Raw genomic sequence first — 57586 nt, forward strand, 5'->3', positions numbered from 1 at the left:
CCCCCACACCCGCCCACCGACCGCCACCGTGACGTGATCAAGAGGGTTGCGTCATCCGAAGCCGTTCCGGTGACGCAAACCTCTTGATCAACAGGGTGGGCGGCGGGCAGGGCGGGGACGCGGGGCAGGGGCGGGCAGGGGGTGGTTGGGCCGGCAGCCGGCCTGTGATGTCGTCAACGATTCAGCTCCAAAGGCGCCGGAACGCACCCTCACCCACTGGCGCCGGTTGATCGGGCCACTGCCCGCGCGGGCCGGGGGCAGCCGGCGGACACCGTCGGGCCACAGGCCGCCACCCTCCGTCGCCGTCAGTCGCCGGCCGCCGCCGTCAGTCGCCGGCCGCCGCCGTCAGTCGCGGTCGGTCGGCGGCGGGCGGCGGCGGGCGCCGTCAGTCGGCGGCGGGCGGCGGCACCAGGGCTTGCACCTCGGCGTACGACGGCAGGCCCGACGAGGTGGTGGGCCTGCCGAGGCGGACGGCGTCGGCGGCGTCGAGCGCGGCGCCCAGTGCTGCCCGGAACAGCAGCGAGCCGGTGCTGACCCGGGCCACCCCGGCCCTGCCCAGCTCGGTCAGCCCCGGGCCGCCGGGCTGGTACAGCGCGTTCACGGGAGCGTCGACCCGCTCGGTGAGGACCCGCAGCGTCGCGTCGTCGACGGTGCCCGGCACGAAGATCCCGTTCGCGCCGGCCGCCCGGTAGGCGCGGGCTCGGGCGAGGGCCTGCGGCAGCGGGTCGGCCACCGCAAGCCACCACGTGTCGGTGCGGGCGTTGACGAACAGGTCCGGCACCGCCGCCTTCACCGCCGCGATTTTGTCGGCGACGCACTCGGGGTCGGCAAGCGTGCCGTCCGGGCGGCCGTCCTCCAGGTTGATCCCGACCACGCCGAGCCCGGCCAGGTCCGCCACGTACGCGGCGACCTCCGCCGGGTCGTCACTGAACCCGCCCTCCACGTCCACGCTGAGCAGCACCGGCAACCCGGCCAGGCGGCGGGCCAGGGCGAGGGTCTCTCCAGCGGTGGCCGCCGCGCCGTCGGGACGGCCGGTGGTCGCGGCGACCCCGAGGCTGGTGGTGCCGATGGCCGGGTGGCCTCGCGCGGCGAGCGCCGCCGCCGAGGCGTGGTCCCACGCGTTGGGCAGCAGCAGTGGGCGGCCGGCGCGGTGCAGGGCGTGGAACGCGGCACGACTGTCGATCATCGGACGCTCACCTCCAGATCTGTCGGCACCCGCACTGTCGAGTGCGGCTCGTGACGCACCGGGGTCGGACTACGCCGGCAGCGTTCCCGCAGCACGTCGATCACCCCGCTGGCCAGCGCCAGGGCGTGCCGGTCGCCGGGGCAACCCCGCTCCCCCGTCCCGAACGTCAACAGTCCGGCACCGGACCGACCGGGCTGGAACCTCGCGGGGTCGGTGAACGCCCGCGGGTCGCGGTTGGCCGCGTCGAAACGCAGCAGCACCGGAGTGCCCGCCGGCAGATCCTGCCCGCCCAGCCGTACCGCGTCGACGGTGACCCGTCGGGTGGCGCGCACCGGCGGGTCGAGGCGCAGCACCTCGGCCAGCAGGTCGGCGGTCAGTGCTGTGGCGGGCGTTTCCGGGGCGGCCGGGGGCAACAGGTGATGGGCGGCGGCGCCGATCAGGCCGGCGGTCGCGTCGCACGCCTGGACCAGCAGGCCGATCAGGTTCGCCCGTACCACCGGGGGTCCCGCTGGCGCGAGCGCCAGCAGCGCCGCCACCGCCCGGTCGGCCCGCGCGGTCGACGCCGGGTCCACCCCCGGGTGGTACGCGGCCGCGACGACCGCGACCGCCGTCCCGGCGGCTGCCGGATCCGCGAAACCGAGCCGAGCGGCCAACGCCCGCAACGGCACCGGCCGGGCCAGTTCCCGGATCACGTCGACCCGGTCGCCGGCCCGGTCGAGAACGGCCACGGTCAGCCGGACCGCATCGTGTCGCAGCTCGTCCGGGTCCAGCGGGGCCAGCGCCGCCACCGCGACGGCCCGACGGTCGACGTGCTGTCGCGGCGCGCTGAACCGGCTGACCGTGGCGCGCAGCCAGGCGAGGGTGCCGAACGGACCAGTGTCGACGGGCGGCACCCGCAACGCCGGGTCGGTGAGTGCGGCCCGCACGTCGGCGTGCCGGGTCACCCACCAGCCGCGCTCCGGTGCGAACGAGGGTGGCCCACACGCCGGGGTTCCCGGGGCGGGCGCGATGACGGGCCAGGTGTCTGTCACCGCCCGACCGTAGGGCGCGAACCTTTCGCCCCGCACCGAACGATCCCGCCCCCGTCAGGCGCGCACAATCGTCAGGCGCGGCCGCTCCTGGGCGGCGGGGCTACCGGCGGGTCGAGGGTGTGGTCGGGGACCGCCAGAGCCGCGGCCAGGCCAGGGCGGCCGGTGGGCGTGAGGCGGACGGCGCGGCCTGCGCCCCGGCTGATCCAACCCAGGTCGGTGAAGCGGCGGCAGAGCGCCGCGCCGAGCGCGCCGGCCAGGTGCGGGCGGCGTTCGGTCCAGTCCAGGCAGTCGCGGACCACCGGGCGGCGGGCGGCGCGCAGCACGTCCACGGGTACGCCCAACCCGCTCACCCAGGCCCAGCCGTCGGGCGTCAGCGCCAGCCCGCTGGACCGGTCGAGCCGGCCCGCGCTGAGCAGCGCGTCGTACATCAACACGCCCAGCCGCCCGGCGAGGTGGTCGTAACAGGTCCGGGCGTACGCCAGGGAGGCGCTGGCGGTCGCCGCGCGCAGCGACCCGGTCGGTGTGGGGGTGGCCGGGGCGTGGCCGGCCAGGTCCTCGATCAGCTGGGCCACCGCCGGCCCGGCCAGTCGCAGGTAGCGGTGCCGACCCTGTCGTTCCTCGACGAGCAGCCCACCGCGGACCAGTCGGGTGAGGTGGTCGCTGGCCGTCGACGGGGCGACGCCGGCGCGCCGGGCCAACTCACCGGCGGTCCACGCCCGCCCGTCGAGCAGGGCCAGGCACATCCCGGCGCGGGTGCCGTCGGCCAGCAGGGCGGCCAGTTCGGCCATCCCCCGGCCGTCGGTGCCAACGCTCATCGCCTCAGTCTAGAAAGGCAGCCGACGCACCGGTGACCAGCGACCCGGGGCCTCCGTCAGGTTGACGGAGGCCCCCGGTCCTCGTGATGCCGAGGATCAGTCCTTCGGCGTCGGGATGAGGTGCGCGCCGAAGCTGACCTGCGACGGGCTCACCTTCGCTGCCGCCATCCCACCGGGGGCGGCGAACCGCCGGTCCAGCGCGATGGTGGTGTTGTTCCGGTTGCGGTACACCACCACGAATCCGGTTCCGCCGGAGTTCTGGATCGGCGCGATGCTGGGATCGGTGGCGGCGGTGGCGGCGGTCGGGTCGCTCGGGTTCTCGTACAGGCGCAGCCACTCACCCCAGGTGCCGGAGCCCTGCTCGGTCTCGTACACCCGGTACATCTCGTTGTCGGGCCCGCGGGCGACAACAGCGATCCGGCCCAAGGCCGGGTCGAGGATCGCGGCCGGGGACCCGGCCGCGGTGAACGTGCCCACCGTCTGCCAGGTGCTCGGCCAGGCGCCGCCCAGTTCCTGCTTCTTCGTGATCAGCGAACCGTCGGCCGCACGGGCCACCACGCCGGTGCGGTAGCCCTGGTTGAGGAAGGCGGCCGGCACCCCGGTCACGTTCCCGCCCAGGTCCACCCAAGCGCTGAGGGTGCCGTCGGTGGAGTAGACAGCGGTCTTGATGGTGCCGGTCATGGTGGTGGAGACCAGCCGGACACCGGTGTCGACATTCACCACTGTCACGCCGCCGGTGAGGTCGACGTCGCCGAGGCTCTTCCACGACGCACCCGTCCCGCTCTGGCGGTAGTGCCACAGGCGACCGTCGACGTCCACCGCGAAGATCACGCTGGTGCCGTCGGCGAGGGTGACAGTGGCGGGCCGGCCGACCATGGTGCCGCCGAGGTTCCCGGTCGTCGCCCAGGTCGCCGCGTTCGCCGCCGTCTGGGCACCGGTCCACACGGTGCCGGTGGTGTGCAGGGCGCTGATCTGCACCTGCTTGTTGCCACTCTGCACGTTCAACGCAGGCTGCCCGGTGAACGCCTCCGCACCGAACTGGGGGATGTGCTGCACGCTGGTGAAGTCGTCCGGGTTCTGCTGGTGCACGACCCGCACCTGACCGGTGTTGTCGGTGTGCGCGTAGACGATGACCCCGAGCGCGCTGCCATCGCTCGGCTGCCCCTGCAAAGCCGTCGAGCGGGAGAAGGACTCGGTGGGCAGGAACGGAAGCGGGTCGGCGAACCAGCCCTGCAGGTCGACCACGAGGTGCACGGTCCCACTGCTGGCGTTCTTGATCCGTACCTTCCCCTCGGTGCCCAGTTTGGTCACCACGATGCTGGACCGGGCGACGTGCGCGGCGGGGAAATTCGTCGTCGAGACGGTGTTCGCGGTGCTGCCCAGCGGCGTGACGGTGAAGAACCCGTCGACAGTCGGGGCGACCGCATGGACATTGAGGACGGCGGCGGCGATGCCACGGGTCGGCAGGCCGTTGGTGCCGGCGACCGCGACATCGACGGTGCCGTTGGCGGGCACCGGCTGGGCGCCGCTGGGGAAACGGCTGTCGTACAGGGTGACCGCCGGAACCGTGCGCAGGCCGGCGCCGGTGGTGGAGCTGCCGGTCCAGTAGCCCTGGACGGTGATGGCAACATGCACGGCCGAACCGCGGTTCTCCAGCGTCACGGAGCCGGCACCGGGGTTCAGTTTGACGACCATCCCCATCGAGGTGGCGCCCTTGGCGTAGTCGATGCCGGTCTCCGCGGCCGTGCTCGACCCGACGGTCATCCAGCCGTTGCCGGTCGCACCGATCACCACGACGTCCAGCATGACCGCCGTAGCGGAACTGGGCACCAGCCCACCGCCGTAGATGTTGGCGGTACGCGTCCCACGGGTGGGCATCGTGCCGGCGGTGATCCCCTGCCCGGTTCGGGTGTCGACCACCCGGGTGTGGTCCACCGGCACGAAGCCGGATCCGACGCTGCCGGTGGCGGTCGTGAAGTAACCCACCACATCCACTCTGATGTGGACGTTGCCGCCCGCGTTGCGCACCGCGAGCTTGCCGTTCGTACCAGGCTTGACCACCGCCGAGTTGGTCATGACCTCGCCGATCGAGGCGTTCATGGCCGACGCCTTCGGTTCCGTCAGGTCCGGGTAGATGGTCAGGAACGTGTTGGCGGTCGGGTAGATCGCCGTCACGTCGACCATCAACGCGCCGACCCCGCTGGTCGGGATACCGGCGATGCCGACGGCGTTGAACGTGGTGACCGACTTGGCGCCCCGCACACCGGTCGTGCCGCCGGTGCCGTCCCGGGTGTCCAGAAGGGGCACGCTGTCGATCGGTACGAAGTCACCACCCCTACCGGCGGCGTCGGCGCTGACGCCCGTTGGCGCACCAGCGATCAGTCCGACGAACAATGTCGCACTCAGTAACGCCGCAACTATCTTCTTGGGAAGCAGCCATACTCGGATTTGCTGGACCAAAACTCTCATCCCCACCCATACTCTAATCCCAGATCGCAATTCGGCCGGTGTTCGACTACGCCTTCAACCGTGATCAGCGGCAACGGATCTAAAGAAGTCACGTTTACCTAAACAGAATTGGTCTCGGCTCCAACAAGAAATCGGGTCCGTCGATAATAGCATTCAGTCAACGCCTTCGAACGCCAGAAACAAGCTGTTACGAATCACCGCCTCTCGAATGCACAATATTCGACAGTTTTCCCATCAGGGAGCCTAATCTCTCCGCCATATCAGCTGGCATTGTCTCGAACTTCGCACCAGCAGCGACGTGTTCACCGAGCGCATAAAGTGCGTCCCAAAGCCACTCGGCCGTCTCTAGATCAAGTCGAACGACCACGACCCCGTCGTCCAATTCGACAGATGTACCGAACCGATCTTCTTCCATCACTTATCCTTGGGTGTTTCGTGTGACGATAATCTTTATCTTCGCATAAACATCTTCGTGCCTCACGCCCGGCAGCCCGACGGGCCACCGAGCCTCACCGGGGGGTGAGTTACGCGGAGACAGTGGCTGGACCGGCGTGTAGAACTCGACCCCCCGCTTACCGTCCGGCAAGGCCCCCCGATAAGCCTGAACCATCGGCCGATCCTGGAACGAAATTCGCGCGACCCTGCCCCAAAGTTCACCACTATCCACCATCTGAGCAGCCACCTCGTCCCCCTGCGTAGGAGACCACAGTCGATGGAATGGCCCATAGAGACGATCACCCGCTGCGCTCTCAATGAAGTCTTCGCCGCAGTTGTGAACAAGGATTGAAGCATCCGCAGCTACCACATAGTACGTGTGGATGACATCGACCGTGAGGTTGTATACCTGACGCTGGTCGGTCCACTTGCGAGTGGCAACCACAGACGCTGGCCGGTGGTCAGCTGTCTCGAAGACATAACCGCTCGCAAGGTCCTTCGCCTCGACCCATCGGTTCTGAACAGCGACCCAGAACGGGTGGCTGGCCGTGGCGGTTAGCTTCTCCGTCCGGTCACCCTTCTTGCCGTCTGTGTCGACAGTGACCTCGACGAGGTCCTTGGTACCCGCTCCGAGAATGAGTGCCGTAACCGCGCGCTCCTCGGTACGTCCGGTCGTGGGATCGGTGGCGAGCACCTTCTCGCCGACCCGCACCTGGTCGATGCGCTTGGAGTTGCCGTCCGCCATCAGCACCCGCGTTTCGCCGGTGAAGCTGTTGCTGGCGCACTTACCGAGCAGACCTCGACCAATGCTGCGGGCCTCGCCCACGCCCGCGTTGAGCGCCTTGCTGCCGGCCGACCGGAGCCCACCGCTCAGCCCACGGATACCCGCGCCCAGCGCCTGGCCACCGATGGAGCCGAGCGCACCACCGAGAGCGCCGGTGAGACCGCCCATGGCGGTGGCGCCGGCAAGATCTGACCCGCGCTTACCGTCCATGTAGCCGGTGACCGCCGAGCCGACCGCCCCGGCGAGTGCCCCGCAGGCCACCGCCCCGACACCGGTCCAGCCGATCGCCGCGCCGCAGCCCAGACCGACGACGGCACCGACGGCGAAGCCGGCGATCTCGGCGGCGTGCTCGTCGACGAACTGGGTCGCCTTGTCCCAGATCTTCTCGGCGCCCTCGACGAGCGGCGTCAACCTCTGTGCGGCTTCCAGCCAGAGGTTCTGGCTGTATTTTTGCGGGTCCTTGATGGCCATTGTGGTGACCGCGACGACGCTCGCCGCCACCTTGAAACCGGTGGACACCACCTTGCCGAGCGCGATGATGGGCTTTGTCAGGGCCTGGATCACCGGCAACTTGGTGAACTTGACCGCGTTCTTGATGGCCGACTTCGCGGCGGCTGTCACCGCGACCTTGGCTTGGTAGATGCGTTGCGCAACGAGTTGCTTCTGCTGTTTTGCCCAGTCGGCAGCGCGGGCGAGCTGCTTGGCTCCAGACTGGATCTGCTTGCCGACGTAGCGGACGGCGTTCATCGTCTTTTCGCCGAGCCACTTCGCGGTGCTGGAGATGACCCGGCCGACTGCCTTGAGGCCGGACACGGCCAGGTTGACGGTGTAAGAGACGAGGCTCCTGGCGCCGTTGTAGATGGAGGCGCCGACGTTGTACGCCGTCTTGACCACATTGGAGGTGACGTTCGCTACCGCGCTCGCGGCACGCTTCACCCAGCGCGGCCAGTGCCCGTCCGGGTCGTCGAAGTCCAGCGGGGCGCCAGCCCCGTAGGTGTAGCGGTTGGCCAGGATCGAGTCGCCGGTGGTGTAGTTGACGCTGTCCCGCGAGGTGAACGTTCCGGTGCCGGGCTGGTACCAGCGGGCGCCCATGTCGACCTGCCCGGTGTCGGGGTCGGTCCAGTCCCCCTGGAAGCCCAACCGGCCGGTGCTGCCGACACTGGTCACCTTCTTGCCGAACGGGTCGTACGCGGTGGAGTCGTTCAGCGTTGACAGTTGGGTGTCGGCCGGGTTGATCGCCGCCACCACGTCACCGTGGGCGTCGGTCAGCGACAGGCGCTTGTCGGCGCCCTGGGCGGTGGCGAGCAGCTCGTCGTTCGGCCCGCGACCGTAGTACTCGACGCCGTCGTGAACCACCTCGTCGCCCAGGCCGGCGTAGATGAAGGAGTTGCCGGTACGGGACGTCAGCCGGTCCAGCCCGTCGTAGCTGTAGGTCTGGCCCTGCGCCGCGGTGAGGCGGTCGAAGGCGTCGAACGAGTACTGCTCGGCCAGACCGGAACTGGTCCGGGTCCGCAGGGTGCCCCTCGGGGTGTACGCGTAGGTGTAGTCGCCGTCGGAGAGCAGCCGGTTGCGTTCGTCGAAGGTGGCGGTCTTGGACCCGGCCCGAATCCGGTTGCCGCTGGCGTCCCAGGCGTACGTGACGGTCCCGGCCGGACTGGTCCAGGAGATCAGCCGGCCGGCCTTGTCGTAGTCGTAGGTGTTGTTGCCGGCGCCGGCGGTGCCGGTGGTGTTCTTGCTGGTGAGGTGGCCGTTCAGGTCGAAACCGTAGGTGACCGAGGCCACCGTCTGACCACCCCCGTTGCGCAGCACGTCGCTTTCGATCCGGCCGTAGTCGTCGTACCCGAAGGTGCGGACGCGGCCGGCGCCGTAGTCGACGGTCTTGACGTCACCGGCGGCGTCGTAGTCCAGCTTCTGCTGCTGGCCGGTGATCCCGTCGGTGAGGGTGTCGAGGCGACCCTTGAGGTAGCCGAAGGTGGCGGTGCCGGTCAGATCGGTGCGGGTGGTCAGCTGGCCGTCGTCGTTGTAGTCGAAGCTCGCCGTGCCGGACGTGCCGGCGGTGGACAGCAGCCCACCCCTGTCGTTCCAGTCGTACGTGTTGCTGCCACCGGGGGCGTTGACGCTGGTCAACCGGCCGCCCTGGTCGTAGTCCAGGGTCCGGGTCGCGGTCGGGGTGTCACCCCCGGAACCGGTCTCCACTGTCAGTCGACCGGACGCGTCGTAGGTCCGCGTGCGGCTCACCCCACCCGGGGCGCTGAGCCGCACGGCGTTGCCGTCGGCGTCGTACGCGACGGTCCAGGTCCGGTCCGCGGCGTTCGGGTGACTCGCCGTGGACGGCTCGATCGCCGACTCCGGCAGGCCCAACGTGTTGTAGGTGTAGATGGTGGAGTTGTTGCGGCCGTCGGTGTAGCGGGTCCGGTTGCCGGCGGCGTCGTACCCGAAGGTGGTGGTGATCGGGTCCGCGTCGGTCGGCTCGACCTGCGTGACGAGCTGGTCCGCGGCGTCGTACTCGTAGGTGGTGACGGTGTTGTAGGGGTCCTTCGACGAGGTCATGTTTCCGGCCTCGTCGTAGCCGTAGCTCTGGGTGCGCAGGACCGTGCCGTCGGCCTTGAGGTTCATGGTGCTGGTCTGGTTGCCGAACTGGTCGTACCCGGTCCGGGTGGTGCGACCGAGGCCGTCGGAGACGCGGACCTGGCGGCCGGCGAAGTCGTACCCGAAGATCGTGGCCTCGCCGGTCGGGGCGGTGCTGCGGGTGATCTCACCGGCTGCGTTGAAGGTGTTGACAGTGGTCGCCCCGGTCGGGGACGACGACGAGGTCAGGTTGCCCGCGTCGTCGTAGGCGAGCTTGCTGACCAGGTTGCGGGTGGTCGGCCGCCGCTCCACGACGGTCTGGGTCACCTGCCGGTCGAGATCGTCGTAGGTCGACTCGACCCGCGCGCCGGTCGGGCCGGTGACCGAGAGGACCTCACCGGTGCGGGTGTAGGTGTAACGGGTGAGCGCCCGGTCGTCGTTGGTCTTCGCCGGCTCGTCCCGGACGGTCAGCCGGTTGAGCTGGTCGTAGGTGTAGCTGGTGGTGCCTGCCGGGTCGGTCTCCTCCAGCACGTTGCCCACGGCGTCGTAGCGGCGCTTGTGTTCCGGGGTGACCGTCTGGGAGACCCCGGGAGCCTGGTACGTCGGGGCGAGGCTGCGCACCACCCGGCCGAGCTTGTCGTACTCGGAGGTGGAGACCCGTCCCAGCGGGTCCTTGACCGCGACCTGCTCGCCGAAGGTGTTGTAGCCGACCGAGCTGGTCGGGCTGGTGGGGACGGCCGGGTTCCCGTCGCTCTCGGCCAGGACGGTCGGGCCGCTCTGCCCGATCGGGCGGCCGAGTTCGTCGTAGCGGAAGGTGCTGGTGAACTTTGCCTTGTCGGCGCCGGAGACGTTGCCGCGCGGGTCGGTCACCGAAATGCGCAGACCACGCTTGTCGTACGTGTAGCTGGTCACCCGGGTCTCGCTGCCGGCGGTGACCTTCTCGGTGAGCACGTTGCCGGAGTCGTCGTAGGTGTAGTCGACGACCTCGGAGGTGGCCGGCACCAACCAGCTCAGGTTCGACGGGTTACCGGTGCGGACGACCTGCTTGACGTTGCCGTTGAAGTCGTAGGTGAAGGATTCGGTGCGGCGCAGCCCGCTGGGGTCCTGGACGGTCTTCGCCACCTTGCCGGCCCTGTCCGGCGTGTGGTCGGTGATCTGGGTGCCGTTGGCGCCGACCTTGCGGGTCACGTTGCCGGCCCCGTCGTAGGTGTTCTCCTCCACGACGTAGTCCCGCTTGGAGCCGTCCGGGTTACGGAAGTCCTTGAGAGTGATCTTCTCCAGCAGGTCGTCGCGGTAGTACTTGTACTCCAGTCGCCGGCCCATGGCGTCGGTGTCGCTGGCCAACCGCCCGGCGAAGTCGTACGAGTAGGAGTGCAGGACGAGGTAGTCGCCGGTGCCGGTGCCGGGGGTACCGGCCGGGTCGCTGCGCCAGTCCCGCAGCCGGACCTCGGCCACCTTGTTCTGGGCGGTGTACGCCCAGTCGTAGCGGTTGCCGTTGGCGTCGGTCATTGTCGTCTTGTTGCCGAACCGGTCGTAGCCGAAGCTGGTCTCGTTGCCCTCCGGGTCGACGACCCGGACCGGCCGGCCCTCGTCGTCGTACTCGGTGCTGGTGACCCGCTCGGGGTCACCTCCGAGCAGGTCGGAGACGGTGACCTTGGTGGGGTTGCCGTCGGCGTCGTACTCGTTGACGGTTCGGCTCTGGTGCTGTTTGCCGGTGACCGTGTCGGTGGTGACCGGCCCGGTGACGGTGGCGACCCGTGAGTGTCCGTCGTAGGTGAAGGTGGTGGTGACGCCCGCGGGATAGGTGTCGGAGATGACCTTCTCGGTGATCCGTCGGCCGAGCGCGTCGTAGGTGTACTCGGTCACCAGCCCGGAGGGCTCGGTCACCTTGTGCAGGTCACCGTTGGCGTAGTACGCGTAGGCGGTGGGCTTGGTCTGGGCGTTGGTGATGCTCCTGGCCAGCATCCCGGGCGGGATGATGCCGTTGACGCCGACCTCGCCGCCGCTGGTGTAGGCGTGGGTGACCAGGCTGCCGTCCGGGTTGGTCTGGGTGAGCAGCTGTCCGCTGGGGTGGTACGTGAAGGAGGTCAGGAAGTTGTTGTCGGTCGGCCCCGTGGAGCGGCCGTCGCGCTGAGCCACCACCAGGTCGATCCGAGGGTCGAACTGGTCGGTGATGGTGGTCGAGTAGGTGTAGTAGTTCGTGAAGCACTGCGTGGGCGTACGGCAGCTCTTGCGGGTGGCGAGACGGCCCCTGCTGTCGTAGGTCATCTCGACCGTGTCGCCGTTCTCGTTGGTGACCATGCTCTGCTGGCCGTCCTCGTTGTAGGAGAACGAGCGGATGGCCATGCCGTCCAACGGGTGCCGCACGAAGATCGGCCCACCGGCGTCACCGGGGATCACCGTGCAGAAGGCGGGGTCGTTCGGGTCGGGCTGGGTGCAGACCTCGGTGGGCGGCGGGCTCGGCGTCGGGCTGGTCTGCCCGGGCCGGTCCTCCTCCCGCGTCTCCAGTCCCAGCGGGGTGCCGGAGCGCAGCAGACGACCGGCGAGCGCGTCGTACTCGTACAGGTAGGGGCGGTTGGCCGGATCGAGGACCTGGACGCTGCGCCGCAGGTCGGTGTCGCCGCCGTAGACAGTGGGCTGGCCCACCTTCCAGGTACCGCCGTTGTCGTCGGTGTACTCCTTGACCCGGTCGGTGGCCGTGTCGTACTCGACCTCGGTGGCGACCCGGCCACTGGGCAGGGTGACCCGGGTCAGCTGCTGGGCGGCCGGCTTGGCGTACTGGAAGTGCGCCTTGGCGGTGTCCGGCCCGATCGGGTGGGAGTAGACGGCGACCTCGTCGATGGTGCCGGCGAAGTAACGCTGGGCGGTGCCGCCCCAGCCGGGCCACGAACCGGGCGTCGTCGCCGAGGCGAGGCCGACCTGGTTGAAGGTCAACAGCGAGTGCTCGATCGGCTGCCCGGTCTGCGCGGCCGGGGTGGGAACCTTGACCCCGTCGAGGTACATGGTCTGGGTGTTGGCCATCGCGGAGAGCACCACGTGGTGCCACTGGTTGTCGTTGACGACCTTGGTCGAGGTGAACGGCGCGATCGTGCCGTTGGCGAACTGGCCGCGCAGGAGACCGTCGCTGCCGGTGTAGAGCAGCGGGACGCCGCTGGTGGCGGCGGTGCCGACGGCCTTGTCCTGGTAGCCGATGAGCGGCCCGCCGGTCTGGGTCAGGCCGATCTTGAACCACAGCTCGACGGAGACGTCGCGGCTCTTCTTGATCAGGCCCTTGGGCAGCTCCAGGTATGCGGAGGTGCCGTTGAAGCCGGCGGCGGTGCCGGTGGTGCCCTCCAGCACGCCGGGCTGGCCCAGCGTGACGTTGTTGCGGTACGTGCCGGCGTCCTTGCCCAGGTTGATCGCCACGTCGCTGGCCGCGCCGGTGCCCTCGGCCTCACCGAGGTGGTAGTACGAGTCGGGTTTGGCGTCGAGAACGGCGGTGCGGTAGTGCGACCCGGGCGCGTAGGTGTAGTTGGTGCAGGCGGATTCCGGGCCGCAGACCTTGGTCAGCAGGTCACCCGTGTAGGTGTAGTTCCAGGTCAGCGCCGCGCCGTTGACCGCGTCGGTGCTGACCGTGGCGATGCGGTTGCCGTTCCAGGTGAAGCGCAGCGACCGGCCGGCGGTGTTGCTCTGGCTGTTGGCGACCTGCGCCTTGGCGAGCTTGCCGGTCATCGGGTCGGGGATCAGATTCACCGAACGTCCGGAGACGTCGGTGATCTTCTGGAGCTTGTTGAGCAGGGAGAACTGGTAGATGCTGCCGGAGCGGTCGACCAGCTTCCAGTTGCTGCTGTCGACGGTGAGCTTCGCGACCCGGCCCGGCGGCGGGGCGTACGTGCCGTCGGGGTTCTTGCCGAACCGCACCTCCTGGCCGTCCGGGTAGCGGACCACCACGTTGCCGGTGCCGTCGTTGTCGGGGACCAGCGTCATGTCGTACCGGCTGGACCACCCTGCGCCGAAGACACCTGTCGTGCGGGGGTCGAGGCTGTTGTAGGTGCGGACCAGGTTCAGCTCCGGCCCGACCGTCACCACGGTGGCGTCCACCGCCGAGGTGGCGAAGTTTCCGGTCTGCGCGTCGAACTCGCGACCCTGCTCGGCGTTGGGTGAGGTGGCGATCCGGGACAGCAGGTCCGGTTGCGGCACCGAGCTGAACATCGTCGAGTACGGGGAGGTGACCTCGCTGGCGCTGTCCTTGACGTACGACCGCCACAGGTAGCTCTTGCCCCAGACCATCCGGCCGGCAGGCACCACCCAGGACTGCCTCGCCTGGTAGCCGGAGTTGGTGCAGTTGGTGGCCGCGCCGGCGTCGGTGCGGTCGCAGATCTCGAACTTGAACGACAGGGTGGCGCCGGGTGCGGCGTCGGTGTCCACGGCCCGGGCCCAGAGCAACGGGGTGAGCGTGGGCGCCTGGTAGCCGTTCTCCGGGTACAGCTCCTGCACCACCGGCGGCACGTCGAACACCTGGAGCACGATCCGACCGGGTGGCACCTGGTGGTCGGTGAAGACCGCTCCGCCGGTACGCACCATGGTGAAGTCGAGGAAGTAGGAGCCGGGCTCCAACCGCTTGACCGTCGCGTCGAGGGTGACCTTCGCGCCACGGGCCAGGGTGGTGGGCAGGTTGGCGGCCCGCTGCTGGGTCACTGCGGCACCGGTCTGCGCGTTGTAGACCCGGTAGGCGAGGTAGTAGTTGGCCGGCGTCCACGCCTCGGCGCCGAGGTTGGTGACTGTCACCTTCACCTTGCCGTCCTGGTTTCGCAGGACGGGCGGCTCCGGGGTGGGCTTCGGGATCGCGTACCCGGCGTTGTACGGGCTGTGCGTGACGTAGAGCGCCGGCGGGTTGGCAGTGCCGGTGCCGGCGAACTTCTTCCACGCCGACGTGTCGGTGGTGGACGCCCGCAGCGAGAGACCGTTGTTGGCCTGCTGGCCGTTGGCCCACCGCTGCACCAGGTTACGGCCACCGGCGCCGAGGTCGAACATCTCCCCGGCCGCCGGACAGGCGGACCTGGACTGGCCGAGAGCGACGTACCCGTGGGCGAACGAGCGGCTGACCAGCGCGCCACCCACCGACGGACCCGGGTACGAGTAGCCGGTGCCGGCCGACCACGACCCGGTGACCGGGTGGACGGTGACCGCGCGTGCCTTGCAGGAGGCCGCGTCGAAGTTGACAGCGGAGAGCGCGGCGCCGTGGATGGTGTGGTTCTGCAGCCGGCTCACGAGGTTGCCGAACTTGAGGTAGGCCGCGGCGTTGAAATCGCCGCCGCAGTTGCCCCCGGGGCACGCCGTGGAGGGGAAGCGCCCGACGAGCAACTCGTTGGTGCCGGAGGTGGAGCTACCCCCGTGCACGGACATGCTGCTGTCGGAGTTGAGCGCGTCCACCGGCGGGCCGACAGTCGGGTCGACCTCGACCGGGTACCGCCGGGCGGGGTCAGCCAGCCAGGCCCGGTCGGGGGTTACCTTCAGCGCGGTGTGCCCACCCGTGGTGATCAGCTCGTAGGCGACCTTGGTCGAGGTGGCGGGACCAGCCGTGCCCGAGCCGGCGTCCACCATGTAACCCGGCGGGATGACCCCGCGCTGGTGCCCGGCCCGGTCGGTCAGGACGATCTGGCCGTCGACCAGTTTCGCGGTGAGGTTGCGCAGGTTCAGCGGGAACACGTACGAGGTGGGCGCCTTGGCCGAGTGCAGGACCAGGGTTTCCTTCACGCCACCGGCTCGCGGCTCCAGGCGCAGGTCGACCTCGGGGCGTACGCCGGGGTAGGTGACGGCGGTGCCGTTCATCCGTCCCGGTGCGTTGGTCGCCTCGGCCAGGCCGAAGCCGAACTCGGTGTCACCGTCGAAGCTCAGCCGGGCCAGTTGACTCGCCGCGCCGTTCCCGGCGAGGTGCAGTCCGACCGAGTCGGCAGTGGTCTGCCACCCGTCGGCGGCGGGCACCAGAGTGTGGTCGATGGCCGCCCAGCTGCCGTCGGGCTTGCGGTAGTTGATCGGGGCGGAGGAGAACTCGGTCGTCTGGGTGCCGTCGGCGTTGTCGAAGACGCGTTGGTCGACAGCGCGCTCGGCCGGTCGTTCCCGGCTGGTTCGCTTGTCGAAGCCGCGGGTGTCGTCGACGGGTGCGGTGGCCACCGACGCCTTGTTACGCCCGGGGGCCGGCTTGTCGGCGAGTTTGTGCGGCGGGTACTGCCCGCGCAGCGACTTCGGAAGGTCGCGGTTGGGTCGTCCGGACGTCACGTGCGCCTTGCCCGCCGCCGAACCCCAGGCCTGGCTTGGCTTCGCGCCGCCACCCCGACCGGTGGAGGCGACACCGTCACGGTCCCGGCTACCGCCCGCCGGCAACGCGGTCACCCCGCTGCCACCCAGGTTGAGCATCAGCACACCGGCGAGGGCCGCGGCCAGGAGGGATCGAGTGGTGCCGGAGCCGAACACCGAGCGGTGCCGGAGGAGCCGACCACGCAGATCGGTCAGCCGACCGCGCGGGTCGGGCAGATGCCGAGTGCTGAAGGACATGGTTGGTCACCCCTGGATCGAGGACGGGCGGAGCGGCAGAGACAGGCACGCACGGACCGCGAGACCGGCGAAGGCCCCACACAGTCGGACGGGTGATCGCCGTACCTCTCTACGGGCACGGCGGCGCGCATCGACCCATCGGTCGACGAGAATTTCAGGAGATAGGAAGAGGCAATCCGGGCGGACCGAATTCACGCCGGAGCGGATCGCCCAACACAATCAATAACGACTCGGCACGGCACAATGCCGCCAGGTCAACGGTCACAGCTTCACACCCCCGTGTGCTGTTACTCATCGATATGCCGCTGTAGGTTGCAGCACCGCCCATCGGCTGTCAAGGCACGGCCACAGAAAGCTCGCTGATCAGCACTGCGACCAGGGATGATTACTTTCCGCTAAGCGGCAGGTCATTTGATGGCTTAAGTCCGTTTGCCGCCCACGCCGTCCGGCTCGTTGGCCGTCCATCATGGACGCCGCCGGACTCCACCATCGAACGACGCTTCCGTCCGCCGGCCACGCCTGACAGGAGATCCACGGTCACTGACGACGAGCCTGTCATGGCGGGTGAATCCACCCGTCAACCAGCCGGCAATCACGGCCACAAAATCCATCACAGTCAATACTGTGCTTTCGGTTGAGGATTACGTGAACGTGTCGTATTTGTCCAGGCAATCCGCAATAGGGACGCCTTCTCGGCGTCGACGCTTGCGTTGACCGGCGCGGCCTCAATCCGCTGGGCAACCGGGGCGGGGCCTTCGACAGCAGCGTCGGTTTGCCTACTGCCCCTACCCTGAAGGAGCCGCGGCGCCACTTCGGCAAGTCGGGGCCCTAGCGCCTGCACCCCCGGGCGGATGGAAGTAACCGCATGATCTGGACGAAGTTCAGCAGCGACCGCAACCCTCGCCGACTCCGCGCCGTGTCCGATCTGCGGTTTCCCGCCAGCGGGCGTCAGCATCTACGAAACCGGCATCCCCAGCTCAGCGACGAAGACATCGCTCTCGTCGAAACCGCGACCCGGCAGTGGTTCCGGATCATCGCCCGCCAGCCGGGCGCGAAGCTGTCGATGCCGTCGGTGGTGGTGGACGATCTGTGGCAGCAGCTGACCCTGCATGCGCAGGACTACGCCACGTTCTGCGACACCGCGTTCGGGCGCCCCCCGCAGCACCGGCCAGGGTCGGCGACAAGCGACGACACGACCGACGACAGTCGCCGTTCCCTTCTGCTCTCCACGCTCAAGCACGGCCGCCGGGACGAGGGGGGCGGCTCGGACAGCCTTCCGCTGTTGTTCCGGGTGGACCAAGAACTGCACATCCACAATGGCAACCGTTACCTCGCGGACTGCGGAGGCCGTGGCGAGTGTTTCCCGGTTTCCGACCGGGTCTGCCTGCAACACCTCGCAGGGCCGGGCAAGCGGCCCAAACCACCCGGCATTCGTGGCGATTTGCCCTTCAACGACGGCCGTCACGGCTACGCCGGCGGTGCGGGCGGCAGCGGTGGCGGCGAGTTCAGCGGAGACGGCGATGGCGGTGGGGGCAGCAACTGAGGCCCGCCCGGACGGTACGGCGCTTGCGTCAGCGGAGCCGGGTCAGCGCTGTCACCGACCGGTCCGTGCCGTCGTAGCTGCGGGCGGCGGCGAAGGCGCCCGTCGGACGCTGTCCACCGGCGACGGCGCGGGCCAGCCGCAGGTCCGCGTTGCGGAACCGCAGGGCCAGGCTCAGGTGCGGCACCCACGCGCCGGGAGCGTGCCACGGACGCTGCCCCTCAGCCTCGGCGAGAACATCCCAGACGGCGGCGTGCAGCGCGGTCAGCGCCGGGTTGGGTTGGACCAGCCAGACCAGTGGGGCGCTGCCGTCGAGAACGACCACCCGGTCGAGGGTCACCGGCACCGGCAGCGTGGCGTCGAACATCTCGGCCAAGCGGTGCTCGACCCCCGGCGGGAACTCGTCGACGGCGGCGAGGGTGAGGTGCGGCCGGTTGGTGGGGTGGACGTTGCGGTCCAGGCTGGGCAGCCCGGCGGCCGCCAGCCGGCCCCAGACCGCCCGGACCGCGACCTCCAGACCGGGTGAGCAGAGCAGTTCCACCGTACGCACGCGCCCACGCTAGCCGCAGTGCCCAGGCCGCCCTCCCCGGATGGGCAGCGGGCCGCCGCGTCACACCGCGTGACGACGAGAACGGTCCCCGTCCGGCACCGGGTTGACCTCACCCGCGATCCGGGCCCGGTGGGTCAGGTCGAAGATGGCGACGACGGTGATGGTGGCCGCGCCCAGCAGGCCGACCGCCAGCGGCGGGAGTCGCGCCGCCACGGGGCTCAGGATCAGGCACGCCGCCACGGCCGCGAGGCAGTGCCTCGTCAGGCGGCCGAACACCCAGATCTCGAAGATCATCCGCCCGACGAGGAAGGTCAGTGGCCCGATCAGGATCGCCACGACGTTGCCGGCCGAGCGCTGCCCGCCGGGCTCCTTGAGCATCAACTCGCCGCCGATGCCGGTGAGCAGGATGCCCGCCACCATCACCAGATGGGTGTAGCTCGCCCGCAGGTTGAGCCGGTACGGGTCGACGGCGGTGTCGATCTTCACGGCGAGGCTGCTCGTGGTGCGGTAGAAGTAGGTCCACCAGAGAAAGACCACCGTCCAGAAGGTGAGCAGGAACGCGGTGGTGTCCGCCAGGTCCCGCGTCGACAGCCGGTAGAAGTTGCCGGTGGCCAGGATCGTCTCGCCGAGGGCCAGGATGATGAACTGCCGGTACCGCTCGTTGAGGTGTTCGCCCGAGAGGTGCCACTCGGTGGCCCGCGCCCGGCCGAGCCCCGGAACCGGCCACCCCAGGACCGGCCCCGAGTAGTCGATCGCCAGCGCGCACGCCCACAGCACGACCCGGGCGTCGTCGCCGTCGGCCGCGGCTCCGGCGAACCAGACCGTCCCGGACAGCAGATACCAGACGATTCCCCGGACCGGCCGACGCCAGGCCGGGGTGCCGCGCAGGTAGAGGGCCATGACCAGGGTACGGCCGAGGTGGATCCCGAGGTACGCGCTGACGAAGACGAAGGCCTGGTCACCGAAGGCGTCCGGAACGTTGATGGACATCAGCAGACTGCCGAGCATCACGCAGATGATCAGAATCTGCACCGTGGGTCGTTCGCAGTCGAGGCTGTCGGTGGCCAGGTTGGTGTTGTACCAGATCCACCAGAAGGCGAGCAGGAAGATCACGGCCTGCGCGTCGGCGAGCAGGCTGGGCTCCTCGACCAGGGTCGCCGACAGCCGGCCGAGGGTGAAGATGAAGACAAGGTCGAAGAAGAGCTCGACGGCACTGGAACGCACCGGGTCGACCGGACCCGCTGCGACTTTCCTGGGCATTTGCCCATCTTGACAGCCGGCCGATACTCAGAGCCAGCCGTTGTCCCGGGCGGTGCGGACCGCTTCGGCCCGGTCGGCAGCGCCGAGCTTCTGCACGGCGGCGGAGAGGTGGTTGCGCACGGTGCCGGTGGACAGGTGCACCCGGCGGGCGATCACCGCGACCGGGGCGCCGACCTCGGCCAACCGCAGGGTCTCCAGTTCCCGTGGGGTCAGCGGGCACGGGGGCAGGGTCAGCGCGTCGGCGGCCAACGACGGGTCGACGTAGCGACCTCCGGCGTGCACTCGGCGGATCACGTCGGCGAGCGCCCCACCCGGCGCGCCCTTGGGCAGGAACCCTCGGGCGCCAGCGGTCAACGCCTGGCGCAGGTGCCCGGGCCGGCCGTGCCCGGTCAGCACGACCACCGCGCAGTCAGGCCGGACCCGGGTCAGCTCGGCGGCCACCGCGATGCCGTCCAGGCCCGGCATCTCCAGGTCCACCACCGCCACGTCCGGGCGGTGCGCCAGCGCCGCGCTGACGGCTGCCGGGCCGTCGGCGGCGTGTGCCACCACCTCGACGTCCGGTTCCAGGTCGAGCAGCGCGGCGACGGCGACCCGGATCAGCTCCTCGTCGTCGGCGAGCAGGACGCGGATCACGACCGCGCCGGCACTGTGGCTTCGAGGGTGAAGATCGCATCCTCCCGGCGTACCCGCAACTCTCCCCCGGCGGCGGCGAGTCGGTCGGCCAGCCCCCGCAGGCCGTGGCTGTGCGCGTCCGGGCCGCTGTCGTCGGCACCGTCGTTGGCCACTGTCATCCTGGCCACGTCATCCTCCCAGTCGATGCGGATCCGGCACCAGTCGGCCCGACTGTGCCGCAGCACGTTGGTGCTCGCCTCGCGCAGCACCGCCGCCAACTCGACGGCGGCCGGTTGCGGCAGGTCCGTCGGTGGCGGCACCACCGTGCACCGCACCCCGCAGGAGCGCAGCACCCCCACCACGGCGGTGAGCTGTTCGTCGAGGTCGACGGCCCGGTAGCCGTGCACTGTCTCGCGCACCTCGCTCAGCGCGGAGGCGGCCAACCGTTGCACCTCGGCGGCCTCCCGCCCGGCCCGTTGCGGGTCGACCGGGGCGAGCCGGGCGGCGAGTTCGGCCTTCAACGCGATCACCGTGAGCCGGTGCCCCAGCACGTCGTGCACGTCGCGGGCGAAGCGCAACCGCTCCTCGGCCGCGGCCAGCCGAGCCTGCGCGGCCTGGCCCTGCCGGGCCTCCACGAGCAGGTCCCAGAACCAGACCTGGAACCCGTTGACGGCGGCGACGGCCACGCCGATCCCACCGGTCACGCCGAGGTGGCGCGGGACGGAACCACCCGTGCACCAGGCCACCGCGACCGTCACCGCCAGCACACCGGCCGTCACCGCCAGGGCGGCCCGCCACCGCACCAGCAGCGGCGTCATGCCGATCAGCGCCGCACCGAGCCAGGCCCAGGTCGGCCAGCTGCCGGCCGCCACCGGACCCACCAACGGAACGGTCAGTACCGCCACCCCGACCAGGCTCAGCTCGGCCCGACGCCGCCAGCGCCGGTCGAGCCACGGCGTCACCGCCGTGTACAGCACGACGGTCTGGGCGACAACGAAGGCGAGAATGCCGGCCGCGCCGAGCGCCACCCGGCCCGGGTCGGGCTCGCGGGTCAGGCCGACCGCCGGTAGCAGGACGCTCGCCCAGACGCCGGTGGCCAGCGACACCAGCGTCGCCTGCCGGGCGCGGCGCAGCCGGCGGTCCGCCCGGGGAGTCACCGCCTCGCTCGACACGCACCGATCCTAGGACCGCCGCGCGCCTGCTCCACCCCGGCGAATCGTCACTGTCGAACCGTGGAATCCGCACGGTTTTCCCGTGACGAACGGGTCTGCCGCCCACCCCGGTGACACCGGCAGGGTCGAGGCATGGAAAACACCAGGATGTACGCGGACAGCGTCACCGCCGTACCGTCACCAGCGCCGCTGCCCACCGACGACCCGACGCCTCCGGGCCCGACGCCGACCAGCGCGGCAGCGGCCCACAGCCGGCGGCGACTGCTGTGGCACCTGGGCGAGATGGCGCTGGCCATGGTCGCCGGGATGCTGCTGCTCGCGCCGTTGTGGGAGCTGGCCGGCACCGCTCTGGGCGTCGGCGGCACGTTGGCCCGGCCGGAGGTCGCCGCATTGGTGATGGCCACGAACATGACAGTCGGGATGACGGTGGTGATGCGTTACCGGGCGCACCGCTGGCGGGCGGTCGGCGAGATGGCAGCCGCGATGTACGTCCCGTTCCTGCTGCTGCTCGTGCCGTTCCGGGTGGGCCTGATCGGTGCCGACGCCATGGTCCTCGGCGGTCACCTGCTGATGATCCCGGCGATGGTGCTGGTGGCGGTCCGGCACCGACACGAGACGTCGGCGCCGGTCCGCCGGCACCCGGCCGTGGTGGCGCTCGCCCACCGCTGGCCGACCGGGTTGGCGCTGCTGATGACAGTTGACATGTGGGTCGACCCGAGCGTGCTCAGCCCGTGGACGATGCTGGTGCTGCCCGGCGGCTACCTGCTGATCGGGGCGGTCCGTGGCACGCTCGGCGGGCCGGGGGTGCTCGCCACCCAACTCGCCGGTCTGGCCGGCTGGGTCGCTGTGACACTGGCCGCGGTCGTGGTCGGCGGGCGGACCGCCGCCTGGTTGGTGGCGTTCGGCTGGTTGGCGCACGCCGGTTGGGACCTGGCGCACCACCGCCGCGCCCGGGTCGTGCCGCGCGGCTACACCGAGTTCTGCATGGTGCTCGACGTGGCCCTCGCCGCGGTGATGGTGCTGGCCATCCTGACCACGGACGGCTGACCGAGGCCGCCGCCGGGACCGGGGAACGGGCACAGCACGGGCCCGGGGACAGTTCTTGTGGCAGTCGCCGCAACGGCCCGGACGGCGTGATGAAAGGCTTGGCGCATGAGTTCCGCACCTGCACAGCACGACGCACCGACTGACGCCACCCCCGACGGCACCGACGAGGTGAGCGCCTTCACCGAGCTCGGGCTGCGCACCGAACTGCTGGGCGCGCTCGCCGCCCTCGGCTACGAGGAGCCGACCCCCATCCAACGGGAGGCTATCCCACCGCTGTTGGAAGGTCGGGACCTGCTGGGTCAGGCGGCCACCGGCACCGGCAAGACGGCGGCGTTCGCGCTGCCGCTGCTGAACCTCATGGCGGCACACCGCCAGGGCGGTGACCCGGTGGCGCTGGTGCTGGTGCCGACCCGGGAGCTGGCGGTGCAGGTCTCCGAGGCGTTCCACCGCTACGGCAAAGACCTCGGCGCGCGGGTGCTGCCGATCTACGGTGGGCAGCCGATCGGGCGGCAGTTGCGGGCACTGGACAGCGGCGTCGACGTGGTGGTGGCCACCCCCGGGCGGGCCCTCGACCACATCGCCCGGGGCACCCTGCGCCTCGGTGGGTTGGCCACGGTGGTGCTCGACGAGGCCGACGAGATGCTCGACATGGGTTTCGCCGAGGACATCGAGGCGATCCTGGAGCACGCCCCGGCGCAACGTCAGACGGTGCTCTTCTCGGCCACCATGCCGTCGCGCATCGACGGGATGGCCCGCCAGCACCTGCGCGAGCCGGTCCGGATCGAGATCGGCCGGGAGCAGCCGGTCGCCGGTGAGGCACCCCGGGTGCGGCAGAGCGCGTACATCGTGACCCGGGCGCACAAGCCGGCCGCGCTGGGCCGGGTGTTGGACGTGGAGTCCCCGACCGCGGCGATCGTGTTCTGCCGCAGCCGCGAAGAGGTCGACCGGCTGACCGAGACGATGAACGGCCGGGGTTACCGCTCCGAGGCGCTGCACGGTGGCATGAGCCAGGAGCAGCGCGACCGGGTCATGGGCCGGCTGCGGGCGGGCACCGCCGACCTGCTGGTGGCCACCGACGTGGCGGCCCGGGGGCTGGACGTCGAGCAGCTGACCCACGTCGTCAACTACGACGTGCCGTCGGCCCCCGAGTCGTACGTGCACCGGATCGGTCGGGTGGGTCGGGCCGGCCGCGAGGGCGTGGCGATCACCCTCGCCGAGCCGCGCGAGCACCGGATGCTCAAGACCATCGAGCGGGTCACCGGCCAGCGAATCACCATCGACAAGATCCCCACCGTGGCGGACATGCGGACCCGCCGGTTGGAGCTGACCCAGGCGGCCCTGCGCGAGAGCCTGCTGGAGGACGACCTCGACCCGTACCGGGTGATCGTGGAGACGCTGACCGACGAGTTCGACCTGATGGAGGTCGCCCTCGCCGCGGTGAAGCTGGCCCACGAGGTGACGTCGCCGGGTTCCGACGACGAGGAGGAGATCCCGCAGGTTCCGGTGCGCGGCCCGCGCGAGGGTCGTCCGGAGTCCGGCGGCCGGGGCGGCGACCGGCGGGGCGGGGGTCGGCCGCGCTCCGGCGGCGGCAACACCGTCCAGGTCTTCGTCGGTCTGGGCCGACGGGCCGGGGTGCGCCCGCAGGACCTGGTCGGCGCGATCACCGGGGAGACCGGCATCCGTGGCCGCGACATCGGTTCGATCGAGATCGCCGACCGGTTCTCGCTGGTGGAGGTGCCGCAGGGGGTGGCCGACGAGGTGATCTCCGGGTTGCGGCAGAGCACCATCAAGGGCCGCAAGGCCACCGTACGCCGGGACCGCGGCGGCGACGAGCGCTGAGCGCGTCGTCGGCGACCGCCGGGGTACGACGGTCGCCGGCGACGCGCGACGGGAGTGCGAACGGTGGGGCGGTGACCGCGCCGCCCCACCGGCTCTACTCGATGTTGCCGGTGACCACGTTCTTGCCGCCGACCAGCGAGGCACCGCCCGCCGCGTGGTCGAAGGCGCGCATCACGTTGTTACTGATGATCCAGTTGTCGCTCGTGCCGACGGTGACGATCGGCCGGTCCTGCCGGCGGGTGGTCGTCGAATCGGAGTAGATCTGGTTGCCGATCACCTGGCACAGGCCGGAGTCGCCGCCACGGATCCCGCTCTCACCGTTCTCGTGGATCTCCAGACCCATGATCCGGGTACGCCCGGACGAGAAGACACCGATGCCGTTCGAGGCGTTACGCCACAGGCGGCCACCGATGAACTGGTTGCCCCAAACCTGCCAGAGGTCGACTCCGTTCCCGGTGCCGCCGGTGCCGTTCGACTCGAGGTAGACGTTCTGGAACGTGTTCCGGTGCCCGTTGTTCCGCAGTTCAACGCCGTTGCCGACGCATCCCCAGACGTGCAGGTTGTCGAAGAAGCAGGCACCGTCGTGCAGTCGTAGGCCGGTCGCGCACTCACCGATCCAGACATTGAGGAACTCGTTGTCGTAGGCCCAGGCGTTCACGAAGATGCCGATGCCGACGCAGTCCTCGACGTTGATGTCGGTGATCTTGTTCGCGTGGGCGCTGGTGGCCTCGGCCGTGCCGACGAACTCGATGGCGTGGCTGCCCGAGTTGCTGAAGTGCAGGTGGTGGAAGGTCGACCGAGGGGCACGGATGGTCAGCAGCACCCCCGACGTGCGTTTGCCGTAGAAGTGCACGTTCGAGATCTGGTTGTAGATGCCCGACGAGACCAGGCGACCGGTGTAACCCGGGGCCGGCTGGATGATCGCCGCGCCGATGTTCTCCCCGGTCCAGGTCAGGCTGGTCGGGAAGGTGACCTCCGATCCGAGGCCGAGTCGGCCCACCGGCTGGAAGATCTCCCCACCCTCCTTCGGCAGCAGCTTCAGCGCGACCTCGACCTTCGCCGCCTCGTCACTGCCGTCGAGCAGGCAGCCGACCCGGGGGTCACGCAGGCTGAGCGCGCCCTCCCGTACCGTCGTCGGCTCGGCTCTGGCCGGTGTGGCAAGCGTCGCCACGACCGCAGCGCCGGCTCCGCCGGCGAACAGGGCCCGTCGTCCCAGCCCTCGGCCCGCTGGTTCCGGCCGGTGCGGCACCGTCGGCGGCAGGGCACCGGACGTGTTGGCGTTCGCTTCCATGCGTCTCCCCGTGATGAACACTGTGCGGAGGCCGACCCTATAGCCGATCAGCGGCCCGCAGGGGGCACGGGTGCGGGCTCCGACGAGCGCGGAGAACGCCGCCGGCGACCGTCCGGGTGGGACGGTCGCCGGCGCTGCGGGTCAGGGGGGGTACGGCCCGAAGCGGCCCCAGGCCACAAGCGCGGCGAGGACGAGCAGCACCACGCACGTCACGATGCCCTGGATCTCCACCGTGCGCCGCTCCGGCACGGTGGCCGTCCGCACCCCGTGCAGGTGCACCACGATGCCGCCGATCATGATGATGACCAGCCCGAGCGCGGCGAGCGGGGTGAGCACCGTGGCGATGCCGGTGAGGGCGGGCAGCAGCAGCCCGATGGCGGCCAGCAGTTCCAGGGCGCCGATGGCCTTGACCTGGATCGGCGTGGCGGCCTTCGTCCAGCCCATCGTCTCGTGCAGCTTCTCCTTGGGTTGGGTCAGCTTGACCACGCCGATGCCGCCAAAGATGGCAGCGAGCAGGATCTGAACGATCCACAGCACCATGTTCACAGGGGTTTCCTCCGGGGGACCGCCCTACGGCGGAGAGGTAGTTGACGTCTCAAGCACGACAGTACGGTCCTCCGGGACCCGGGCACAGCGACAGGCCCCCGCCGTCTCGTGAGCGGCGGGGGCCTGTCGCCTGGTACGTCAGACCGTGAAGAGCGCCGGACCGTCCAGCGTCTTCACGTCGGCCGGGCGCAGCGCCAGGGCGAGCACGTCGGCCACGTCGGCCAGGGTGTGCACGGTCAGCGCCTCGCGCACCTCGGTCGGCAGGTCGTCCAGGTCCGGTTCGTTGCGCGCCGGGATGATCACTTCGGTGAGACCGGCCCGGTGCGCGGCGAGCAGCTTCTGCTTCACCCCACCGATCGGCAGCACCCGACCGGAGAGCGTCACCTCACCGGTCATCCCGAACTCGGGGCGGACCGGGCGACCGGTGACCAGCGACGCCAGGGCCGTGACCATGGTGATGCCGGCGCTCGGACCGTCCTTGGGCACCGCGCCCGCCGGGAAGTGGACGTGGATCCGGCGTCCCGCGAGGGCGTTCGGGTCGATACCGAGCCGCCGCCCGTTGGAGCGCAGGTAGGAGAGCGCGATGTGCGCCGACTCCTTCATCACGTCACCGAGCTGGCCGGTCAGGGTCAGCCCCGGCTCGCCCTCCATGCTGGTCGCCTCGATGAAGAGCACGTCACCACCGGCACCCGTGACGGCCAGGCCGGTGGCCACGCCCGGCACCGCGGTGCGCTCGGCCGACTCCGGGGTGAACTTCGGCCGCCCCAGGTAGCCGGTGAGGTTGTCGGTGTCGACGCGTACCGGCGTGGGGTCGGTCGCCAGGGTCACCGTCACCTTGCGCAGGATCTTGGCCAGGGCCCGTTCGAGCTGCCGCACGCCGGCCTCCCGGGTGTACTCCCCCGCGATCAGCGCGAGAGCCTCGTCGGCGACCGTCACCTCCTCGGCGGTCAACCCAGCCCGCTCCCGCTGCCGGGGCAGTAGGTGGTCGCGGGCGATGGATACCTTCTCGTCCTCGGTGTACCCGTCCAGCATGACCAGCTCCATCCGGTCCAGCAGCGGGCCGGGGATGGCGTCCACCACGTTGGCGGTGGCCAGGAAGAGCACGTCGGACAGGTCCAGATCGACCTCCAGGTAGTGGTCCCGGAAGGTGTGGTTCTGGGCCGGGTCGAGCACCTCCAGCAGGGCGGCGGCGGGGTCACCGGCGTAGCCGGCGGCCAGCTTGTCCACCTCGTCGAGGAGCACGACCGGGTTCATCGAGCCGGCCTCGCGCAGCGCGCGGACGATCCGGCCGGGCAGCGCACCCACGTAGGTGCGCCGGTGCCCGCGGATCTCCGCCTCGTCGCGGACGCCGCCGAGCGAGACCCGGACGAAGTTGCGTCCGAGCGCCCGCGCCACGGACTCGCCGAGGCTGGTCTTGCCGACCCCGGGAGGGCCGGCGAGGGCGAGTACCGCGCCGGAGCCGCGACCGCCGACCACGCCGAGGTTGCGCTCGGCCCGCCGGTTGCGCACCGCCAGGTACTCCAGGATGCGGTCCTTCACGTCGGACAGGCCGGCGTGGTCGGCGTCGAGCACCGCCCGGGCCGCGGCCAGGTCGGTGTTGTCCTCGGTACGGGTGCCCCACGGCATCTCGAGCACGGTGTCCAGCCAGGTGCGGATCCAGCCCGCCTCCGGGGAGGCGTCACTGGCCCGCTCCAGCTTGCCGACCTCGCGCATGGCCGCCTCGCGGACCTTCTCCGGCAGCTCGGCGGACTCGACCCGGGACCGGTAGTCGGCGGAGCCGTCCGGCTCGTCCTCGCCCAGTTCCTTACGGATCGCGGCGAGCTGCTGACGCAGCAGGAACTCGCGCTGGGACTTCTCCAGCCCCTCGCGGACGTCACTGTTGATCTGCTCGGTGACCTCCTGCTCGGCCAGGTAGTCCTTCACCCAGCCGACCAGCAGCTCCAGCCGGGCGGTGACGTCCGGCGCGGCGAGCAGCTCGGTCTTCTGCTCCAGCGTCAGCCAGGGCGCGTAACCGGCCGAGTCGGCCAGCTCGGAAAGGTCGGTCATCCGCTCCACCGCGTCGATGACCTGCCAGGCGCCCCGCTGCTGGAGCACGGAGGTCACCAGGGCGCGGTACTCGCGGGCGAGTTCACGGGCCCGACCGGCGTAGGCGGGTTCGTCGAGTTCGGTCGCCTCGACCCAGAGGGCGGCGCCGGGGCCGGGCACGCCGGACCCGATCCGGGCCCGGGACAGGCCACGGATGACGGCGGCGGGCTCACCCTCGGGCAGCCGGCCGACCTTCTCGATGGTGGCGACCACGCCGACCGGCCCGTACTCGCCGTCGATGCGCGGCACGGCCAGCAGCTTGCGGTCGCCGGTCGCCCGCGCCGCGTCGATCGCGGCCTGGGTGGTGGGGTCGAGGGTCACCGGGATGACCATGCCGGGCAGCAGCACGGCGTCGGTCAGGGGAAGTACCGGAAGAGTTGCCATCGAACACCTCGCGTTGAGTTGAGCGTGTCTCACTCAAGTAACAAAGCGTTCCCCTTGTTCCGATCTGTGACCCAGACCACTTCCCCGGCCGGTTCCGTCGGGTCGCCCAGGACCGGTGGGCGACCCGACGGGAGACCTCAGGTGAGCTTGCTCTTCACCGTGTTCACCACCGAGCCGGCCACCCCCGGATTGGTGCCGTACAGGCGGGGGTCACCCGGCGGCAGCACCGGCTCCGGCGCGTTCGCGCGTGGGTTGTCGTCGTACCGGAACTCGCCCTTGCCGTCGGGCGATGGCCCGGACGCCCAGCGCCCCTGGGCGGCGTCGGTGCCCGAGGAGAAACCCAGATAGGTGTAGCCGTACTCCTCGGTGAACTCGCCCGAGTCCGGGAACGCCTCCGGCACCGGCATCTCCTCCAGCCCGTCCTCCTTGAGCTGCTCGATCGCCGCCAGCCACATGTTCTGGTGCATCGTGTCGCGGGCCAGCAGGAAGCGCAGCATCTGCTTGACACCCGGGTCGTCGGTCATGTGGAACAACCGGGCGACCTGGAGCCGACCCTGCGCCTCGGCGGTGACGTTGAGCTGGAAGTCGGCCAACAGGTTGCCGCTGGCGGTGACGAACGCGCCGCTCCAGGGCACCCCGTTGGAGTCGGCGGGCAGGGCACCACCACCGCCATGGATGAAGTGCGCCGGATTCTCGCCGGCGTAGGTCGCCGCACCACCGGGGTCCTCCGCGATCCCCTCGGTCAGCGACAGCGGCGCATTGTCCAAGAGCCGGGTGATCATCGTGACGATCATCTCGACGTGGCCCATCTCCTCGGTGCCGACATCGAGCAACAGATCCTTGTACTTGCCGGGCAGCCGGCAGTTCCAACCCTGGAAGAGGTACTGGTTGGCGACTGTCATCTCGCCCCACTTGCCGCCCAGCACCTCCTGCAGCCGACGGGCGAACGCCGCGTCCGGGCCGTCTGGTTTGGCCTCGAACTGCAGATCCTTGACGTGACTGAACATCCGACCTCCTCGGTACCGGAAACAGGTAGCGAGGCCGTTCCCGCTGGGCTGACCCGAGCGGGCCAACCGGTGGCCCGCCCGGGTCAGCCCAGCGGGCGGGCCACCGGCAGCAGCACCTCCAGCGCCACTCCACGGGGCCGCAGCCGGTGCGCCCGCAGCGCTCCCCCGTCGGTCGCGACGAGCTGCCGCGCGATCCACAGGCCCAGACCGGACATCCCGACGGCCGGCGTCGGACGCCGCAGCGCGACCAGCAGCGCGTCGTCGACCCTGCCCTCGTCGGTGACCAGGATGCTCACGCCGGGACCGCGCACCGTGGCGTAGAGCCCGACCTGCCCGTTGGGCGGCCCGTGCCGCAACGCGTTCTGCACCAGGTTGACCAGCACCTGTCGAGTGCGTCCGGCCGGCACCGGGCAGGAGGCGGCCCGCCGGGTGGCCCGTGCCCGCCGCCGACCGGCCGGCACCAACGCGGCGGCCTCCCGCAGGATGCCCGCCAGCGCGACGACCGGCTCCGGCTGCGCGGCCAGCGCCAGCGCGCCGGTGCCGGCGGTCGCGTCGCGCAGCAGACTCTGCAGGTGTGCGGCCTGGTCGCGGGCCAGCTCGGTGATCGCCCGCCGATCGGCACTGGTCAGCTCGCGACGCTCGTCGGCCAGAGCGCGGGTCAACGAGGTCAGGGTGCTCACCGGCGTCCGGAACTCGTGGCACAACACCCGCAGCAGCAACTCCGAATCAGCCTCCGCCGCTCGCCGCTCGGCGGGTGTCGGCGCGATGGGGCGCAACCCTCGCAGCAGGTCCCGCAAACCGTGCCGTGCGCGCATCCACCCGACTCCCCTCGTTCGGTGCGAACCCGCATGATCGGTACCCGCTGGGGAACGGCCCAGACATGCCGGGAAGCTCCACCTTGCGACTCGTTGTCGTGGACGATCACCCCCTTTTCGTCCGCGGCCTGGAGTTGCTGCTCCCGATCACCAGCAACGGCCGCGCCGAGGTGGTCGCCTCCACCGGCGACGCCGCCGCGGCGGCGGCTCTCGTCGCCGGCTGCCGCCCCGACCTGGCCCTCGTCGACCTGCACATGCCCGCGCCCGGCGGCGTCCGTGCGGTGGCGGCGATCCGGCGGACCACCCCTCGGGTACGGGTGGTGGCGATGTCCGGTTCCGCCGCTCCCGAGTCGGCGGTGGAGGCGCTGCGGGCCGGCGCCGAGGGTTTCCTGCCCAAGACCAGCGAACCGGAGGAGCTGCTGCCCCCGCTGCTGGCCATCCTCGACGGCTGGGCGGTGCTGCCGGCCGAACTGCTGCGCACTCTGCTGCCGCCCACGCGCTTCCCGTCGGTCGACCTCGACAGTGAGGAACGGCGGCTGCTGCGGGCGATCGCCGCCGGCCGCAGCACCGTCGACATCGCCGAAGAACTGCACGTCTCGGAACGGACGGTGAAACGTATGACCGCCGCGTTGCTGCGAAAGTTGCGAGTGTCCAACCGGGCCGAGGCCGCCGCCGTCGCCGGTCACGCCGGGGTCCTCGGGGAATGAAGCCCGGTCATCGGACCGATTCACGGTTTTGCTCTGTAACGGAATCGCGACGCGCCGAATGAATGGAAGGCATATTGTTGCGGATTACCGGGGTGATAGGTCAGACTTTGGACACATCCCGCCGCACACAGGGAGTAATCGGCAATGGCGAGAAAAGTAATCACGGTCCTGACCGACGACCTCGACGGTGGGAAGGCCGACCGGACGGTGGAGTTCAGTCTCGACGGCGTGGCCTACACGATCGATGTCTCCGACGAGAATGCCGGTGTCCTGCGCAAGGCGCTCGACCCGTACATCAATGCGGGTCGGCGGATCGGGCGCGGTCCGGTGGAGAGCGCCCGTTCAGTCCGACGGCCGGGCCGACCCGCCGGCGCGGGAATGGATCGGGAGCAGAACCGGGCCATCCGGGAATGGGCCGTCAAGAACGGCTACAAGATTTCCGAGCGCGGCCGGATCCCGGTGGAGGTTGTCGAGGCGTACAAGAACCGCTGACGCGACGCGACGACGGGGCCCCGCCAGCACGGCGGGGCCCCGTCGTGTGTCCGGGTCGCCCGTTGCGACGCGATGGCCGGCCACCCCAGGTTGGTTGCCCCGGGGTGGCCGGCCATCGTCGCTACCTCAGTTGACGTCGATGCGCACCGAGTCGAAGGCGGGGGTCTGGTTGGCCCGCTCCATCATCGGCAGGCGGTGCGAGCCGTCACCGGCCCAGACGGAGCACTGGGCGGTACCCGACTCCGGCAGGCCCGGAATCTGGATCGTCACCTCGTCGGGCTGGGCACCACCGCGGCCGTCCTCGGTCGCGACGAAGAACGCGGGCACCTCCTGCGGCTCCGGCGGCGCGGTCAGGCTGTCCAGCATCCGGCAGGCGGTGTGGAAGTGCCCACGGACCAGGCCCTGGTCGTTGAGCAGCGAGCTCTCCACGTAGTAACCACCCTGACCGGCGGCCAGGAAGCGGTCCCGCACCAGGTTGCGGGTGCTGACCCGCAGGGTGAAGGGCTGGTTCTGGCCAACCTGCTCGGGGAACTGGGTGATCAGCAGCGACGGGTTGTTGGCCGCCGCGCCGACCTCACCGAACTCGGTGCTCACGCAGCGGTTGCCGTTCTGGAAACCGTCGTGCGGCTGGAGCCGGCTCTCGTCGCAGTCGTTGGCGAGCACGCCGAGCCCGGCGCCGGGCTCGGTGCCACCACCGTTGTTACCGCCGCCGTTGTTACCGCCGCCGTTGTTACCGCCACCGGGCGTGGTGGTGGGGGTGCTGCCACCGCCGTTGTTGCCGCCGGTGTTGCCGGTGGGCTGCACCTGACACTCGGCGAGCTGGGCCAGGCCCTGCGGCCGGGGTCCGACCCGGTCGATGGCGGTCGTGATCCGGTCCAGCACGGCGCGGCGCTTACCGGCCAACGGCTGGAGGATCGCGTTGCGGATGAACGCCTCACCCTTGTTGCCCTCGGCGGCCAGCCGGCGGTCCGCCTCGGCGATCTGGGTCTGCAACTGGGCGAGGTTGCGGTCCACCTCGGCCCGCGCCCGGTTCGGCACCTGCGGCAGTTTGGCCGCCACATCCGGACAGGCGACGGCGGTGCCGGTGCCCACCGTGCCGTCCTTGCCGTCCTCACACTCGGGGACCGACTGCTGTCCGTCACCCCAGTGATTACGCACCCACCGACCGTTCTGCCAGGTTCGGCTGGTCGAACCGGCGCCGGTCGGCGCGGTCGCGCCCGGGCTCGGCTCCACACACTGCCCGGCGGCCGGACGTGGCTTATTTGTCCGCCGGTCCTGGGCCGACGAAATCTGAGTCACGGCGACAACTCCGCCGAAGACCGCGAGCGTGCCGACAACTGCCAGCAGACGCTTGCTCCGCGCGTTGCCGGAAGGCCGGCGCGCCCGAGTGGACCTGCGCATCGAATTGCTCTCCTTCTCGATCCGGTAGTGGATTTCTGCCCTCGGCGGACCGACGGATGTGTGGGGGCACGGCCGCGGCAGGGACCCACCGTGACCCACCCGGTAATGCGTCGATGGCCGACGATGCCCTTTCCGCACCGTCTCCCGCGCCGGTCGACGCGGATGGGGAGATCCTGTTCATTCGCGCAGGAGTACGGGGCGGGTGCCGGGAAGGTTCAACTGACGCACAGGAAATTGCCGCGACCCGACACGGAGCCGGTACGCGGCGGGGAAGAGCAGGTGAAACGGGTGCGGTCAGTCGGCGCAGAGATGGTCGAAGGCGAAACCGCCGACCAGTTCGTGGCGGCGCTCGCTCAGCGCGGCGATCCGCGCGGTCCACTCGGCGCGCGGCAGCAGGTTCGCCACCGCGTTCTCCCGCAGTCGCTCCCCCACGGCGACGGCGGCGAGATCCTCGGCCAGCCGGGCCGCGTCGATGCCGCAGGAGAAGCGGTGTTCGGTCACCGAGACCATCTCGACGAGGCACGCGTCGGGGCGTACCTGCACCCAGCTCCACCCCTGGGCCGGCCCGTCCAGCCAGCGCACGTGCAGCCCTCGCACGATCGGGTCGGCCACCTGCCCGGCCACGTACGCCTCGACGGCCGCCGCGCGGGTCAGCGCGCCGAGGTCGTTGACCGACCCGGTACGCCCGTCGGGCAGTCGGCCCAGGATGTCCCGGAAGCCCACCGGCGCGGGCTCGGTGCCGGCGACGGTGGCCCCGGCGCCCGCGGCGTACGCGCGCGCGTCGATCACGTACTCGACCAGGCGGCGGCCGTGTTCGGCGGCCCGTAGCGTCGGCGAACCGATCCGCAGCACGGGCAGGCCGGCGGCGGCGCTCACCGCGTCCGTGAGTCGCTGCACGCGCTGTTCCGCCGAGGCGGCGCTCGGCACCGGGCCGATCTCCACGGCGACGACTGGGCGGCCGGTGTCGGCGGCGTAGACCACGAAGTCGAAGCTGGCGCGGCTCGCCGAGGTCCACTGGCTGCCGGTGACACCGGCCGGACGGCCCTGGACCAGATCACTGAGCCGACGTGCCGGCAGGACCAGGTGGTTGGCACGGCTGAGCAGGGCGTCGTGCCCCGCCTCGGCGGGCATCGCCCGCAGCCAGCCGCGGTCGTCGCTCCCGGTGCTCGTCATCTGCCTGATCCATCCGCCGGTCGGTCGAGCCGGGCCGAGTCTAGGTGGTCGATCATGGGCCACCGACTTCTGATGTGACCGGGATCACAGCAGTGCCGATGTTCCAGGGGTGGCCGCCGGGTGTATCCAGCGACCGCCGGTACCGGACCGGCCCGGAGGTGCGCATGTCGCGACAGCAGTTCGGCTTCCTCGCCGGGTTCCTCGCCGTGGCGGTCTGGGCGCTCGCCGGCGCCGGCGCGGCCGCCCTCGCCGTGCTCGCCGGCCTGCTCGGCTGGCTGGTCGTCCGGGTGCTCGACGGCGACCTCGCGGTGACCGGGCTCGGTGACCGTCGCGGCGACGCTCGGCGACGCCCATGACCACCCGTCCGTCCACCGGGCCGAACCCCGGCACCGGGATGGCCGCCGGGACGACCGGTTTGTCGGGCGACGCGGCCGATGTCGCGCGGATCGCGGCGCAGGCGGCCAGCCTCGTGCCGGGCGTGTCCGTGGTCCGCCCGGCGGCGGTCCGCCTGGATGACCGGTCCGTCGGACTCGACCTGCACCTGATCACCTGGTACGGGCACAGCGTGCCGACGATCGCCGAAACCGTCCGAACGGTGGTCGCCGACCAGGTGGCCGCCCAGACCGGGCTCACCGTGGCGGTGGTGACCGTCACCGTGGACGACCTGCTCGTCCCCGGCGTCGACTCCTCCGCAGCCGGCGCCGCCGCGCCCGAGGACGGCTGAGATGCGCACCGCCAACCGGATCGCGTCGGTGCTGCTGGGCGCCGCGCTGCTCGTCGGCGGCGCGGTGACGGCCGTGCAGGCGGTGCTCCTCACAGTGCACCGCCGCGCACCGCTGGACACCACCGGCTGGTGGGACGCGCTGAGCGCCACCCGGTGGCGCGATCCCACGGTCCGCACCGTGGCCACTGCGAGCCTCCTGCTGGGCCTGGCGCTGCTCGCCGCCCAGCTGCGCCGCTGGGCGCCGGTCCGCCTGCGCGCCGACGAGCACGACGGCTGGTACCTGCACCGGCGCTGTGTGGAACGCCGGCTCGCCGACGCCGCCGCCGCGGTGCCGGGCGTCCGCCGCGCCCGCGCCCGGCTCCGACGGCACCACGGCCAGTGGCGCCCCCGGATCCGCGCGAGCGGCGACCCGGCGGCCCGGGCGGAGATCGAGTTCGCCGTGCACCAGGAGTTGCACCGGCTCACCGCGCCCCGCCCCGCCCGGGTCGACGTCCGGCTGCTGCCCCGACGGCGGCCGGCGTGACCAACGCCGCGCACCGACTGCTGTGGACCGTCATCGCGCTGCTGCTGGTGGCGGGCGGCGCGGTGGCGCTGGCGGCCAGCCTCGGCACCCTGCCCGGCGTCGACCCGGCGGCGGCGCTGCTCAGCGCCGATGTGGTCGACCGGTGGCGGACGGCCGCGCCGTGGAGCACCCTGGCGGTGGCCGTGGTCGGGGCGCTGTTCGCCCTGGCCGGGCAGCGCCTGCTGGCCCGGGAGCTGCGGGGCCCCGGCGGCACGCTGCGCGGCACGCTGAGCCATCCCGGACGCCGGCCGGGCCGGACCCGGCTCCCCGCCGACGTTCTCACCGACGCGTTGGTACGCGACCTGAGCGGCAACCCCGGGGTACGCCGGGCCCGGGTGGTGCTCACCGGCCCGGCACCGCACCCCGACGTGTGGATCCGGGTGGACCTCACCGCCGACGCGCCGGCCGCCGGCGTACGCGAGCACGTGCACGCGGCAGTCCGCCGATTCGCGGCGACGACCCACTGCCAGCCCGCGCACCTCGACGTGACCGCCCGCATCGAGCCCGCCCCTCAGTGACCCGCCGCCGCACCGACCGGCCGGATCGGTGCCGGCGGGTCAGCCGTCGGCGCGGCGGCGGGCGGCCAGGACGCTGGCGCCCATGGAGACCGCCAGGGTCAGCACCACCACGGCGAGGGTCAGCCAGACCGGCAGCTTGCCCACCGGCGTCTCGGCGAGAATCAGCTTCAGCCCGGCGAAGGCCAGCAGCAGCGCGAGCCCGTACCGCAGGTAGCCGAAGTGCCGCAGGAGGCCGGCGAGGCAGAAGTAGAGGCTGCGCAGACCCAGGACGGCGAACGCGGTGGCCGTCCAGACCAGGAAGGTGTTGGTGGTGATGGCGAGGATCGCCGCCACCGAGTCGATGGCGAAGACCACATCGGTGGCCTCGATGGAGACGAGCGCCACCAGCAGCAGCGTCGCCACCCGCCGGCCGGCCACCCGGGCGGTGAACCGGTCGCCGTGGTAGCGGGCGTCGGTGGGCACCAACCTGCGGAACAGCCGGACCACGACGTTGCGTTCCGGGTCGACGTCCGGCTTTCCGCGTACGGCCAGCCGCCAGCCGGTCCAGACCAGGAACCCGCCCAGCACGAACCCGGCCCAGGTGAGCCGGTCCAGCAGCTCGGCACCGGCGAGGATGAACAGCAGCCGGAAGACGAGCGCGCCCACGACACCCCAGAACAGCACCTTGTGCTGGTAGCCCGGCGGCACCTGGAAGTAGCCGAAGAGCAGCGCGAAGACGAACACGTTGTCCACCGAGAGCGCCTTCTCCAGCAGGTAGCCGGAGAAGTACGCGATGGCCGGGTCACCGCCGAGGCCCCACCAGACGACCAGCCCGAACAGCAGACCCGCGCCGATCCAGACGGCGCTCCACAGCACCGCCTCGCGGAGCTCGATGACGTGGTTGTCCCGGTGCAGGAGCACATCCACGGCGAGCATCACCGCGATCACCACGCCGACCGCCGCCCAGGCCCACAGCGGAACCGCGACCGTCGCCTCAGCCACCGACGCCCTCCGCATCGACCACCGCGCACCGCCCGTCACTAGGCCGGCCCTCTTTCGAGCCTAGGTGACCGCCCGACCCGGCATCGGGCGGTCCGACGAAGTCCGGGTCGCCGGGCCGGCCCGCTCGACCCGGGCGGCGACCGGCAGCGGGAGTCGGTGCGCGCGGTCGGGGTCGGGCGCGCGACCCGCGCTCAGGCGACCGGCATCACCTGGCCGGGGTCGAGAACCGTGTCGTCGGCGTCGTAGGCGATTGCGTTGATCACCCGCACGACGCCACTGACCTGCCCCGCGAGCCGACCGGCGAGGTCCACGGCGGAGCGACGGTCCAGCCGACCGGCCAGCGTCACGTCACCGTGACGGACCTCCACGGTCACCAGTCCGTCCCGTACGGCGAGCACCCGGCGGAGCACCTCCTGCACCACGTCCTCGCGGATCTCGGCGTCCGACCGCAGGTGCACCCGCAGCAGATCGGCACGACTGACGATGCCGACCAACCGACCGAGGTCGTCCAGCACGGGCAGCCGCTTGACCTGTTCGCGGTCCATCAGCCGGGCGGCGGCGGACAGCGCCGCCTGCGGATTCGTGGTGATCGCCGGCGCGGTCATCAGGTCACCGGCCAGCACTGCCGCGCTCTTGCCCCGGGCACCGCGCCGTCGGCGGCTCTCGAAGACCCGTCGCAGCGCCGGCTCACCGGCGCGTTCGACCCGGTGCAGCAGATCGGCCTCGGACACCACCCCCAGCACCCGACGGAAATCGTCGATCACCGGCACCGCGCTGACCCCGCGGCGCAACAGCACGTCGACGACCTCCCGGTACGGGGTGTCGGCAACCACCGTCTCGACCTCCCGGGTCATCACGTCACCCACCTGCCAGGTCCTCATCACGGCCTCCCTCTCCTGGTCCATCTCGGACGCTACGGCGGGGTGTCGACGGTCGTCAGGGTCGCCGGACCGGACCGGAGGGGGTCGAACGTCCCGGGCCGTTGCGGTCTGTCGGCCCTGCCGCCGAAAGCGCCGTGGGCGTCCACTGGAGATGCCACCGGGAAGCGCGGTGCGAAGCTGAGAAGGGACGTGGAGACCATGACCGCGACGATCGAGCGGGTCACCGCCGAGAACACCGCTGCGAAGGCCGGCACCGTGCACGACCGGGCCGTCCGGTACATCCTGGCCGGCACCCGGCTGGCGCTCGGCTGGATCTTCCTCTGGGCCTTCGTCGACAAGCTGTTCGGCTTCGGGATGGGCACCGAGCAGAAGAACGCCTGGATCAACGGGGGCAGCCCCACCAAGGGCTTCCTGACCTTCGGCGTGGCCGGGCCGTTCAAGGACGTCTACACCTCGATCGCCGGTGCCGCCTGGGCGGACTGGCTCTTCATGATCGGCCTGGCCGGGATCGGTGTCGCCCTGCTGCTCGGCATCGGAATGCGGATCGCCGCCGTGGCCGGTGGGCTGCTGCTGGTCCTGATGTGGACCGCCGTGCTGCCTCCGGAGAACAACCCCTTCATGGACGACCACCTGATCTACGCCGCGGTGCTGGCGGTGCTGGCCCTGGTCAACGCCGGCGACACGGTGGGCCTCGGCCGGGTGTGGGCGGCCCTGCCGATCGTCCGGCGGATGCCCTGGCTCCGGTGAACCAACGCACACCCCTCGGCGGGCGTCACCGATACCGGTGACGCGGTGGGGGGTGATCCGGCAGGATCGACGGTGACCGGACACATCACCCAACACGGCAGGAGATCCCCGCATGAACCAGGCAGCAGGCGCCCGATCGGGTAAGCCCGAGGTTGGTCCGATCGAGGGTGCACCGCCGGCCGACCTCGTGATCGAGGACATCACCGTGGGCGACGGCCCGCAGGCCGAGCCGGGCCAGCTGGTCAGCGTGCACTACGTCGGCGTGTCGCACTCCACCGGCGGCGAGTTCGACTCGTCCTGGAACCGGGGCGAGGCGTTCGACTTCCCGCTCGGCGGCGGTCAGGTCATCGCCGGCTGGGACCAGGGCGTCGCCGGCATGCGGGTCGGCGGTCGCCGCCGGCTGACCATCCCGCCGCACCTGGGGTACGGCGACCGCGGCGCGGCCGGCGTGATCAAGCCGGGTGAGACGCTGATCTTCGTCGTCGACCTGCTCGACGTGCGCTGAGTCGTTGTCGGGGTCGCCGGCCCACCCGCCGGCGGCCCCGCGCCGACCTCGGGCGCGGCGGGTGGGAGCACGCCTCGTCGGGCGGGGTCAGGCGGCCAGTTGCAGGTCGGTGGTCGCGACCACCGGGCGGCGCGCGGCCTCGATCACCGTGGCCGGCTCCAGGATCGTCATCACGCGGTGCAGCCCGCTGACCCGCAGCACCCGCGCCACCACCGGGCTCGGGTCGACCAGCACCAGCTCGCCACCGCGGGCCCGGACGCGCAGATGCGCGGCAAGCAGCGTGCGAACGCCAGCCGCCGAGAGCAGCCGCAGCTGCGACAACTCGACGTGAAGCACCGGGCGGGCCGGCGCGGACCACAGCGCGGACCGGAACGCGGCCACCGTGGCGATGTCGATCTCGCCGGCCACCCGCATGAGGACCCGCTCGTCACCCACGCTGACCTGCACGTCGAACCGGTCGCTGTGCTCTTCCATGCAGCGAAATCTAGCCGCCACCACCGACACTTTCGTCCCTCCACGCAGTGATTCCGGGTACGCCCAGGGGCATACCCCGAGCTGCACCGTCTCCCTCTCGGGGTGGAGTCAGGGGCTCGGGCGGCGCGCCGCCCGGACGCGGAGTTCGCGGGTCGGCAGGCACGCGGGTGGAGAATAGGTCGATGCTGATCCCCCGGCCCCGGCCGCCCCGGCTGATCCGCCCGGTCCGCGAACCGGCGACCAGCCCTCCGGCGCTGGCCGGCGCCTGGGCCCCCACCGACCGGCGGCTCGACCAGGCCGAGTTGCTCCCCCTCCCCGCCGGGGCCGTCGGCCCCGAGGACGTCCTGGTCGACGGCGGCGGGCGGGTGATCAGTGGTGACGAGGACGGTCGGCTCTGGTGGTGGCCGGTCGACGCGCGCGCCGGCACCCGACCCCACCTGCTGGCCGAGACCGGTGGCCGTCCGCTCGGCATCGAGCTGGACCCGTCCGGCGAGGCCCTGGTGGTCTGTGACGCGTACCGCGGGTTGCTGCGGGTCACGCCGGACGGCGCGGTACGCGAACTCACCGGAACGGCACCGCCGGTGCACCTGGCCAACAACGCGACGGTGGGCCGGGACGGCACCATCTACTTCACCGACAGCTCCGACCGGTTTCCGGTTTCGCACTGGAAGCGGGACCTGCTGGAGCACCGCCCCAACGGTCGGGTGCTGGCCCACCAGCCGGGCAGCGGCCGCACCGAGGTGGTGACCGACGGGCTGTACTTCCCCAACGGGATCGCGCTGACCCCGGACGAGTCGGCGCTGATGGTCGTGGAGACCAGCACCCACCGGCTGCTGCGCGTCGAGCTGAGCGGCGGCGTGCGGGTGCTCGCCGACCTGCCCGCGTACCCGGACAATCTCGCCTCGGTGGGTGACGGGACGTACTGGATCGCGCTGCCCAGCCCTCGGGTGCCGATCGCCGAGCGGCTGCTGCCCCATCCGCGGCTACGGCAGATCGCCGCTCTGCTGCCCGACGCCCTGCAACCGCAGCCCCGCCGCTACGGGCTGGTCGCGCTCGTCGACGGCGCGGGCGCGGTCCGCCGGACGCTGCACGGCCCGAGCGGGCACTACTCGATGATCACCGGAGTACGCCAGCACGGCGACCAGCTCTGGCTGGGCAGCCTGACCGGGTCCGCGGTGGCCCGCGTACCCCTGGGGTGATGGCCGACAGGGCCGGCCCGCCATGGTGGCGGGCCGGCCCTGTGCTGCCGATCGGTGACTCAGCGACCGCTGACCGAGGGCGCCGGTGCGGGCGATCCGCCGGCCACCGCGCCCGGGTGCGCCGGGGCGACCGGCGCGGGCTTGAGGCCCGGCGGCACCGGCAGGGCGCTGCCCCGGGCGAACTCGTCCCAGCTCACGTTCCAGGCGGTCCAACCGTTGCCCGGCTGCAGCTCCACCTCGGTGCCCTTGACGGTGATCAGGTCACCGACCTGCGTGACCCCCATCAGCCAGTCGGCCGCCGCAGCGGAGACGTTCGCGCAACCGTGCGACACGTTGGTGTTGCCCTGGTCCCCCTCCGACCAGGGGGCGGAGTGGATGAACTCGCCGCCCCAGGTGTAGCGCTGGGCGTCGTCGACGTCGACCACGTAGCCACCGTTCGGCTCGCCCCGGGTGTCGAAGGTGGTCCGCTCGTGCTTCTCCATGATCACCATCTTGCCGCTGGAACTCGGCGTGCTCGGCTTGCCCAGGCTGACCGGGATCCGGCGGATCTGCTTGCCGTCGCGCAGCACCGTCATCTGCTTGGTGGCATTGTCGATCTCCAGCGAGACCTGTCGCCCGATCTTGGAGGTCGCGGTCCGCTCGGCGTCACCGACCTTGTCCTTGCCGATCGGCAGACCCTCCAGACCTGCCCGGACGCTGATGGTGGTTCCCGGCTTCCAGAAATCGGGCGCCCGGTAATAGACCTGAGTGCCGTCGGCCAGCCACGACCAGGTGCCCGGCTGCGGCGGATTGGTCTTTACGAACAACCGCCGCTGCACATCCGCTCTGGCCTCTTTCGGAATTCCCGGGTCGAACGCCACCGTTACCGGCATCGCGGTGCCGTACGTCCGATTACCGTTGAAATAGAGTGTGCTGGTGATCTGCGGTTTGGTCGATTTGGCCATCGTGGTGAAGGTGGTGCTGCGCGTGGTGGTGGCACCGGAGTCACCGGTCGCGGTCACCTCGGCGGTGTAGGTCCGCTTCGGCTGCAGCGGAGCGTTCGGCACCCAGCCGGAGCCGTCCTCGCGCGGCTCGGCGTTGACCTGCTTGCCCTTGTCGTCGGTGAGGCGTACGGCGGTGACCCGCCCGCCCTTGACCACGGTGCCCACCTCGGCGCTGACCGGGACGTCCCGGGCCTTGTCCCCCGGTGTCACGGCGAGTTCCGGTGGGGCGGCGTGCTTCTTGGCCGAGCCGGTCGCCGACTCCCGCTCTGCGGTGCACGCACCCAGGACGAGTGGTGCGGCTGCGATGGTTACGGCCAACAGCGTCAATCGCCGCCTAGACGTCATGTTTCAGTCCCCCCGTTTCGACTTCCCTCCGTCACATTCTCGCTTGCCCGAGTGAGCCATTAGCGGCATTCGGAAATAATTGGCCGCGCATTTATCGACGCATTTTCCGACAATGCTCCAGTTGGCCGGAACAGGGGCGCAACCGACCGGTGTCGTGCGCTTCGCGCCGCTTGAGCGACGCGACGTCGACTGTCCGGATGCCCGCGGGCGCCGGTCCCCGAGGGCGGCCTCGCGGCACGGCCGGCCGGGACCGGGCGCGGCCATCGGGTGCGGGGCGCGGGAGGCAGGAGGTCACGGCCGGTGGCGCACCTCGGGGGCGGACTTTTGTCAATTGGAGCGAAGCTTCTGCCGAACGCGACAAAGCTTTGCCTTCGTCCGAAGGCAAGGGTAAGGTCACGATCCAGATAGAGGGTTGCCCATTCGTCGATCAACTTGCCGCCACCTGTGCCGGGTCGCCGCGATCCGCCCCCGATGGGTCCGGGCCGCACCCACGAGCCGTCCCTCACCGTCCCGCCGAAGCCCACCGCGGCCGGTTCGGCGCGCCCGGCAGACGGCAGTCAGGTCGACCTCCGTCGACGGCGTACCAGCCGTCAGGAAGGGACCACCACCATGGATCAACAACTCAACACACCGGCATCCGAGCCGGTCAGCCGCCGTGGCGTGCTGCGTGCCGCGACCGTCTCCGCGGCTGCCGTCGGCGCCGCCGGTCTGCTCGCCGGCCCGGCCACCGCCGCACCCGGCGCATCCGGGGCGCAGGCCCAGGGCCGCCGTCGGGTGCCGGTGGACCGGATCAGCATTCAGCTCTACACCCTGCGTGACCAACTCGCCATCGACCTGCCCGGCACCCTGGACGCGCTGCGCCGGATCGGCTACCGGCGGGTGGAGCACGCCGGTTTCGTCGGCCGCACCGCGGCGCAGTTCCGGGCGGCGCTCGACGACGCCGGGCTGCGTTCCACCTCCGGGCACGTCGGCATCCCACAGCCGTTCGACGCCGCCACCTGGGAGCAGGCCCTCGCCGACGCCAACGTGGTGGGCTGCAAGAAGATCGTCCACCCGTACTTCGGTCGGGACGCGGCCGGTCAGCCGATCCGCGACCCCGCCGTGTACCGGGCCCTGGCTCGCGACCTGAACAAGGCCGGACGGCTCGCCGAGCGCGCCGGGCTCGAATTCGGCTACCACAACCACCAACTCGAGTTCGTGCCGCTGACCGGGGGCTCGACCGGGTTCGACATCCTCAGCTCCCAGACCGATCCCCGGCTCGTCCACTTCGAGCTCGACCTCTACTGGACGTGGCGGGGCGCCCACGACCCGGTCGACGTGATCCGGGCCAACCGCGGCCGGATCCGCCAGGTGCACGTCAAGGACCTCGACGTCGAGGCCGGCTTCGCCGACCTCGGTGACGGCGTCATCGACTTCGGCCGGATCTTCGCCCACGAGCGGGAGGCCGGCATCGAGGAGTACATCGTGGAGCGTGACGACGCGGGCACCGCGCCGCGCTCCCCCGCCGACGCCCTGGACACCGCCCGCGTCGGCTTCGACTACCTCGCCTCACTCCGGTACTGAAAACACCTCGGGGGACACACCTGATGAACAGGACCGCACTCGCGTCCGCCCTGCTGCTGGTGACGGCCGGCCTGGCCGTGCCGCCGTCGGCGGCGGCCGCCGCGCCGGCCGCGCCGCCGGACAGCAGCTTCCAGAAAGTGACACTCAACGACTTCCCGGGCGAGCCGATCAGCCTCGCCGTGCTGCCCGACCTGCGGGTGCTGCACACCTCCCGCACCGGTGAGGTCCGCATCCACGACCCGCGCACCGGGCTGAACACCCTCGCCGCCGACATCCCGGTGTACGAGCACGACGAGGAGGGGTTGCAGGGGGTCGCCATCGACCCGAACTTCGCCCAGAACAAGTGGGTGTACCTCTACTACTCGCCGCCGATGGACACCCCGGTGGACGACCCGGCGACCCCCGACGTCAACGAGGGGGACGCGCCGGAGACCGGCACCGCGGCGGACTGGCAGCGGTTCAAGGGCGCGCTGCGGTTGTCCCGGTTCAAGCTGGACGGGATGCGGCTGAACCTCGCCAGCGAGCAGCAGATCATCGAGGTGCCGACCGACCGGGGCATCTGCTGCCACGTCGGTGGTCAGATCGACTTCGACAGCAAGGGCAACCTGTACCTGTCGACCGGCGACGACACCAACCCGTTCGCCTCCGACGGCTACATCCCGATCGACGAGCGGGCCGACCGTAACCCGGCGTACGACGCCCAGCGCACCTCCGCCAACACCAACGACCTGCGCGGCAAGTTGCTGCGCATCAAGCCGAAGGCCGGTGGTGGTTACACGGTCCCGGCCGGCAACCTGTTCAAGCCCGGCACGGCGCAGACCCGCCCGGAGATCTACGCGATGGGGCTGCGCAACGCGTTCCGGTTCGCCGTCGACAGGCGCACCGACAACGTGTACCTGGGCGACTACTCCCCCGACGCCTCCAACCCGAACCCGGAGCGCGGGCCGGCCGGACACGGCCGGTGGATGATGATCGACAAGCCGGCGAACTACGGCTGGCCGTACTGCGTGACGCCGACGATCGCCTACCGCGACTACGACTTCGCCACCGGCCAGTCCGGCAAGAAGTTCAACTGCGCGCGCCCGGTCAACGACTCACCGCACAACACCGGCAAGCGGCAGCTGCCGCCGGTCGAGCAGCCGCAGGTCTGGTACCCGTCCACGGCCTCGGCTGAGTTCCCGCAGCTGGGCACCGGCGGTATCGGTCCGATGGGCGGCCCGGCATACGACTACGACGGGACCAGCACCTCACGGACCCGCTGGCCGGCCTACTACGACGGGGTTCCGCTGTTCTACGAGTGGACCCGCGACTACATCAAGGAGTTCCGCCTCGACTCCGACGGCGACGTCACCGACATCCGCCCGGTGGTGCCGTCGCTGGTGGTGGACAACCCGATGGACATGGAGTTCGGCCCGGACGGCGCGCTCTACGTGCTCGAGTACGGCGACGGCTACTTCGCCGAGAACCCGGACGCGCAGCTGTCCCGGATCGACTTCGTCCGGGGCAACCGGACCCCGATCCCGAAGATCAGTGGTACGCCGACCGTGGGCCAGGCCCCGCTGACCGTCGCGTTCTCCAGCGCCGGCACGACCGACCCGGACGGCGACAAGCTGAGCTACGCGTGGGACTTCAACGCGGACGGCTCGGTGGACAGCACCGCGCCGAACGCGAGCTGGACGTTCCCGGAGAACGGCTCGTACACGCCGACGCTGAAGGTGACCGACCGCACCGGCCGTTCCGCCTCGGCCACCCTGCCCCTGGTGGTCGGGCCGACCGCGCCGATCGTCGAGTTCGTCGCCCCGGTGGCCGGTCAGCCGTTCGAGTTCGGGCAGACGGTCGCCTACGAGGTGAAGGTCACCGACGACCTGCCGGTGGACTGCTCCCGGGTGAAGGTCACCTACGTGCTCGGGCACGACGAGCACGGGCACCCGCTCTCCACCTCGACGGGTTGCAGTGGGACCATCCCCACCTTCCTGGACGGTGGGCACAGCGGCGCTGACAACCTGACCGCGGTGTTCGTCGCGGAGTACACCGACGCGCCGACCGACCCGGGTGTACCCCCGCAGTCCGGCTCGGCGACGGTCGTGCTGGACCCGACCCCGGTGGCCGGCCTGGCCGGCTGACCAGTTCCACAGCGTGACAGCGGCGGCGGTCGGAGCGTTCCGGCCGCCGCCGCCCGTCGGTCAGCTCCAGTCGCTGTCGACGTGGTTGTCACGCCAGCGTCCACCCACTGGCGGGGTGTCCAGCCGCATCCCCTCCTCGGCGTTGCCGGCGAGGTCGTTGTCCTCGACCCGGCAGTCCACGCAACTGCCCCGATCGGTGATCCACAGCCCGTGCGTCTGGGTCTGGTTGTCGTGGTTGTCCCAGATCCGGTTTCCGCGGATGGTGGCCGAGTCGAACGGCGCGTTGATGGTGATGCCGGCCCGCTGCCCGGGTGCGGGGTCGAGTTCGTACGCACAGCCCGGCGGCGGCACGTCTCCGCTCCACGCGCTGAACGCGTCCGGGCGGACCGGGGCCAGGGTGAGTTCGTCGCCGGTGTTGGCGGCGACAGTGGCCACCGACCGACCGACCCGCAGGATCTTGCCGCGGTGCCCGTCGTGCGGCCAGTCGGCGGTGCGGTCCACCAGGCTCCGCTCGCTGTAGCGGACGGCCTCGCCCGCGCCGCCGGCGGCCCGGCCGTACTGCCGCCCGTTGTTGCGGATCCGGTTGTTGAGCAGCACCGCGTCGCTCATCTGGTGGTCGATCCGGACCGCGTCGAGGCCGTTGCCCCAGAACTCGTTGCTCTCGATCACCACGTCCCGGACCGGGCCCTGGTAACCGCGCCCGAGATCGCGGGAGTGGTAACCGTGCTGGCCGTTGCCGCTGATCCGGTTGCCCCGGACGAGGTACGGTCCGGGGCTGTTGCCGATGCTGATCCCGTCGCGCAGGTTGCCGTCGATGACGCAGTCGGTGACGAGTCCGCCCCGCCCGGCCACCGTGGAGGTGCCCTGCGACGACACGTCGAAGCCGGCCTCCAGGTTTCCGGTCATCGTGCAGGCGGAGACGATCAGGCCGTCGGCGCCCCAGTCGGAGATGCCGAAGCGGTTGCCCTGGCTGTGGCAGCCGATGATGCGGTAGCCGCGCGGTGGGGTCCAGTAGTCCTTCTGCAGCTCCAGGAAGATGCCGTTGGTGCCGTTGGCCAGGGCGGTGCAGTTGGCGATGGTCAACCGCTCCACCGGTCCCCAGCCACCGATGCCGATCCCGATGCCGGCGCCGCCCATCTGCTCGCCGTTGTCCAGTCGGCCACAGCCGACCACCACCACCCCGTCGATCAGGGAGTCCTGGAGGAAGTCGCAGCCCAGGCCGCTGGCCGCGGTGTGGTGGATGTAGAGGTTGCGGAAGACGCCGCGCACCACGTACTGCAGGCCGAGGCCCTTGGCCAGGTAGTTGTACTCGGCCATGGCGACGGCGGAGCCGTCGATCTGGAAGTCGGCGAAGGTGCAGTCCGCGATGTGCCGGTCCCGGTCGGCGCCGTGCTGCACCGTGGTCCAGAAGGCCAACGGGGTCGGGTCGGCCCGGTTGCCCTCGTTGCTGAGCATGAACCGGGTCGCCGCCGGGCCGGCCCCGATCAGCGACACCCCGCTGCGCCACACCGTGCCGGCGTCGCGGATCGAGTAGATGCCCGGCGGGCAGTAGATCACCCGGGCCCGCCCGTCGGAGGCGTACCCGGCGCCGAGCCGGTCCACCAGGGCGGCCAGCGCCGGCTGGTCGTTGGTGGAGCCGTCGCCGGTCAGCCCGTACTCCAGGGCGTCGCAGTAGAGCGGCGCGCCGGCCGCGGCGGGCCGTCGCACCCGGACCGAGTTCAGTAGCAGCTCGTTCGCCACGGCCACAGGCCGGCTCCCTTCGACGCGTTCGGTGCGCTCCGGCGGGGCCGACTTCCCCCTGACACCGCCGGGAAACCCCCGGGCGTGCGCCGGCCCCGGCGCCGCACGGGCGACACCGGGGCCAGGGGTACGCGTCAGACGGCGGCGATCAGCAGCACCGGGCGCTCCACACAGTCGGCGACGTGGCGCAGGAAGCCACCGGCCACCCCGCCGTCGCAGACCCGGTGATCGAAGGTGAGGCTGAGCTGGGTCACCTTGCGGACGGCGAGCTGCCCGTCGACCACCCACGGCTTGTCCACGATCCGCCCGACCCCGAGCAGGGCCGCCTCGGGGTGGTTGATGATCGGCGTGGAGCCGTCGACGCCGAACACCCCGTAGTTGTTCAGCGTGAAGGTGCCACCGGTCAGCCGGGCCGGGGGCAGGCTGCCGGCCCGCGCGGCGGCGGTGGTCGCCGCCAGTTCGGCGGCCAGTTCGGCGGTGGTGAGCCGCTGGGCGTCGCGCAGCACCGGCACCAGCAGCCCCCGGTCGGTCTGCGCGGCGATGCCGAGGTGCACCCCGGCGGACTGGACGATCCGCTGCCCCTCGGTGTCGACCCGGGCGTTGAGCTGCGGGAACCGGCGCAGCCCGCTGAGGCAGATCCGGGCCAGCAGGGCCAGGATGCTGACCGGCGCGTCGGGCGTCGCCGCGTTGATCGCCGCGCGGGTCTCCAGCAGCCCGGTGGCGTCCACGTCGACCCAGATGGTCACCTCGGGGATCTCCCGCCGGCTGCGGGAGAGCTTGTCGGCGATCACCTTGCGCACGCCGGTGAGCGGCACGATCACGTCGCCGTCCCCGGTCGGCGCGAGGGCGACGTGCGGGTCGGGCACGGCGGCGAGCCGGGCGGCGGGGGCGGCCAGCGCGGCCTCCACGTCGGCGCGGCGGATCACCCCGCCGGGCCCGGTGCCCCGCACGGTGCCGAGGTCGACGCCGTGCTCGCGGGCCAGCCGCCGCACGATCGGCGAGATGACCAGAGCGGAGGGCGATGGTGCCGGGTCGCCGGTCGGGCCACCGGCAACCGCGCCGGTCGGTGCGGTGTCGGCCGGTTCGGGGGCGACCGTCAGGCGGGGCCGACGCCGACGGCGGGTGGTGGTGCCGTGGCCCGTGCCGTACCCGATCAGCACGTTGCCAGACCCGGCCCGCTCCTCCTCGCGGTAGGTGGCGTGCCCGGCGGGCTCGTCGCCCCCGTCCAACGGCGCGATGGTGATCAGCGGCTGGCCGACCGGGCGTACCTCACCGGCCGCGCCGTGCAGGGTGACCACCCGCCCGGCGTACGGGCAGGGCACGTCGACGACGGCCTTGGCGGTCTCCACCTCGACCACGCTCTGGTCGACGGTGACGATGTCTCCCACGGCGACCCGCCACTCGACGATCTCGGCCTCGCTCAGCCCTTCGCCCAGGTCGGGCAGGAGGAAGACCTGCGTCCGTTCGACGGTGGTCATGCCGCCGCCCAACGCGCGTCCGGCTGGTCGTCCCACTGCAGGCGGGCCACCGCGTCGAGCACCCGGTCCACGCCGGGCAGGTGGGTGTGCTCCAGCATCGGCGCCGGGTACGGGATGTCCAGCCCGGCGACCCGCAGCACCGGGGCGTGCAGCGCGTGGAAGCAGCGCTCCTGCACCCGGGCGGCGATCTCCGCGCCGACGCCCGCGAAGCCGGGCGCCTCCTGGATCACCACGCACCGGCCGGTCCGCCGGACCGAGGCGGTGATGGTGGCGTCGTCGAACGGCACGATCGTGCGCACGTCGACGACCTCCAGGTCCCACCCCTCCTCGCGGGCGGCCTCGGCGGCCTCCAGCGCGACCGGCACCGCCGGCCCGTACGCCACCAGCGTGGCGTCCCGACCGGGGCGGCGCACGACGGCCCGGCCGAACGGCTCGGTGCGGGCCGGGAGAGACGCGTCGGCGCTGGCGAAGTAGAGCTTCTTGGGCTCCATGAAGACCACCGGGTCGGGGTCGTCGATCGCCTCGCGCAGCAGCGAGTACGCGTCGTCGACGGTGGCCGGCGTGACCACCTTCAGCCCTGGGGTGTGCGCGTAGTACGCCTCGGACGAGTCGCAGTGGTGCTCGACCCCGCCGATCCCGCCCGCGTACGGCACCCGGATGACGATCGGCACGCTCAGCGCGCCCCGGGTGCGGTTGCGCAGCTTCGCCACGTGCGAGGCGATCTGCTCGAACGCCGGGTACGCGAACGCGTCGAACTGCATCTCGACCACCGGGCGCAGGCCGGAGATGGCCAGGCCGACGGCGAAGCCGACGATGCCGGCCTCGGCGAGGGGGGTGTCGAAGCAGCGCTTGTCGCCGAAGCGGGCCTGCAGGCCGTCGGTGATCCGGAAGACGCCGCCGAGCGCGCCGACGTCCTCGCCGAAGACGACGACCCGGTCGTCGGCGGCGAGCGCGTCGGCGAGCGCGGTGTTGAGCGCCTTCGCCATGGTGGTGGCCATCAGGCGTCACCCTCCTCGGCGCGGGCGGCGGCCAGTTCGGCGCGGACCTGCTCACGCTGTTCGATCAGCTGCGGGGTGGGTTCGGCGTAGACGTGGTCGAAGAGGCTCAGCGGGTCGACAGCGGGCTGCGCGTTCATCCGGGTCCGCAGGTCCGCCGCGTACGCCTCGGCCTGCTCGGCGATCTCGGCGACCGCCGCGTCGTCGAGCACGCCGCGGGCGCGCAGGTAGGTCTCCAGCCGGGCGATCGGGTCCCGGTCCCGCCAGGCGTCGACCTCGGCGCCGTCGCGGTAGCGGCTGGCGTCGTCGGCGTTCGTGTGCGGTTCCATCCGGTAGGTGTGCGCCTCGACCAGGAACGGTCCCTTGCCGGCCCGGGCGTGGGCGACCGCGCGGGTGAGCACGGCGAGCACCGCTACCGGGTCGTTGCCGTCGACCTGCTCGCTGGGTACGCCGTAGCCGACGCCCTTGTAGGCCAGCGACGGCGCGGCGGTCTGCCGGGACAGCGGGACGCTGATCGCGTACTTGTTGTTCTGCACGAAGTAGACCACCGGCGCCTTGAACACGGCGGCGAAGTTGACCCCCTCGTGGAAGTCGCCCTCGCTGGTGGCGCCGTCGCCGATGAAGGCCAGCGCCACGGTGTCGCGACCCTGGTACGCCTCACCGTGGGCCAGCCCGGCGGCGTGCACGCACTGGGTGGCGAGCGGGGTGCACTGCGGTGCGGTGCGTACCTCGGTCGGGTCGTAGCCGCAGTGCCAGTCGCCGCGCAGCAGGGTGAGCACCTCGACCGGGTCGATGCCCCGGGCAACCAGCGCCATCGACTCGCGGTACGTGGGGAAGACCCAGTCGGTGTCGCGGACTGCGAGGACCGCGCCGACCTGGCACGCCTCCTGGCCTCGCGAGGACGGGTAGACGGCGAGCCGGCCCTGCTTGGTCAGGGCGGTCGCCTGGGTGTCGAATCGCCGGCCGAGCACCATCCGGCGGTACAGCTCGTGCAGCACCTCGGCGGCTGGTTCGGGGTAGTCGGCGCGGGCGGGCAGCGGCATGCCGTCCTGGGCGAGCAGGCGGACCGGCTCGGCGTCCGGCAGCAACGAGCGGGCCGGGTCGGGCGGGGTGACCGTTCGACGGGCGCGCGGGGATGCCCTGCGGACCGCCTGGGGAGTGGTCGTCACGGCGGAACCTCCTGGGACGTGTGGTGAGCCTATGCTTCCGCTTGTGGATGATTGACTCAAGATCGACACAGAAGGCGGGACGGTTGGCATGCGGAGGGCCCAGTAGTGAGCCAGGAGACCGCCGACGAAGCGAGCGGGGGCGCGGGATCGGGACGATCGGCCCGAGCGTTGGACGAGGTCGACCGGCGGATCCTCGACGAGCTGGTCCGCGACGGTAGAACGTCGGTGCGCACCCTCGCCGAACGCATCCACATCTCCCGCACCAACGCGTACGCGCGGGTGGAGCGGTTGCTGCGCGACGGGGTGATCACCGGGTTCCGGGCCCAGGTGGCGCCCGAGGCGGCCGGGTTGGGCACGTCGGCGTACATCGCCCTGACCATCGAGCAGAACACCTGGCGGGAGGTGTCGGCCGAGCTGGCCCGGGTGCGCTACATCGAGCACGCCGCACTGCTCGGCGGTGACCACGACGTGCTCGCGCTGGTGCGCGCACCGGACAACGCCGCGCTGCGCGACGTGGTGCTGGGCCGGGTGCAGAGCATTCCCGGGGTGCTGTCCACCCGCACCTGGCTGGTCTTCGAGGAGTTCGACGGGGCCGGCAGCCCCTGGGCGTGACCGGCTGGGCTCACCGCTCCGGCGGGGCCTCCAGCCCGTCGCGGTCGGCCAACTCCAGCAACGGCTCCAGCGAGTGCCGGTCACCGTCCAGGCCGGCGTGCGGGTCGCCGCGCTCGGCGAACCGGGCCGGCATGCTGAGCACGTCGAAGTCCTCCGGGCGGACCCGGTCCAGCTCCGACCAGTCCAGCGGCGCGGAGACCAGCGCGGCCGGCGTGGGCCGGATCGAGTACGCCGAGGTCACCGTGTGGTCCCGGGCCATCTGGTTGTAGTCGACGAAGACCGGCCGGTCCCGCTGCTCGCGCCACCAGGTCGTGGTGACCAGGTCCGGCAGCCGGCGCTGCATCTCCCGGCCCAACGCGAGCACCGCCCGACGGCAGTCACCGAAGCTCCACCGCGGCTCGATCGACAGGTAGACGTGCAGGCCCCGGCCGCCGGTCGTCTTCGGGTAGCCGGTCATGCCCAGCTCGGCGAGGAACGCCCGCACCTCGTGCGCCACCGGTACCACCTGCTCGAAGCCGACGCCGGGCATCGGGTCCAGGTCGATGCGCAGCTGGTCGGGGCGTTCCACGTCGGCGGCGGTGACCGGCCACGGGTGGAACCGCAGGGTGCCCAGGTTGGCGGCCCAGATGACCACCGCCAGCTCGCTCGGCGCCACCTCGTCGGCGGTACGGCCACTGGGGAAGGTGATGTGCGCGGTCCGCACCCACTCGGGAGCGCCCGCCGGCAGCCGCTTCTGGTAGAACGCGTCGCCCCGGTTGGTCTGCCGGGTGGCGATCGTCGCGCCCTCGAAGACCCCACGGGGCCAGCGTTCGAGCATGGTCGGCCGATCCCGCAGCGCGCGCAGGATGCCGTCACCCACCGCCAGGAAGTAGCGGACCACGTCCAGCTTGGTCAGCCCACGCTCCGGGAAGTAGGGCTTGTCGGGGCTGGAGACGCGGACCAGCCGCTCGCCAACCTGGATCTCCTCCGCCGCCGTGGCCACGCCACACACCGTACGACGAGGTGGGGTGTCGGTGCCGCACTTGACGGCCCGCGGGTTCGCGGCGACACCCTGTCGCCGCGTGCGCCCCCTCGCTCCGGGCATGGGCCACCGCGGAGCGGGGTGATCCTCTAGCGTGTGCCGGACTGTCCACGAGCCGCTGGAGACCACGTGATCATGCTTCGGAACCCACTGCGTCACGGGGTCTTGGCGCTGGCGCTGGTGCTCGCCGCCGCGAACCTCGTCGGCACACCTGCGCTGCGCCCGACACCCGCCGAGGCCGCGCCGACCGTCGTGCCGGACGACTACCAGTTCGCTCTGGGATTTTCCAACACGCAGGGCGCGAACCAGTGGTCCTACCTGCAGTGGGACGGTGTCGCCTACACACCGATGGTGTGGGAGCCGACGCGGGACCGGTGGCGGGGCAACTGCGAGTTCTGCGTCATCAGCCGCAGCGGGCTTCACCCGGACACCAATGACGCGGTCATCGCCTGGACGGCGCCACGGGGTGGCGCGGTCACGGTGCGCGGCACCATGGACCACCAGACCTACATCGACCCCGACATCACGAACGTCGACGGTGTCCGGACCTTCGTCCGCAAGCGTAGCGGCGGCACGACGAGCAAGGTGTGGCCGTCGGCCGACTTCCAGCACCTGCGACCCGCCTTCATGGCCCAACACGTCTTCACCACCGCCGTCAACGCCGGCGACACGCTCCTGTTCCACGCGAACCGGGCAGGGACGGGGCTGCACGACGGGCTCTCGTGGAATCCGCGGATCAGTTACGACTACGAGCCGAAGTTCACTCTCGACCAGGCCGAACTGGTCATGAATCCCGCCGACTTCGACCGGATCGGTGAGCGCACCGCCCTGGATGCCAGCCTGTCGGTCGTCCCCAACGGCAGCCAGTTCGACTTCTACCACTCCTCGGATTTTGGCCGGCAGGTGCAGAAGTTCCGCGGGGACCTCGCCCGTCCCGCGCAGGTAAGGGTGTACGCCGACACGACGGCCAACCGGTTCCGCAATCCGCACGGCCTCGACGGGCAGTGGTGGATCGCGAGCGTGTACCGCACCGAGGAGGGTCACCTACTCGCGTTCTGCCACATCGAGAACGCCGACCCGCAGACGTCGGGGTGGTGGGCCGGCGGGTTGGCGTACTCCACCGACAACGGGGAGCACTTCACCCTGCTGGGCAAGACACTCGCCGCCCGTAAAAAGGCACCCGACGGTTCGACCGACAACATCGGCGGAATGCCATTCGTGCTCAAGGACGGCTTCTTCCACGTGTACTTCACCGAGTTCGGCATGCCGGTCGTCGCCCGCGCCCCGGTTGCCGAGGTGATCGACGCCGCCAAACGCGGCACGGTCAGCCCGTGGACCAAATACCACGGAGGCGCCTGGAACGAGCCCGGCATGCACGGACAGGCCACCGAGGTCGTCGCTGCCAGCCCGACGAACTCCTACGACTCCCACGCCGGCGCCGCCTACAGCACCTACCTCGGCAAGTACCTGCTCACCGGTGGCAGCGGCGGCCAGGGCCAGGGCATCTTCCTTGCGTTCGGCGACGACCCGGCACGCTTCGACACCCCGTCGTGGCTCCTGAGCAGCAACGCGAACAGCAAGGCCACCCTTCAGCCCTACGAGACCATCGTCGGGGTCGACGGTTCCACCAATGGCGTCGTGGGCCAGCAGTTCTACGTCTACTACGGCTACTTCTTCCGCTGGCCGCACGACGGAGTCGACCTCCCGAAGCACATGCGCTGGTTGTACCGGCAGAAGGTGACCCTGAACGCCGCCGGATTCGACCGCAACACCGTCAGCCTGAGCACCGATGCCAGCAAGAAGCAGGGTGAGAACGGAGTGCGCTACCAGGAGTACGACGGCACCGCGTACACCGACATGACGTGGTCGGACAGCGACCAGCGCTGGCACGGCACCTCGGCGTTCTCACTGCTGGACTCCATCGGCTGGCATCCGGATGGCAACCGCGACTCGGTGCGGGTCTGGACGGCGCCACGAGCCGGCACGGTGCGCGTCGGCGCCGACCTCGACGGCATTCGCGCCGGCGGCGGCTCCGGCGCCGACGGCGTCCGTGTGAAGATCGTCAAGAATGGGCTGCCCGTCTGGCCGGCCACCGGCTACGCGGCGGTCGAGCCAGCCAGCACCCTGCCCTTCGAACCCGTGGACATGACGGTGGCCGCCGGCGACCGGATCGCCTTCCACGTCAACCAGAACGTCACCTCCGCCTATGACACCACCCTCTGGCTCCCGACCCTGACCTACACCGGGGGTAGCCGGGTCAGCTGGTCCGGTAACGGCGACTTCGGCGGCGTTCAGGGCGCGGCCCAGTGGTCGTACGAGGAGTACGACGAGGGTGCCGGCGGCACCCCGATGACGTGGGACGCCGCCCAACAGCTGTGGCACGGCACAGCGCCGTACCTACAGATCGGGCCGGTCTCGCAGCACGCCGACGGCAACCGTGAGTCGGTGCGGGCCTGGGTCGCTCCGCGTGCCGGCAGGGTTCGGATCACCTCGGCGCTGGGCGACCTCTACACCGACAACGGCTCGGGGGCCGACGGCGTGCTGGTCCGGTTGACCCGGAACGGGACGAACGTCTGGCCATCCACCGGTAGGCAGAAGGTCGGTCCGGTGGACCGGGTCCCGTTCCCGATGATCGAGCTGAGCGTGGCCGCGGGTGACACCCTGCGCTTCCACCAACACCAGAACGGCACGAGCGCCTACGACACGACCAACTGGGTGCCGAAGATCGCATATCAGCCGTGAGGCTCCGCCCCACCGGCCCTCCTACCCCACCGGCCCTCGACTGAGGGCCGGCGAGCCGGACACGGTTACCGTCGGCGGCGCCCGGGTAGGGGGGCCGCATGGCGGAACTGGCAACCCTCTGGATCGTCCGGCACGGCGAGAGCACCGCGAACGTCGCGGCGACGCAGGCCGAGGCGTCGGGCGCGGAGCTGATCGACCTCACCCACCGCGACGCGGACGTGCCGCTCTCCGCGACCGGCGAGGACCAGGCTCGGGCGACCGGCCGTTGGCTGGCCGAGCTGCCGGACGCGAAGCGCCCGAACGTGGCGGTGGTGTCGCCCTACCTGCGCGCGGTGCAGACCTCGCGGCTGGCGCTGGACGGCACCGACATTCCCGTGCACCGCGACGAGCGGCTGCGCGACCGGGAGCTGGGCATCCTCGACGGGTTGACCGGGCACGGGGTGCGCCGGCGCTACCCGGACGAGGCCGAGCGTCGGGAGCGGTTGGGCAAGTTCTACTACCGGCCGCCGGGTGGGGAGTCCTGGACCGACGTGGCGTTGCGGCTGCGGACGCTGCTGGGCGACCTGCGCCGTGATCACGAGGGTTGCCGGGTGCTGCTCTTCGGCCACGACGCGCTGGTCTTCCTGCTTCGTTATCTGGTGGAGGGGTTGACCGAGGACGAACTGATGGCGCTCACGCGGCAGGACGTCATCGCCAACTGTTCGATCACCGAGTGGTCGGCGGACGGTGACGACCGCCTGGCGCTCACCGCCTTCAACGATGTCGCGCACCTGCGTCAGCAGGGCGCCCAGCCCACCAGGGAGGACGAGATCCATGCCGAGCCGGTCTGAGGTGAAGGTGATCACCCCGGCGTTGCTGCGGGACTGGGCGCTGCCGGTGCCGGTCGGTGGGAAAGAGAGCCGGGGCACCGTGCTGGTGGTCGGCGGTTCCCGCTTCACGCCGGGCGCGGTGCTGCTCGCCGGGGTGGCCGCGTTGCGCGCCGGCGCCGGGGTGCTCCAGCTGGCCGCCGCCGAGTCCAGCGCCGCCGCGCTGAGCATCCAGGTGCCTGAGGCGCTGGTGGTCGGGCTGCCGGAGACCGCCGACGGCGCGGTGGCCGCCGACCGGGACGGACAACTCGGCGACCTGGTCGCGCAGGCCGATGTGGTGACGCTCGGCCCGGGTCTGAAGGCCATCGAAGAGACCAACCGCCTGCTGGGCCTGGTCCTGGAGGCGGCCCGCCCGGACACGTCGCTGGTGCTCGACGCGTACGCCCTCGGCGCGCTCAGCCACGCACCGGACCTGCTGGTCGGCTCCGGTCGACCGGTGGTGCTCACCCCCAACGTCACCGAGGCGGGGCACCTGCTCGGGCGGGACCCGGGCGACGACCTGGACGCCGAGGCGGCCGAGCTGGCCGCCCGGTACGAGGCGGTCGTGTCGCTGTACGGGCACGTGGCCGCCCCGGACGGGCGGGGTTGGCGGGAGGAGAGCGGCGACGCCGGGCTGGGCACCTCCGGCAGCGGGGACGTGCTCGCCGGGTTGCTGGCGGGGCTGCTGTCCCGGGGTGCCGACCCTGCGCAGGCGGCCTGCTGGGGCTCGTTCGCGCACTCGGTGAGCGGCCAGCGGCTGATTCCCCGCTACGGCCGGATCGGCTTTCTGGCTCGGGAGTTGCTCGACGAGATCCCCCGCACCCTGGCGATGGTCTGAGACGGTTTCATCTGTTTCCGCAGTCGGCGTGGGGGTACCGAAAACCCACCAGCGGAGACTTTTCAGGGAGGTCATACCGGTGTCGACCGATGCCATCGTCCTGCTCAAAGAGGACCACAAGGAAATGCGCCGCCTGTTCAAGGCCTTCCAGGACGCCGAGGAGGGGCCGGCGAGCCAGCGGCAGAAGCTGGTGGACCAGATCCTGGAGGCGCTGACGGTGCACACCTATCTGGAGAACGAGGTGATGTATCCGGAGGTCCGCCGGCTGCTGCCCGACCTGGAGGACGACATTCTCGAGTCGTACGAGGAACACCACGTCGCCGACGTGCTCTGCGCCGAACTGGCCGCCATGGACGCCGACGACGAGCGGTTCACCGCCAAGACGACAGTGCTGATCGAGAACGTCACCCACCACGTCGAGGAGGAAGAGCAGGAGTGGTTCCCCAAGGTCCGCGACGCGCTGGGCCGCAAGCAGTTGCAGGAGATCGGCGAGAAGATGATCGCGTTGCGGGCGGACGCGCCGCGTACCCCCACCGCGCCGAAGGCGATCAAGAAGGCGATGGACGCGGTGACCGCCTGAGGCCGCCACTCACCACGAAGCTCACGACGAAGGGCCCGGCTCACGCCGGGCCCTTCGTCGTGCACCGCCCGCACAAGCCCACACCACGCCCACGCCCACGCCCACGCCCACGCCCACGCCCACGCCCACGCCCACGCCCACGCGATCTTGCAGTTTCTGTTGCTGGTTAGCGATGTTTGGTGGGTTTTGTCGCGACAGAAAGTGCAAGATCGCGGAGG

At 71.1% G+C, this 57586-nt stretch carries 44 protein-coding genes; 19 read left to right on the forward strand and 25 right to left on the reverse strand.

From position 1 onward, the window contains the following. Window positions 1–385 precede the first annotated feature (385 nt). The 5 genes from IF22_RS0130825 to IF22_RS0130850 all read right to left on the reverse strand — a co-directional run bounded on the left by IF22_RS0130825 (window position 386) and on the right by IF22_RS0130850 (window position 15822). Window positions 386–1186, reverse strand: coding sequence for an isocitrate lyase/PEP mutase family protein (locus IF22_RS0130825; protein WP_030337863.1), 801 nt, complete (start codon window positions 1184–1186; stop codon window positions 386–388). After that, window positions 1183–2217: a cytochrome P450 gene (locus IF22_RS36255; RefSeq protein WP_280940616.1), complete on the reverse strand. Its 1035-nt coding sequence runs from the start codon at window positions 2215–2217 to the stop codon at window positions 1183–1185. Before IF22_RS36255 ends, IF22_RS0130825 begins: the two co-directional genes overlap by 4 nt. Before the next feature lie 71 nt (window positions 2218–2288). Further along, window positions 2289–3032 carry an ArsR/SmtB family transcription factor gene (locus IF22_RS0130835; protein WP_030337865.1) on the reverse strand — a complete coding sequence of 248 codons (744 nt, stop codon included), beginning with the start codon at window positions 3030–3032 and terminating at the stop codon, window positions 2289–2291. Between the two features lie 96 nt (window positions 3033–3128). Next, on the reverse strand, window positions 3129–5339 hold the full coding sequence (locus IF22_RS0130840; RefSeq protein ID WP_156058017.1) for a DUF8189 domain-containing protein: 2211 nt from the start codon (window positions 5337–5339) through the stop codon (window positions 3129–3131). A gap of 580 nt (window positions 5340–5919) precedes the next feature. After that, entirely contained in the window at window positions 5920–15822 is a 9903-nt protein-coding gene (locus IF22_RS0130850; RefSeq protein ID WP_051708885.1) for a polymorphic toxin-type HINT domain-containing protein, read from the reverse strand. An 865-nt stretch (window positions 15823–16687) separates the two neighbouring features. Here IF22_RS0130850 and IF22_RS34070 point away from each other — a divergent pair. After that, window positions 16688–17365 carry a glycine-rich domain-containing protein gene (locus IF22_RS34070; protein WP_051708886.1) on the forward strand — a complete coding sequence of 226 codons (678 nt, stop codon included), beginning with the start codon at window positions 16688–16690 and terminating at the stop codon, window positions 17363–17365. 28 nt (window positions 17366–17393) lie between these two features. Here IF22_RS34070 and IF22_RS0130860 read toward each other — a convergent pair whose 3' ends face one another. From IF22_RS0130860 to IF22_RS0130875, 4 genes are read right to left on the reverse strand one after another with little or no spacing between them, the layout of a single operon-like run. Further along, window positions 17394–17912, reverse strand: a complete 519-nt coding sequence (locus IF22_RS0130860; protein WP_030337870.1) for a 2'-5' RNA ligase family protein — start codon at window positions 17910–17912, stop codon at window positions 17394–17396. A gap of 60 nt (window positions 17913–17972) precedes the next feature. After that, window positions 17973–19172: a low temperature requirement protein A gene (locus IF22_RS0130865; protein ID WP_081884184.1), complete on the reverse strand. Its 1200-nt coding sequence runs from the start codon at window positions 19170–19172 to the stop codon at window positions 17973–17975. A 27-nt stretch (window positions 19173–19199) separates the two neighbouring features. Beyond that, a complete protein-coding gene (locus IF22_RS0130870) occupies window positions 19200–19805 on the reverse strand; it encodes a response regulator transcription factor (protein WP_030337872.1) in 606 nt (201 codons plus the stop codon). Then, window positions 19802–20956 (reverse strand): sensor histidine kinase, encoded by a 1155-nt coding sequence (locus tag IF22_RS0130875; RefSeq protein WP_030337873.1) that lies wholly within the window; start codon window positions 20954–20956, stop codon window positions 19802–19804. The genes IF22_RS0130870 and IF22_RS0130875 overlap by 4 nt, the downstream gene beginning before the upstream one ends. A gap of 132 nt (window positions 20957–21088) precedes the next feature. Here IF22_RS0130875 and IF22_RS0130880 point away from each other — a divergent pair, with 132 nt between their 5' ends. Together IF22_RS0130880 and IF22_RS0130885 are read left to right on the forward strand one after the other, a co-directional pair. Beyond that, a complete protein-coding gene (locus tag IF22_RS0130880; protein WP_030337874.1) occupies window positions 21089–22003 on the forward strand; it encodes a hypothetical protein in 915 nt (304 codons plus the stop codon). A 105-nt stretch (window positions 22004–22108) separates the two neighbouring features. Further along, entirely contained in the window at window positions 22109–23842 is a 1734-nt protein-coding gene (locus tag IF22_RS0130885; RefSeq protein WP_030337875.1) for a DEAD/DEAH box helicase, read from the forward strand. A 94-nt stretch (window positions 23843–23936) separates the two neighbouring features. On the opposite strand, the gene IF22_RS0130890 is transcribed toward IF22_RS0130885, so the two are convergent. The 5 genes from IF22_RS0130890 to IF22_RS0130910 form a co-directional block, all read right to left on the reverse strand. Further along, window positions 23937–25133, reverse strand: a complete 1197-nt coding sequence (locus IF22_RS0130890; protein WP_030337876.1) for a right-handed parallel beta-helix repeat-containing protein — start codon at window positions 25131–25133, stop codon at window positions 23937–23939. A gap of 141 nt (window positions 25134–25274) precedes the next feature. Beyond that, the gene (locus tag IF22_RS0130895) at window positions 25275–25673 is read right to left on the reverse strand and encodes a DoxX family protein (RefSeq protein ID WP_342446914.1); all 399 of its coding nucleotides are present in this window, start codon (window positions 25671–25673) and stop codon (window positions 25275–25277) included. A gap of 144 nt (window positions 25674–25817) precedes the next feature. Beyond that, window positions 25818–28148, reverse strand: coding sequence for an endopeptidase La (gene lon / locus IF22_RS0130900; RefSeq protein ID WP_030337878.1), 2331 nt, complete (start codon window positions 28146–28148; stop codon window positions 25818–25820). A 137-nt stretch (window positions 28149–28285) separates the two neighbouring features. Beyond that, window positions 28286–29155, reverse strand: coding sequence for a manganese catalase (locus IF22_RS0130905; protein ID WP_030337879.1), 870 nt, complete (start codon window positions 29153–29155; stop codon window positions 28286–28288). Window positions 29156–29238: 83 nt separating this feature from the next. Continuing rightward, window positions 29239–29970 (reverse strand): sensor histidine kinase, encoded by a 732-nt coding sequence (locus IF22_RS0130910; RefSeq protein ID WP_051708888.1) that lies wholly within the window; start codon window positions 29968–29970, stop codon window positions 29239–29241. A gap of 98 nt (window positions 29971–30068) precedes the next feature. Between IF22_RS0130910 and IF22_RS0130915 the strand changes: the two genes are divergently transcribed. Beyond that, complete coding sequence (locus IF22_RS0130915) at window positions 30069–30677, forward strand: response regulator (protein ID WP_245233783.1); 609 nt, start codon at window positions 30069–30071, stop codon at window positions 30675–30677. A gap of 144 nt (window positions 30678–30821) precedes the next feature. Next, window positions 30822–31169 carry a histone-like nucleoid-structuring protein Lsr2 gene (locus IF22_RS0130920; protein WP_030337882.1) on the forward strand — a complete coding sequence of 116 codons (348 nt, stop codon included), beginning with the start codon at window positions 30822–30824 and terminating at the stop codon, window positions 31167–31169. A 126-nt stretch (window positions 31170–31295) separates the two neighbouring features. Here IF22_RS0130920 and IF22_RS0130925 read toward each other — a convergent pair whose 3' ends face one another. Further along, on the reverse strand, window positions 31296–32570 hold the full coding sequence (locus IF22_RS0130925) for a hypothetical protein (RefSeq protein WP_030337883.1): 1275 nt from the start codon (window positions 32568–32570) through the stop codon (window positions 31296–31298). 294 nt (window positions 32571–32864) lie between these two features. After that, window positions 32865–33743: a PDDEXK family nuclease gene (locus IF22_RS0130930; RefSeq protein WP_030337884.1), complete on the reverse strand. Its 879-nt coding sequence runs from the start codon at window positions 33741–33743 to the stop codon at window positions 32865–32867. A gap of 164 nt (window positions 33744–33907) precedes the next feature. Here IF22_RS0130930 and IF22_RS0130935 point away from each other — a divergent pair, with 164 nt between their 5' ends. From IF22_RS0130935 to IF22_RS0130950, 4 genes are read left to right on the forward strand one after another with little or no spacing between them, the layout of a single operon-like run. Continuing rightward, window positions 33908–34099, forward strand: coding sequence for a hypothetical protein (locus tag IF22_RS0130935; RefSeq protein WP_156058020.1), 192 nt, complete (start codon window positions 33908–33910; stop codon window positions 34097–34099). Then, entirely contained in the window at window positions 34096–34467 is a 372-nt protein-coding gene (locus IF22_RS34075; RefSeq protein WP_051708889.1) for an Asp23/Gls24 family envelope stress response protein, read from the forward strand. The genes IF22_RS0130935 and IF22_RS34075 overlap by 4 nt, the downstream gene beginning before the upstream one ends. Window position 34468: 1 nt before the next feature. Further along, window positions 34469–34990, forward strand: a complete 522-nt coding sequence (locus IF22_RS0130945) for a DUF6286 domain-containing protein (protein ID WP_030337887.1) — start codon at window positions 34469–34471, stop codon at window positions 34988–34990. Beyond that, window positions 34987–35547 (forward strand): hypothetical protein, encoded by a 561-nt coding sequence (locus tag IF22_RS0130950; protein WP_030337888.1) that lies wholly within the window; start codon window positions 34987–34989, stop codon window positions 35545–35547. The genes IF22_RS0130945 and IF22_RS0130950 overlap by 4 nt, the downstream gene beginning before the upstream one ends. A 39-nt stretch (window positions 35548–35586) precedes the next feature. On the opposite strand, the gene IF22_RS0130955 is transcribed toward IF22_RS0130950, so the two are convergent. Together IF22_RS0130955 and IF22_RS0130960 are read right to left on the reverse strand one after the other, a co-directional pair. Next, window positions 35587–36543 carry a TerC/Alx family metal homeostasis membrane protein gene (locus IF22_RS0130955; RefSeq protein WP_036412683.1) on the reverse strand — a complete coding sequence of 319 codons (957 nt, stop codon included), beginning with the start codon at window positions 36541–36543 and terminating at the stop codon, window positions 35587–35589. Between the two features lie 176 nt (window positions 36544–36719). After that, a complete protein-coding gene (locus IF22_RS0130960) occupies window positions 36720–37409 on the reverse strand; it encodes a CBS domain-containing protein (protein WP_030337890.1) in 690 nt (229 codons plus the stop codon). Window positions 37410–37598: 189 nt separating this feature from the next. Here IF22_RS0130960 and IF22_RS0130965 point away from each other — a divergent pair, with 189 nt between their 5' ends. Then, entirely contained in the window at window positions 37599–38156 is a 558-nt protein-coding gene (locus tag IF22_RS0130965) for a DoxX family membrane protein (protein WP_030337891.1), read from the forward strand. Window positions 38157–38268: 112 nt separating this feature from the next. Then, on the forward strand, window positions 38269–38661 hold the full coding sequence (locus IF22_RS0130970; RefSeq protein ID WP_030337892.1) for an FKBP-type peptidyl-prolyl cis-trans isomerase: 393 nt from the start codon (window positions 38269–38271) through the stop codon (window positions 38659–38661). A gap of 87 nt (window positions 38662–38748) precedes the next feature. Here the strand turns inward: IF22_RS0130970 and IF22_RS0130975 are convergent, their stop codons facing one another. After that, window positions 38749–39135, reverse strand: coding sequence for an STAS domain-containing protein (locus IF22_RS0130975; RefSeq protein ID WP_051708890.1), 387 nt, complete (start codon window positions 39133–39135; stop codon window positions 38749–38751). A gap of 182 nt (window positions 39136–39317) precedes the next feature. Here IF22_RS0130975 and IF22_RS0130980 point away from each other — a divergent pair, with 182 nt between their 5' ends. Continuing rightward, the gene (locus IF22_RS0130980) at window positions 39318–40334 is read left to right on the forward strand and encodes an SMP-30/gluconolactonase/LRE family protein (RefSeq protein WP_030337894.1); all 1017 of its coding nucleotides are present in this window, start codon (window positions 39318–39320) and stop codon (window positions 40332–40334) included. Between the two features lie 59 nt (window positions 40335–40393). Here the strand turns inward: IF22_RS0130980 and IF22_RS0130985 are convergent, their stop codons facing one another. After that, a complete protein-coding gene (locus tag IF22_RS0130985) occupies window positions 40394–41662 on the reverse strand; it encodes a L,D-transpeptidase (RefSeq protein ID WP_030337895.1) in 1269 nt (422 codons plus the stop codon). 609 nt (window positions 41663–42271) lie between these two features. Here IF22_RS0130985 and IF22_RS0130990 point away from each other — a divergent pair. Next, entirely contained in the window at window positions 42272–43225 is a 954-nt protein-coding gene (locus IF22_RS0130990; RefSeq protein ID WP_030337896.1) for a sugar phosphate isomerase/epimerase family protein, read from the forward strand. A gap of 23 nt (window positions 43226–43248) precedes the next feature. Continuing rightward, window positions 43249–45348 (forward strand): PQQ-dependent sugar dehydrogenase, encoded by a 2100-nt coding sequence (locus tag IF22_RS0130995; protein ID WP_030337897.1) that lies wholly within the window; start codon window positions 43249–43251, stop codon window positions 45346–45348. Between the two features lie 60 nt (window positions 45349–45408). Here IF22_RS0130995 and IF22_RS0131000 read toward each other — a convergent pair whose 3' ends face one another. The 4 genes from IF22_RS0131000 to pdhA form a co-directional block, all read right to left on the reverse strand. After that, window positions 45409–47088: a right-handed parallel beta-helix repeat-containing protein gene (locus IF22_RS0131000; protein WP_030337898.1), complete on the reverse strand. Its 1680-nt coding sequence runs from the start codon at window positions 47086–47088 to the stop codon at window positions 45409–45411. 134 nt (window positions 47089–47222) lie between these two features. Then, the gene (locus IF22_RS0131005) at window positions 47223–48566 is read right to left on the reverse strand and encodes a dihydrolipoamide acetyltransferase family protein (protein ID WP_425339861.1); all 1344 of its coding nucleotides are present in this window, start codon (window positions 48564–48566) and stop codon (window positions 47223–47225) included. Continuing rightward, a complete protein-coding gene (locus IF22_RS0131010) occupies window positions 48563–49567 on the reverse strand; it encodes an alpha-ketoacid dehydrogenase subunit beta (protein WP_030337900.1) in 1005 nt (334 codons plus the stop codon). Before IF22_RS0131010 ends, IF22_RS0131005 begins: the two co-directional genes overlap by 4 nt. Beyond that, window positions 49564–50730, reverse strand: a complete 1167-nt coding sequence (gene pdhA / locus IF22_RS0131015; protein WP_036412688.1) for a pyruvate dehydrogenase (acetyl-transferring) E1 component subunit alpha — start codon at window positions 50728–50730, stop codon at window positions 49564–49566. The genes IF22_RS0131010 and pdhA overlap by 4 nt, the downstream gene beginning before the upstream one ends. A gap of 105 nt (window positions 50731–50835) precedes the next feature. Between pdhA and IF22_RS0131020 the strand changes: the two genes are divergently transcribed. Beyond that, a complete protein-coding gene (locus tag IF22_RS0131020; RefSeq protein WP_030337902.1) occupies window positions 50836–51342 on the forward strand; it encodes an Lrp/AsnC family transcriptional regulator in 507 nt (168 codons plus the stop codon). A 10-nt stretch (window positions 51343–51352) separates the two neighbouring features. On the opposite strand, the gene IF22_RS0131025 is transcribed toward IF22_RS0131020, so the two are convergent. Beyond that, on the reverse strand, window positions 51353–52324 hold the full coding sequence (locus tag IF22_RS0131025) for a DNA polymerase domain-containing protein (protein ID WP_030337903.1): 972 nt from the start codon (window positions 52322–52324) through the stop codon (window positions 51353–51355). Between the two features lie 168 nt (window positions 52325–52492). Here IF22_RS0131025 and IF22_RS0131030 point away from each other — a divergent pair, with 168 nt between their 5' ends. The 4 genes from IF22_RS0131030 to IF22_RS0131045 all read left to right on the forward strand — a co-directional run bounded on the left by IF22_RS0131030 (window position 52493) and on the right by IF22_RS0131045 (window position 57368). Further along, complete coding sequence (locus IF22_RS0131030; protein WP_030337904.1) at window positions 52493–55105, forward strand: glycoside hydrolase family 183 protein; 2613 nt, start codon at window positions 52493–52495, stop codon at window positions 55103–55105. A gap of 98 nt (window positions 55106–55203) precedes the next feature. After that, the gene (locus IF22_RS0131035) at window positions 55204–55935 is read left to right on the forward strand and encodes a histidine phosphatase family protein (RefSeq protein ID WP_030337905.1); all 732 of its coding nucleotides are present in this window, start codon (window positions 55204–55206) and stop codon (window positions 55933–55935) included. Continuing rightward, complete coding sequence (locus IF22_RS0131040) at window positions 55919–56788, forward strand: NAD(P)H-hydrate dehydratase (protein ID WP_030337906.1); 870 nt, start codon at window positions 55919–55921, stop codon at window positions 56786–56788. The genes IF22_RS0131035 and IF22_RS0131040 overlap by 17 nt, the downstream gene beginning before the upstream one ends. 79 nt (window positions 56789–56867) lie before the next feature. Beyond that, window positions 56868–57368, forward strand: coding sequence for a hemerythrin domain-containing protein (locus tag IF22_RS0131045; RefSeq protein WP_030337907.1), 501 nt, complete (start codon window positions 56868–56870; stop codon window positions 57366–57368). Window positions 57369–57586: the final 218 nt, after the last annotated feature.

The sequence above is a fragment of the Micromonospora parva genome, from assembly GCF_000718515.1.
GTDB classification, from domain to species: domain Bacteria; phylum Actinomycetota; class Actinomycetes; order Mycobacteriales; family Micromonosporaceae; genus Micromonospora; species Micromonospora parva.

Bases quoted from the DNA above. Each gene is read 5' to 3' on its own strand.
- IF22_RS0130850 (WP_051708885.1), bottom strand. From the start codon at position 15,822: ATGTCCTTCAGCACTCGGCATCTGCCCGACCCGCGCGGTCGGCTGACC.
- lon (WP_030337878.1), bottom strand. From the start codon at position 28,148: ATGGCAACTCTTCCGGTACTTCCCCTGACCGACGCCGTGCTGCTGCCC.
- IF22_RS0130920 (WP_030337882.1), top strand. From the start codon at position 30,822: ATGGCGAGAAAAGTAATCACGGTCCTGACCGACGACCTCGACGGTGGG.
- IF22_RS0130895 (WP_342446914.1), bottom strand. From the start codon at position 25,673: ATGGTGCTGTGGATCGTTCAGATCCTGCTCGCTGCCATCTTTGGCGGC.
- IF22_RS34075 (WP_051708889.1), top strand. From the start codon at position 34,096: ATGACCACCCGTCCGTCCACCGGGCCGAACCCCGGCACCGGGATGGCC.
- IF22_RS0130890 (WP_030337876.1), bottom strand. From the start codon at position 25,133: ATGGAAGCGAACGCCAACACGTCCGGTGCCCTGCCGCCGACGGTGCCG.
- IF22_RS0130975 (WP_051708890.1), bottom strand. From the start codon at position 39,135: ATGGAAGAGCACAGCGACCGGTTCGACGTGCAGGTCAGCGTGGGTGAC.
- IF22_RS0130925 (WP_030337883.1), bottom strand. From the start codon at position 32,570: ATGCGCAGGTCCACTCGGGCGCGCCGGCCTTCCGGCAACGCGCGGAGC.
- IF22_RS0130980 (WP_030337894.1), top strand. From the start codon at position 39,318: ATGCTGATCCCCCGGCCCCGGCCGCCCCGGCTGATCCGCCCGGTCCGC.
- IF22_RS0130930 (WP_030337884.1), bottom strand. From the start codon at position 33,743: ATGACGAGCACCGGGAGCGACGACCGCGGCTGGCTGCGGGCGATGCCC.
- IF22_RS0130990 (WP_030337896.1), top strand. From the start codon at position 42,272: ATGGATCAACAACTCAACACACCGGCATCCGAGCCGGTCAGCCGCCGT.
- IF22_RS0130970 (WP_030337892.1), top strand. From the start codon at position 38,269: ATGAACCAGGCAGCAGGCGCCCGATCGGGTAAGCCCGAGGTTGGTCCG.
- IF22_RS0130935 (WP_156058020.1), top strand. From the start codon at position 33,908: ATGTCGCGACAGCAGTTCGGCTTCCTCGCCGGGTTCCTCGCCGTGGCG.
- IF22_RS0131035 (WP_030337905.1), top strand. From the start codon at position 55,204: ATGGCGGAACTGGCAACCCTCTGGATCGTCCGGCACGGCGAGAGCACC.
- IF22_RS0131005 (WP_425339861.1), bottom strand. From the start codon at position 48,566: ATGACCACCGTCGAACGGACGCAGGTCTTCCTCCTGCCCGACCTGGGC.
- IF22_RS0130945 (WP_030337887.1), top strand. From the start codon at position 34,469: ATGCGCACCGCCAACCGGATCGCGTCGGTGCTGCTGGGCGCCGCGCTG.
- IF22_RS0131040 (WP_030337906.1), top strand. From the start codon at position 55,919: ATGCCGAGCCGGTCTGAGGTGAAGGTGATCACCCCGGCGTTGCTGCGG.
- IF22_RS0130910 (WP_051708888.1), bottom strand. From the start codon at position 29,970: ATGCGCGCACGGCACGGTTTGCGGGACCTGCTGCGAGGGTTGCGCCCC.
- IF22_RS0130905 (WP_030337879.1), bottom strand. From the start codon at position 29,155: ATGTTCAGTCACGTCAAGGATCTGCAGTTCGAGGCCAAACCAGACGGC.
- IF22_RS0130985 (WP_030337895.1), bottom strand. From the start codon at position 41,662: ATGACGTCTAGGCGGCGATTGACGCTGTTGGCCGTAACCATCGCAGCC.
- IF22_RS0130960 (WP_030337890.1), bottom strand. From the start codon at position 37,409: ATGAGGACCTGGCAGGTGGGTGACGTGATGACCCGGGAGGTCGAGACG.
- IF22_RS0130995 (WP_030337897.1), top strand. From the start codon at position 43,249: ATGAACAGGACCGCACTCGCGTCCGCCCTGCTGCTGGTGACGGCCGGC.
- IF22_RS0130955 (WP_036412683.1), bottom strand. From the start codon at position 36,543: ATGCGGAGGGCGTCGGTGGCTGAGGCGACGGTCGCGGTTCCGCTGTGG.
- IF22_RS0130880 (WP_030337874.1), top strand. From the start codon at position 21,089: ATGGAAAACACCAGGATGTACGCGGACAGCGTCACCGCCGTACCGTCA.
- IF22_RS0130825 (WP_030337863.1), bottom strand. From the start codon at position 1,186: ATGATCGACAGTCGTGCCGCGTTCCACGCCCTGCACCGCGCCGGCCGC.
- IF22_RS0130865 (WP_081884184.1), bottom strand. From the start codon at position 19,172: ATGCCCAGGAAAGTCGCAGCGGGTCCGGTCGACCCGGTGCGTTCCAGT.
- IF22_RS0130885 (WP_030337875.1), top strand. From the start codon at position 22,109: ATGAGTTCCGCACCTGCACAGCACGACGCACCGACTGACGCCACCCCC.
- IF22_RS0130835 (WP_030337865.1), bottom strand. From the start codon at position 3,032: ATGAGCGTTGGCACCGACGGCCGGGGGATGGCCGAACTGGCCGCCCTG.
- IF22_RS34070 (WP_051708886.1), top strand. From the start codon at position 16,688: ATGATCTGGACGAAGTTCAGCAGCGACCGCAACCCTCGCCGACTCCGC.